45 protein-coding genes and 2 pseudogenes are annotated in these 57,671 nt (G+C 64.7%); 33 read left to right on the top strand and 14 right to left on the bottom strand.

Going from position 1 to position 57,671, the window contains the following annotated elements; all coding sequences use genetic code 11:
* Positions 1–136: 136 nt before the first annotated feature.
* Positions 137–400 carry a helix-turn-helix transcriptional regulator gene (locus tag ACS5Q7_RS15580; protein ID WP_478340216.1) on the top strand — a complete coding sequence of 88 codons (264 nt, stop codon included), beginning with the start codon at positions 137–139 and terminating at the stop codon, positions 398–400.
* A gap of 363 nt (positions 401–763) precedes the next feature.
* Here the strand turns inward: ACS5Q7_RS15580 and ACS5Q7_RS15575 are convergent, their stop codons facing one another.
* Positions 764–1,231 carry a PAS domain-containing protein gene (locus ACS5Q7_RS15575; protein ID WP_478340215.1) on the bottom strand — a complete coding sequence of 156 codons (468 nt, stop codon included), beginning with the start codon at positions 1,229–1,231 and terminating at the stop codon, positions 764–766.
* 206 nt (positions 1,232–1,437) lie between these two features.
* Here ACS5Q7_RS15575 and ACS5Q7_RS15570 point away from each other — a divergent pair, with 206 nt between their 5' ends.
* From ACS5Q7_RS15570 to ACS5Q7_RS15550, 5 genes are all read left to right on the top strand, one after another.
* On the top strand, positions 1,438–3,444 hold the full coding sequence (locus ACS5Q7_RS15570; protein WP_478340214.1) for a methyl-accepting chemotaxis protein: 2,007 nt from the start codon (positions 1,438–1,440) through the stop codon (positions 3,442–3,444).
* 7 nt (positions 3,445–3,451) lie between these two features.
* Positions 3,452–3,751, top strand: coding sequence for a hypothetical protein (locus tag ACS5Q7_RS15565; RefSeq protein WP_478340213.1), 300 nt, complete (start codon positions 3,452–3,454; stop codon positions 3,749–3,751).
* A 319-nt stretch (positions 3,752–4,070) separates the two neighbouring features.
* Positions 4,071–5,549, top strand: a complete 1,479-nt coding sequence (locus ACS5Q7_RS15560) for a methyl-accepting chemotaxis protein (protein ID WP_478340212.1) — start codon at positions 4,071–4,073, stop codon at positions 5,547–5,549.
* A gap of 25 nt (positions 5,550–5,574) precedes the next feature.
* Positions 5,575–8,034, top strand: coding sequence for a putative bifunctional diguanylate cyclase/phosphodiesterase (locus ACS5Q7_RS15555; RefSeq protein ID WP_478340211.1), 2,460 nt, complete (start codon positions 5,575–5,577; stop codon positions 8,032–8,034).
* 4 nt (positions 8,035–8,038) lie between these two features.
* Positions 8,039–8,416 (top strand): hypothetical protein, encoded by a 378-nt coding sequence (locus ACS5Q7_RS15550; RefSeq protein ID WP_478340210.1) that lies wholly within the window; start codon positions 8,039–8,041, stop codon positions 8,414–8,416.
* A 392-nt stretch (positions 8,417–8,808) separates the two neighbouring features.
* Here ACS5Q7_RS15550 and ACS5Q7_RS15545 read toward each other — a convergent pair whose 3' ends face one another.
* Positions 8,809–10,248: an aminotransferase-like domain-containing protein gene (locus tag ACS5Q7_RS15545; protein WP_478340209.1), complete on the bottom strand. Its 1,440-nt coding sequence runs from the start codon at positions 10,246–10,248 to the stop codon at positions 8,809–8,811.
* 358 nt (positions 10,249–10,606) lie between these two features.
* On the opposite strand from ACS5Q7_RS15545, the gene ACS5Q7_RS15540 reads away from it, so the two are divergent.
* From ACS5Q7_RS15540 to ACS5Q7_RS15460, 17 genes and pseudogenes are all read left to right on the top strand, one after another.
* Complete coding sequence (locus ACS5Q7_RS15540; RefSeq protein ID WP_478340208.1) at positions 10,607–11,089, top strand: MSMEG_0572/Sll0783 family nitrogen starvation response protein; 483 nt, start codon at positions 10,607–10,609, stop codon at positions 11,087–11,089.
* Between the two features lie 82 nt (positions 11,090–11,171).
* Positions 11,172–12,263, top strand: a complete 1,092-nt coding sequence (locus ACS5Q7_RS15535; protein WP_478340207.1) for a Nit6803 family nitrilase — start codon at positions 11,172–11,174, stop codon at positions 12,261–12,263.
* Positions 12,217–13,320 carry an MSMEG_0568 family radical SAM protein gene (locus tag ACS5Q7_RS15530; RefSeq protein WP_478340206.1) on the top strand — a complete coding sequence of 368 codons (1,104 nt, stop codon included), beginning with the start codon at positions 12,217–12,219 and terminating at the stop codon, positions 13,318–13,320. Before ACS5Q7_RS15535 ends, ACS5Q7_RS15530 begins: the two co-directional genes overlap by 47 nt.
* Positions 13,317–13,862 carry an MSMEG_0567/Sll0786 family nitrogen starvation N-acetyltransferase gene (locus tag ACS5Q7_RS15525; RefSeq protein WP_478340205.1) on the top strand — a complete coding sequence of 182 codons (546 nt, stop codon included), beginning with the start codon at positions 13,317–13,319 and terminating at the stop codon, positions 13,860–13,862. The genes ACS5Q7_RS15530 and ACS5Q7_RS15525 overlap by 4 nt, the downstream gene beginning before the upstream one ends.
* Positions 13,862–14,857: a sll0787 family AIR synthase-like protein gene (locus ACS5Q7_RS15520; RefSeq protein WP_478340204.1), complete on the top strand. Its 996-nt coding sequence runs from the start codon at positions 13,862–13,864 to the stop codon at positions 14,855–14,857. The genes ACS5Q7_RS15525 and ACS5Q7_RS15520 overlap by 1 nt, the downstream gene beginning before the upstream one ends.
* Complete coding sequence (locus tag ACS5Q7_RS15515) at positions 14,854–16,029, top strand: MSMEG_0565 family glycosyltransferase (RefSeq protein WP_478340203.1); 1,176 nt, start codon at positions 14,854–14,856, stop codon at positions 16,027–16,029. Before ACS5Q7_RS15520 ends, ACS5Q7_RS15515 begins: the two co-directional genes overlap by 4 nt.
* The gene (locus ACS5Q7_RS15510; RefSeq protein WP_478340202.1) at positions 16,022–16,303 is read left to right on the top strand and encodes an MSMEG_0570 family nitrogen starvation response protein; all 282 of its coding nucleotides are present in this window, start codon (positions 16,022–16,024) and stop codon (positions 16,301–16,303) included. Before ACS5Q7_RS15515 ends, ACS5Q7_RS15510 begins: the two co-directional genes overlap by 8 nt.
* Before the next feature lie 36 nt (positions 16,304–16,339).
* Positions 16,340–17,608: an MSMEG_0569 family flavin-dependent oxidoreductase gene (locus tag ACS5Q7_RS15505; protein WP_478340201.1), complete on the top strand. Its 1,269-nt coding sequence runs from the start codon at positions 16,340–16,342 to the stop codon at positions 17,606–17,608.
* Between the two features lie 342 nt (positions 17,609–17,950).
* Positions 17,951–18,883, top strand: coding sequence for a transporter (locus ACS5Q7_RS15500; protein WP_478340491.1), 933 nt, complete (start codon positions 17,951–17,953; stop codon positions 18,881–18,883).
* 174 nt (positions 18,884–19,057) lie between these two features.
* Positions 19,058–19,885, top strand: coding sequence for a Pnap_2097 family protein (locus ACS5Q7_RS15495; RefSeq protein ID WP_478340200.1), 828 nt, complete (start codon positions 19,058–19,060; stop codon positions 19,883–19,885).
* 245 nt (positions 19,886–20,130) lie between these two features.
* A pseudogene (locus ACS5Q7_RS15490) lies at positions 20,131–20,337 on the top strand (transposase); the annotation flags it as partial.
* 240 nt (positions 20,338–20,577) lie between these two features.
* Positions 20,578–21,303 (top strand): cache domain-containing protein, encoded by a 726-nt coding sequence (locus ACS5Q7_RS15485; RefSeq protein WP_478340199.1) that lies wholly within the window; start codon positions 20,578–20,580, stop codon positions 21,301–21,303.
* A gap of 41 nt (positions 21,304–21,344) precedes the next feature.
* On the top strand, positions 21,345–21,590 hold the full coding sequence (locus ACS5Q7_RS15480) for a hypothetical protein (protein ID WP_478340198.1): 246 nt from the start codon (positions 21,345–21,347) through the stop codon (positions 21,588–21,590).
* 100 nt (positions 21,591–21,690) lie between these two features.
* The gene (locus ACS5Q7_RS15475) at positions 21,691–22,323 is read left to right on the top strand and encodes a tyrosine-type recombinase/integrase (protein ID WP_478340197.1); all 633 of its coding nucleotides are present in this window, start codon (positions 21,691–21,693) and stop codon (positions 22,321–22,323) included.
* A gap of 254 nt (positions 22,324–22,577) precedes the next feature.
* The gene (locus ACS5Q7_RS15470) at positions 22,578–22,760 is read left to right on the top strand and encodes a hypothetical protein (RefSeq protein WP_478340196.1); all 183 of its coding nucleotides are present in this window, start codon (positions 22,578–22,580) and stop codon (positions 22,758–22,760) included.
* Positions 22,761–22,793: 33 nt separating this feature from the next.
* The gene (locus ACS5Q7_RS15465; protein ID WP_478340195.1) at positions 22,794–23,633 is read left to right on the top strand and encodes an aldo/keto reductase; all 840 of its coding nucleotides are present in this window, start codon (positions 22,794–22,796) and stop codon (positions 23,631–23,633) included.
* Between the two features lie 278 nt (positions 23,634–23,911).
* A pseudogene (locus ACS5Q7_RS15460) lies at positions 23,912–24,271 on the top strand (catalase); the annotation flags it as partial.
* 14 nt (positions 24,272–24,285) lie between these two features.
* Here the strand turns inward: ACS5Q7_RS15460 and ACS5Q7_RS15455 are convergent.
* Positions 24,286–25,466 (bottom strand): IS3 family transposase gene (locus ACS5Q7_RS15455; protein ID WP_478340194.1). Its coding sequence is split into 2 segments (ribosomal slippage): positions 24,286–25,199 and positions 25,199–25,466, totalling 1,182 coding nucleotides; the frame shifts between segments, so codons are not numbered across the junction.
* A gap of 362 nt (positions 25,467–25,828) precedes the next feature.
* Between ACS5Q7_RS15455 and ACS5Q7_RS15450 the strand changes: the two genes are divergently transcribed.
* Complete coding sequence (locus tag ACS5Q7_RS15450) at positions 25,829–26,329, top strand: hypothetical protein (protein ID WP_478340193.1); 501 nt, start codon at positions 25,829–25,831, stop codon at positions 26,327–26,329.
* Positions 26,330–27,097: 768 nt separating this feature from the next.
* Here the strand turns inward: ACS5Q7_RS15450 and ACS5Q7_RS15445 are convergent.
* Positions 27,098–28,129 carry a hypothetical protein gene (locus tag ACS5Q7_RS15445; RefSeq protein ID WP_478340192.1) on the bottom strand — a complete coding sequence of 344 codons (1,032 nt, stop codon included), beginning with the start codon at positions 28,127–28,129 and terminating at the stop codon, positions 27,098–27,100.
* 266 nt (positions 28,130–28,395) lie between these two features.
* Positions 28,396–29,088, bottom strand: coding sequence for a winged helix-turn-helix transcriptional regulator (locus tag ACS5Q7_RS15440; protein ID WP_478340191.1), 693 nt, complete (start codon positions 29,086–29,088; stop codon positions 28,396–28,398).
* A 79-nt stretch (positions 29,089–29,167) separates the two neighbouring features.
* On the opposite strand from ACS5Q7_RS15440, the gene ACS5Q7_RS15435 reads away from it, so the two are divergent.
* The 3 genes from ACS5Q7_RS15435 to ACS5Q7_RS15425 are packed head-to-tail and all read left to right on the top strand — an operon-like array spanning position 29,168 to position 31,131.
* On the top strand, positions 29,168–29,959 hold the full coding sequence (locus ACS5Q7_RS15435) for a VOC family protein (RefSeq protein ID WP_478340190.1): 792 nt from the start codon (positions 29,168–29,170) through the stop codon (positions 29,957–29,959).
* 13 nt (positions 29,960–29,972) lie between these two features.
* The gene (locus tag ACS5Q7_RS15430; protein WP_478340189.1) at positions 29,973–30,473 is read left to right on the top strand and encodes a VOC family protein; all 501 of its coding nucleotides are present in this window, start codon (positions 29,973–29,975) and stop codon (positions 30,471–30,473) included.
* Positions 30,466–31,131 carry a dihydrofolate reductase family protein gene (locus ACS5Q7_RS15425; protein ID WP_478340188.1) on the top strand — a complete coding sequence of 222 codons (666 nt, stop codon included), beginning with the start codon at positions 30,466–30,468 and terminating at the stop codon, positions 31,129–31,131. Before ACS5Q7_RS15430 ends, ACS5Q7_RS15425 begins: the two co-directional genes overlap by 8 nt.
* Before the next feature lie 261 nt (positions 31,132–31,392).
* Here the strand turns inward: ACS5Q7_RS15425 and ACS5Q7_RS15420 are convergent, their stop codons facing one another.
* Together ACS5Q7_RS15420 and ACS5Q7_RS15415 are read right to left on the bottom strand one after the other, a co-directional pair.
* Positions 31,393–32,970 carry a DHA2 family efflux MFS transporter permease subunit gene (locus ACS5Q7_RS15420; RefSeq protein WP_478340187.1) on the bottom strand — a complete coding sequence of 526 codons (1,578 nt, stop codon included), beginning with the start codon at positions 32,968–32,970 and terminating at the stop codon, positions 31,393–31,395.
* On the bottom strand, positions 32,967–34,124 hold the full coding sequence (locus ACS5Q7_RS15415) for an HlyD family secretion protein (protein WP_478340186.1): 1,158 nt from the start codon (positions 34,122–34,124) through the stop codon (positions 32,967–32,969). The genes ACS5Q7_RS15420 and ACS5Q7_RS15415 overlap by 4 nt, the downstream gene beginning before the upstream one ends.
* Positions 34,125–34,255: 131 nt before the next feature.
* Between ACS5Q7_RS15415 and ACS5Q7_RS15410 the strand changes: the two genes are divergently transcribed.
* The 3 genes from ACS5Q7_RS15410 to ACS5Q7_RS15400 all read left to right on the top strand — a co-directional run bounded on the left by ACS5Q7_RS15410 (position 34,256) and on the right by ACS5Q7_RS15400 (position 37,862).
* On the top strand, positions 34,256–34,942 hold the full coding sequence (locus tag ACS5Q7_RS15410) for a TetR/AcrR family transcriptional regulator (protein ID WP_478340185.1): 687 nt from the start codon (positions 34,256–34,258) through the stop codon (positions 34,940–34,942).
* A gap of 384 nt (positions 34,943–35,326) precedes the next feature.
* Complete coding sequence (locus ACS5Q7_RS15405) at positions 35,327–36,835, top strand: ATPase domain-containing protein (protein WP_478340184.1); 1,509 nt, start codon at positions 35,327–35,329, stop codon at positions 36,833–36,835.
* Positions 36,822–37,862, top strand: coding sequence for a sensor histidine kinase (locus tag ACS5Q7_RS15400; RefSeq protein WP_478340183.1), 1,041 nt, complete (start codon positions 36,822–36,824; stop codon positions 37,860–37,862). The genes ACS5Q7_RS15405 and ACS5Q7_RS15400 overlap by 14 nt, the downstream gene beginning before the upstream one ends.
* 552 nt (positions 37,863–38,414) lie before the next feature.
* Here ACS5Q7_RS15400 and ACS5Q7_RS15395 read toward each other — a convergent pair.
* The 4 genes from ACS5Q7_RS15395 to ACS5Q7_RS15380 form a co-directional block, all read right to left on the bottom strand.
* Entirely contained in the window at positions 38,415–41,222 is a 2,808-nt protein-coding gene (locus tag ACS5Q7_RS15395; RefSeq protein ID WP_478340182.1) for a hybrid sensor histidine kinase/response regulator, read from the bottom strand.
* Between the two features lie 401 nt (positions 41,223–41,623).
* Positions 41,624–42,922, bottom strand: a complete 1,299-nt coding sequence (locus tag ACS5Q7_RS15390; RefSeq protein WP_478340181.1) for a TAXI family TRAP transporter solute-binding subunit — start codon at positions 42,920–42,922, stop codon at positions 41,624–41,626.
* A gap of 55 nt (positions 42,923–42,977) precedes the next feature.
* On the bottom strand, positions 42,978–43,265 hold the full coding sequence (locus ACS5Q7_RS15385) for a hypothetical protein (protein WP_478340180.1): 288 nt from the start codon (positions 43,263–43,265) through the stop codon (positions 42,978–42,980).
* 278 nt (positions 43,266–43,543) lie between these two features.
* Positions 43,544–43,996, bottom strand: a complete 453-nt coding sequence (locus tag ACS5Q7_RS15380; RefSeq protein WP_478340179.1) for a GDSL-type esterase/lipase family protein — start codon at positions 43,994–43,996, stop codon at positions 43,544–43,546.
* 635 nt (positions 43,997–44,631) lie between these two features.
* Here ACS5Q7_RS15380 and ACS5Q7_RS15375 point away from each other — a divergent pair.
* Together ACS5Q7_RS15375 and ACS5Q7_RS15370 are read left to right on the top strand one after the other, a co-directional pair.
* The gene (locus tag ACS5Q7_RS15375) at positions 44,632–48,303 is read left to right on the top strand and encodes an nSTAND1 domain-containing NTPase (protein ID WP_478340178.1); all 3,672 of its coding nucleotides are present in this window, start codon (positions 44,632–44,634) and stop codon (positions 48,301–48,303) included.
* 19 nt (positions 48,304–48,322) lie between these two features.
* Positions 48,323–50,320 carry an NAD-binding protein gene (locus tag ACS5Q7_RS15370; protein ID WP_478340177.1) on the top strand — a complete coding sequence of 666 codons (1,998 nt, stop codon included), beginning with the start codon at positions 48,323–48,325 and terminating at the stop codon, positions 50,318–50,320.
* Between the two features lie 12 nt (positions 50,321–50,332).
* Here the strand turns inward: ACS5Q7_RS15370 and ACS5Q7_RS15365 are convergent, their stop codons facing one another.
* From ACS5Q7_RS15365 to ACS5Q7_RS15355, 3 genes are all read right to left on the bottom strand, one after another.
* Positions 50,333–51,985 carry a hypothetical protein gene (locus tag ACS5Q7_RS15365; RefSeq protein ID WP_478340176.1) on the bottom strand — a complete coding sequence of 551 codons (1,653 nt, stop codon included), beginning with the start codon at positions 51,983–51,985 and terminating at the stop codon, positions 50,333–50,335.
* Between the two features lie 680 nt (positions 51,986–52,665).
* Positions 52,666–53,727 (bottom strand): HD-GYP domain-containing protein, encoded by a 1,062-nt coding sequence (locus ACS5Q7_RS15360; protein ID WP_478340175.1) that lies wholly within the window; start codon positions 53,725–53,727, stop codon positions 52,666–52,668.
* 58 nt (positions 53,728–53,785) lie between these two features.
* Complete coding sequence (locus ACS5Q7_RS15355; protein ID WP_478340174.1) at positions 53,786–55,513, bottom strand: diguanylate cyclase; 1,728 nt, start codon at positions 55,511–55,513, stop codon at positions 53,786–53,788.
* A gap of 793 nt (positions 55,514–56,306) precedes the next feature.
* On the opposite strand from ACS5Q7_RS15355, the gene ACS5Q7_RS15350 reads away from it, so the two are divergent.
* Positions 56,307–57,671, top strand: a 1,365-nt coding sequence (locus ACS5Q7_RS15350) for a type VI secretion system tube protein Hcp (RefSeq protein ID WP_478340173.1), incomplete at its 3' end; no start/stop codon positions are given.

The following is a 57,671-nucleotide window of genomic DNA, read 5'->3' as shown; positions in this document are numbered from 1 at the left end:
AAGGCCTTATGTCGTGCAGCCGAGGCAATTCTACGGGGCGGTCCGGCAGGGCCGCAATAGCCTTCCGTAGTCTGATGGCACCCACGCGCCCCGAGCCCGTCCGCGGGCCGCGGCCGATTGCTGTCGGAACTAGCCTATGTCCAAAACCACGTCTCCCGCTCCTCGGGCCAAGACCCTCCTCACGATGGAAGCGCTCGCGGCGAATTTCGGTGTCTCACGCTCGACGGTGAAGAACTGGCGATCCCGCCGGATCATTGAGCCTTGCGTGTCGATCGGGAACATCGTCCGATTTGATCTCGCGGAGTGTGAGCGCAAGCTCGCTGCGCTCAGCCGCAAGAGCACCCAGCTGCGCGACCGCGAGAGTACCACCAATAACGAAGACACGGATCAAACAATATGATCAGACCGGCGCCTCTACGACGCGGATGGGTCGCAAAGGCACCGATTGTTCACCGAGACTGATTCTTGCGGGAATCCAGCCGGTTCTCATCTTTTGCGGCACTGGGTAGCTCGACGGGGCGCGGTCAAGATTGATCGCGCTCCGCATTGCCGGGCGGCAGAGTTCGCTTCATGCGAAGGTCGGCTGCGGCGAATACATGTGAACCGCAATCTAGCGCTCTTCGGCTCCGAATCTGTCGGCGAGCATAGCGGTGCGGGTTATGCGCCAGCGACTGCGAAAAGCAGACCTTTTCCTTTGCGCCCATCCCGGTCGTATAATTACTTGGCGTAGATGCTGCGAAGCAGACGTCGTTATGGCCACGCGTCATTCGAACAGCGGCTTTCCGCTATCGAGTTCCAAAGGAACAGCCGTGGACGTCGGTCTGTAACGTTTCGTACCGACGCCCGACGGCCGACCCTTACGACGGACCACTTCGCGCTCGAACGCGATGAAGGCTTGAGGTGTGCCGTCCCGGCCGAGGATTGGGCGAACATCGATCTCGCATAGGTACGGAACCCCGCTTTTACGGTAGTTCTGAAGGCAACCCAGGAAGCGCCCCTCCGACAGCAGGAGCCGTGGCATGTGCCGTGTTGCCTCGCGGTTCGTCCCAGGCCCCTGCAGCATGCGCGGCGTACCACCGATCATCTCCTCGGGAGCGTACCCGCTCAGGCGCGAGAAGGCCGGGTTGGCGTACAACACCGTCGGTCCCGGGCGATCCAGGTCGACGTCCGTGAGTACCACCGCAAGGTCGAGGGGTTCGGCAAACAATCTGACCAGATCCACCAGCTCCATGGTGTCTTTCCTTCCATAATCTCACACCGGAACTGTAAATCAGGATTTATTAAGGGCTTATTGCCTCCGAAAGATGTGTTGTCGACGGATTCTGAGGGGTCGAATTCAGACATTAGCAAACGTCGGCACGCGATCATGGGTTATCGCCCAACCCGCCCAAAATCTTTGGCGGCGACAGGGCCGACGGAATCTACGGGAGACCAACCATGCTCGACTTCACGGGTGAACGACGCAGGGCTAGGAGGGCGACCGAGACGCTCGCGGCCATCCGGACGCCGGTGATGAGCCTCGACGCGAACGGCGTCGTCACGGCCCTCAATCCGGCCATGGCCGATCTCCTGCGGGTCTCCGCATCTGACGTCCGGGCCGAGGTCATCGTCGGTCGGCACGTCGATGGGCTCTGCCGCGAGGAGGACGGCCGGTCGCTCGCGGCCCTGCCCGGTCAGGATCGCCCGACCGTGGTCGCATTCGGCAGTCGCCGCTTCGACGTCGTGGCGGTGCCATTGCCCGGCATGGGCGAGCAGGCAGGCATCGTCCTTGAGTGGACCGACGCCGCCCCGCGCCTGGAGCGCGAGGATCAGGGCCGCCGCCTCGCCGCGGTCGAGGCGTCTCAGGCCGTCATCGAGTTCATGCCCGACGGAACCATCCTGGCGGCCAACGCCGGCTTCCTCGATTTGATGGGATACGCCTTCGACGAGGTTAGGGGCCGCCATCACGGCATGTTCGTCGAGCCGGCCTACCGCGAGAGCCGGGACTACGCCGTCTTCTGGGAGGGGCTGCGCGCGGGCCGCGCAGAGGTCGCCGAGTTCAAACGGGTGACGAAGGCCGGCAAGGCCGTCTGGATCAAGGGCTCGTACAACCCGATCCGTGACGGGGCCGGAAAGGTCGCCAGGATCGTGAAGTACGCCACCGACATCACGGCGCAGGCGGTCGAGGCGGCGGCGCTGAAAGGCCAAGTCGACGCCATCCGCAAGTCCCAGGCGGTGATCAGCTTCGACCTCGACGGGCGCGTCCTCGAAGCCAACGCCAACTTCCTGAACGCTGTCGGCTACACGGCCGCCGAAGTGGTCGGCCAGCACCACGGCATGTTCGTCGACCCCGAGTACCGGGCCGGCGCCGAATACGCCCGCTTCTGGGAGGTCCTGCGCCGCGGCGAGTATCAAGCCGGGCAGTACCGCCGCATTGGCAAAGGCGGCCGCGAGGTTTGGATCGAGGCGAGCTACAACCCGGTCTTCGATGCCGATGGCAAGCCCGTGCAGGTGACGAAGTTCGCCATCGACGTCACCGCGCAGGTCGAGCAACGCGAGCGCGTGCGGCGCATGGAGGAGGAGGTCACCCGGGAACGCGCCGAGGCCGAGGCGCGCCACAGGGCCGAACTCACAGCGATGGCCGACTCCTTCGAGCAGACGGTCGGCGCCGTGCTGTCCTCCGTCGCCTCGGCGGCGACGCAGTTGCAGGCGACTGCCTCCAGCATGTCGGGCATCGCGACGGAGACGGCGCAGCAGTCGACGGCGGTCGCGGCGGCGGCCGACCAGGCATCGTCGAACGTGAACACCGTGGCGGCGGCGGCCGAGGAACTCGGGGCTTCGGTCTGCGAGATCGCGCGCCAGGTATCCGGCTCCGAGGAACTTGCGGGACACGCGGTGCTGGAAGCGGAACAGACGGCATCCCTCGTGCAGGAGCTGAGCGAGGCGGTGCGCAAGATCGGCGACGTGGTGGCCATGATCTCCGCCATCGCGAGCCAGACCAACCTTTTGGCCTTGAACGCCACCATCGAGGCGGCGCGCGCCGGCGAGGCGGGACGCGGCTTCGCGGTAGTCGCAAGCGAGGTGAAGGAATTGGCTGGCCAGACCGCCCGGGCCACGGAGGACATCACCAAGCTCATCGGGCGGATACAGGGCGCCACCGGCAGCGCGGTCGGCGCCATCGACGGCATCCGCAAGCGCATCCAGGAGATCAGCTCGGTGGCCTCGTCCATCGCCGCCTCCGTGGAGGAGCAGGGCGCGGCGACGCAGGAGATCGTACGCAACGTTTCCGAGGCCGCGTCGGGGACCGCCGACGTGACGAGCAACGTCGTGGGCGTTGCGCGGGCCTCGGAGGAGACCGGCGCGGCGGCAACGCAGGTGCTGACGGCAGCTTCTGAGCTTTCGCGCCAGTCGGATCACCTTGGCGGTGAGGTCGCCCGGTTCCTGTCCAAGATCCGCGCGGCGTGAGGCGGCCATGACGGATGTTTTGACACTACCCGTCACGCTGTCGCCGGAGGGAACCCGGCGTATGGCCGCACGGCTGAAGCGCGACGCCCTGGCGGGCGTCGAACTCGGTCCGCGCGGGCCGCAGATCGAATGCCTGACGGCGTCGCTGTCCCGCTCGTTGGGGGAACTCTCAGAAGAACTCAGGCAGGCGGTGGCCGTGCTGCCCGAGGGAGACCCCGTCCTGTTCGGGTTGCGCGACGCCGCGTCCGGCATGACCCGGCTCGCCCAGTTCGTGATGGCCGGCGCGGCCGGGCTTCAGACGCATTAAGGCGCGCAAGCTTAAGGCTCCACGGCAGATGCGTTTCCCGACCGCCGCCGCGTCGCTCCCTAGGCCAACCCCGCCAAAGGGTTCACAAGTTTCTGGAAAGGTCGAGCCTTTCCAGAGGCCCTGCGGCGATCAGTAATGAATTCAATAGTGGCATAGCTCGGCCTTACCGGATCTGCCGCGTTCAAATGAAAGATAATTTGCCTCGAAAAACAGCCGATAGACCAGGCTTTCACCAATCGGCTTGAGGCCGTGTCAGTTCGCGACGGGCATCCTTTTGGTGAAGAGAGGAGAACAGCCTCCTGCCGCATGGGGATGTGACATGTTGATCGGTAATAACGAACTCAAAGCCAAGCTGAACGCGCTGGATGCCTCGCAGGCCTTCATCCAGTTCGATCTCGACGGCAAAGTCGTGACCGCCAACGCCAACTTCCTGGCAGCCGTCGGTTACCGCCTGGAGGAGATCCGAGGCGAGCATCATTCCATGTTCGTCGACCCGGCCGAGCGCGGGGGCGACGCCTACCGTCAGTTCTGGGCGGCGCTGCGCAGGGGCGAGCACCAGGTCGCCGAGTACAAGCGCATCGGCAAGGGCGGCCGCGAGGTATGGATCCAGGCGAGCTACAACCCGCTCGTCGGGCGCAACGGCAAGCCCTACGGCGTGTTAAAGTGCGCCACGGACATCACCGAACGGAAGCTGCGCAACGCCGACAACGAGGGAAAGCTGAACGCCCTCGATCGGTCGCAGGGCATCATCGAGTTCGGGCTCGACGGGATCATCGTCACCGCCAACGCGAACTTCCTCGCGGTCGTCGGCTACGGCCTCGACGAGGTACGCGGAAAGCACCACTCGATCTTCGTCGACCCGGCGGAGCGCGAGAGTGCTGCCTATCGCGCGTTCTGGGAAGCCTTGGGCCGGGGCGAGTTCCAGCAGGCGGAATACAAGCGGATCGGCAAGGGCGGGCGCGAGGTCTGGATTCAGGCCACCTATAATCCCGTGCGCGACGCCTCGGGCCGGCTGGTGAAGGTCGTGAAGTTCGCCACCGACGTGACGGAGGCCGTCACCGAGCGGCTGCGGCGGACGGAACTGCACCGCGCCATCGACCGAGACCTCGACGGGATCGCCGGATCCATCGCGCAGGCCTCGCACCAGGCGGTCGGCGCGGCCAGCGCCGCCGAGCAGGCGTCGGGCAACACCCAGGGCGTCGCCGCAGGCGCGGAGGAGCTCGCCTCGTCGGTGGGCGAGATCGGCCGTCAGGTCAACCGCGCCCTTCAGGTCACCGAACGCGCGGTCGAGCAGGCGAACGCCACATCGACGGTGGTGGCCGGTCTCGCCTCGGCGGCCCAGCGCATCGGCGACGTGGTCGGCATGATCTCCGGCATCGCGAGCCAGACCAACCTTCTGGCCCTCAACGCGACCATCGAGGCGGCGCGGGCGGGCGAGGCCGGGAAAGGCTTCGCGGTGGTGGCGTCCGAGGTGAAGGAACTCGCCTCCCAGACCGCCAAGGCGACGCAGAGCATCGCCAGTCAGATCGCCGAAACGCAGGAGGCCGCAAACCGCGCGGCCACGGCCATCGGCGGCATCGGCGCGACCATCGGCGAAGTCAACGAGATCTCCTCGGCCATCTCCACGGCAGTCGAGCAGCAGGCTGCGGTCGCGCAAGAGATGTCGGTCAACATGCAGGCCATGACGCAGGCCGTGTCCGAGATCAGCCGCAGCGTCGCGCTGATCGCCACGTCGACCCAAGAGGTCGAGGCATCGGCGAGCCTGGTCCGCGATGCCTCGCGGAGCATGGCGGCCTAACGGCAACGGCGGGAGGGAACAGGTCATGCACGACATCATCCTACCCGCCGACGTCGAGGACGAGGCGGGCTTGCGCGACGGGGGCCTGCGCCTGCGCAAGGCGATGCGCGCGACGATGCTCGCCGAGACCCTCCAGCTCGGCCGATACTCCGCGGTCACGCAGGGCGCCGTCGTGCTGGTGCTCGCCGCCATCTTCTGGAACCTCGTCTCCCAGGCCTACCTGTCCGGCCTGGCGGCAACGGTGACGGCGCTTTGCGCGGCGGCCCTCGTGGCGACGCGGCGCTACCGCGGCCGGCTCGGTGACGGCCGCGTCGCCCGCGAGGCCGTCGTCGTCCTGCACGGTCTCGCGCTGGGGCGGGGCCTCGCCTGGGCGAGCATGCCCGCAATCCTCCTGCCGTGTGTCGGCAACGGCGACAGGGTCATCGTCGGTGCCGTTTGCGCCGCCCTCATCTCGCATGCCTACGTCTGCGGTCCGATCTTCTCCCTGGCTCTCCTCGCCGTGGCACCTGTCGTCGCCGGCATGTTCATCGGGCTTGCGGGCAGCGAGGAGGCGGTCGGACGGCCCGTCGCGGTGCTGCTTGCCCTCTACGCGGCCTTCGTGTTCGTCAGCGCACGCCGGATGTGCCGGCATTCCCGGCAGCGAATTCGCGACCGCGTCATGGTGCAGGCGCAGAGCGAGACGATCGGGTTCCTCCTCAAGGACTTCGCGGAGGGCACAAGCGACTGGCTGTGGGAGACAGACAGGGCCGGCCGGCTGCGGCAGGCACGCGCCTCGGTCGCAGCCTTGCTGGGCGTGGACGCCGCAGACCTCCGCCACCGGACTCTGCCCGGGTTGCTGCGCGAGTTCGCCGATGGGGAGGTCGGCGACGAGAGCGCCCACGGGATCGCCGCCGCTATCGAGGCCCGCGCGCCGTTCCGCGACCGGACGGTACGCCTCCGCACGGCGGGCGGCTCGCGGTGGCTCACGCTCAACGGCAAGCCCGTGCTCGACGCGCAGGGTGCCTTCGTCGGCTACCGCGGCGTCGGCTCGGACGTCACCGAGGGCCGGGAGGCACAGGCCCGCATCGCCTTCCTCGCCGGCCACGACAGCCTGACGGGCCTGCCCAACCGCGGCGGCTTCCAGGAAGCGCTCACGGCGCTGTGCCGCGACGTCCGCGCGGTCGAACGCCGCAGCGCCCTGTTCTACCTCGACCTCGACGGCTTCAAGGCCGTCAACGACAGCCGCGGCCACCTCGTCGGCGACCGACTCCTTCAGGACGTCGCCGCGCGCCTGCTCGCCATCGGCGGACCGCACGGCGTGTTCCGCCTGGGCGGCGACGAGTTCGCCGTCGTGGTGCGCGACGTTGAGCGCGCCGAGTCAGAGGCCCTGGCCTCACGCATCGTGGCCGAGTTGAGCCGCCCGTTCCAGATCGATGAGGCGAGGTTGGAGATCGGCGTCAGCGTCGGCATCGCCCACGTGCCCGACGACGCCATCGAACCGCCAAGCCTGCTCGTGCGCGCCGACCTGGCGCTCTACGCGGCCAAGGCGGATGGCAAGGGCTGCTGGCGCACCTTCGATCCGGTACTGGAGGAGCGGTTCGTCCGCCAGCGCGAACTCGATGCGGCCATGCGCATCGCCCTCGCGGCGGATGAGATGGAGCTTCACTACCAGCCCCTGGTCGACATGCAGACCGGACGTGTCACCGGCTTCGAGGCGCTGCTGCGCTGGAACAGGCCGGGGGACGGTTGGATCTCCCCTGCGGATATCATCCCCATCGCCGAGGCCACGGGATTCATCGTGGAGATCGGACGCTGGGCGCTCAGGCGCGCCTGCAGAGACGCAAGGTCCTGGCCCGACCTGCGCGTGGCGGTGAACATCTCGTCTATCCACATGCGCATGCCGGGCTTCCACGAGGAGGTGGCCGCCATCCTGTGCGAGACCGGGCTCGTGCCCGGGCTCCTGGAAATCGAGATCACCGAGACGGTGCTGCTCGACCACGGCCCGGCGGTACTTGAGAACCTGAGACGCCTGCGGGCGACGGGCGTCCGCATCGCGCTTGACGACTTTGGTACCGGCTATTCGTCCTTGAGCTACCTGACCGAGTTTCCGTTCGATAAGGTCAAGGTCGACCGCTCCTTCGTGCGAGACCTGCAGGGCCGGCCGGAGAAGGTCGCCGTCGTCGAGGCCATCGCGCGCATGGCTCGAGCCCTGTCGATGAACGTGACGGTCGAGGGCGTCGAGACGGTCCATCAGCTCGACGTCCTCCGTGAGAAGCGCTGCGACGTCGCCCAGGGCTTCCTCTACAGCCCGGCGCGCCCGGCCTGCGAGGTGGCCTCGCTGATCAAGCGCATCGAGGGAAAGCGACATCCGCTTCGGTTGGCCGGGTCCGCAAACGACGCCGTCGCTGCAGGCCTTGCCTCCACCGCCATCCCGCCGGCAGCCGTCCTCAAAGATCTCCCTCCCGGCAGACGCCGGGAGGAACCGCTCCGGATCGGACGGGGCTGACGCCATGGCCGATATCGTCCAACTCCCCCCGATCCCGTCAGCCGAGGATCCCCTCGCGATGCTTCTCGACCTGCGGCGGCGCCTGGACCTCGGCGAGGACATCGGCTCCAGGGTCGTCCACATCCGGCAGGCTGTGGCGGCGACGAGGGCCTACGCGGGCGGCCTCCGTCGGGTGCTGGTGGCGCCTGACGACAGGCAGGAGGCCGAGGCCGGACTCATGGCGGTCGGTGAGAAGGTGCTCGTCCTCGCCGAACGGAACGTCGCCGCCTGCGAGGAGCTGCTCCGCCTCATCGAAACGAGTGTGCCTGGGACGTCCGGCGATATCCTGGGTAAGATCCCCGGCGTCTTGACCGAAGCCTCGGACGATCCGTTCCGACGTTGAGTGCAACGAACGCAGAATGCCGGGTCGAACATGGGACGGCTGCTTTCGAGGATCGCCACCTAGGGTTCGGACGGCTGGGTTGAGTCCACAGGAGGCCGTTCGCTTTTGTGGCGGGCCAGCTCCGAAGCGGTCATTCCCCTTACGGCCAGCTTCGGCCTCACCGGTAGGCCAGTCGGGATGACTGGGGTGGGTGGTTTTCGGCTGGTCCACTTAAGATGGGCTGAACTGCCGAAGCGGACATTCATTCGACAGTTGCCTGGAAATTTTTCTCTCATGGCTCCAGACGGCCGAGGGATGGTCGGAAGCCGGACCTTGTCATCGCGCATAACCCGGTCCCGTGCCCCTAACCTTCAGGATGCGCGCCTGCTGGTCCGGCATGGCAGCCGAGCCGCTCAGATGTAAGACGACGCGAGCGCTGGAGAACCTTCTAGCGCGTGGGCGAGCACTTCCAGACCCTGAGTGATCTGCTGCCGGGTGGAGGGGCCGCCGAGGCAAACTCGTACCGCCTCCGGCGGCGTACCGGCGACGCAGAAGGGGTCGCTGGCAACGACGCCAAGCCCGGCGGAACGCCCCTGGCTCGCGAAGGCTGAGCGCGTCCAGCCCTCGGGCAACGTGATCCACATATGGAAGCCGTGCGGGTCGGCGGTGTAGGTCCCGGCCGGAAGCAGCGCAGTCGCGATCCGCTGGCGCGCGGCCGATTCCGCGCGCACGAACTGCACGATGGCATCCGCCGTGCCGTCCATGATCCAGCGCGTCGCCAGCGTGGTCGAGATCGGCGAGGCCATCACGGTCGCGGCCCGCAGGGCGCCGGCGAGCGGGAGAGCGGAGCGGGCGCTCGGGGCCACCAGGAAGGCGAGGCGCAGGCCAGCGCCGAGGCACTTGGCGAGGCCGGCCACGTAGTAGGTGATCTCGGGGGCGAGTTCCGCGAAGCTCGGAGGCGGCGCCGGGCAGATGCGCGCGTAGGCGTCATCCTCGATGATGGTGACGGCGTACCGCCGGGCGACCGCGATGATCGCCTCGCGCCGCGCACGGGACAGGGTCGTGGTGGTCGGGTTCTGCAACAACGGGTTCAGATAGATCGCTTTCGGCGCCACCTTGGTGCAGACGGCCGCGAACCCGTCGGGGTCGACGCCTTTCTGGTCCATGGGAAGGTCGACGAGACGCACGCCGAGATGAGCCGCAAGGGACCGGATGCCAGGATAGGTGATACGCTCGGCGCAGATGGCGTCACCGGGGCGCGCGATCTGGCCCAGCACGCCGAATAGCGCGCTGTGGGCACCCGGGCAGATGAGCAACCGCTCCCGGGGCGTGACGATGCCCCGGCCCTTGAGCCAGCGCAGGGCTGCCTCCTTATCCTCGTCGGTGCCACCGAAGCCCTGGTAGCGGAGCAGGTTGGAGAGGTCGTCGGCGAGCTCGGCGAACGAGGCCTGCATCCGTGCCTGCAACGCCGGCGCGTCAGGCTCGGGGGGCAGGTTCATCGTGAAGTCGACCGGCCCGACCCGGGAGCCGTCCTTCGAAGGCGTGGACCGACCCGGGCGGCCAGGATCGATCACGAAGGTGCCCTGGCCGACGCGTCCCTCGATCAGGCCACGCTTGTGGGCCTCGACATAGCCGCGCGAGACGGTGGTGAAGTTGAGGTCGAGGGCCTCGGCCAGGGCTCGCTGTGTCGGGAGCCGCGTACCGGCCGTCAGCCGTCCGGTCCGGATGTCGTCCGCCAAGGCCTCGGCGATGGCGAGGTAATGAGGCTTTCCCCAACGCTTGAGGTCGGGAACCCACATTCCGGTCACGAGATCCGAGGGCGTCGCTCGCCCATCGCCTGATGCTGGGGTCATGCGTTCTCCGAGCACACCATCACGATGCGATCAATGACTGATTGTATGGGTAGCAAACTCCATACCGCGGCCCGGAGAAGAATACTTTGTCAAAAGATCCATACAATACGATCAATCGGTGCGGTCACAGTGAACACTTTGTGATGCCATGATTTGCACCTGCCACTATTGTCGCCAGTGGTAATCCTGCGAGCCGGGCGGCCCCGAGCCGACGATTGAATGCATCATTGAATGCATTCAACTTGGTGCCATTGATGGTTCTATTGAATGGCCTTCGTTGGCACGTCGCTTGCCGTGTTGGGATGTGACCACCCGAGGCTTCGGCCGACGCGGTCCAACCCATCGCGGAGTGAAATCCATGCCGGCAGTGAATCGCGAACCCCACAAGAAGGGCGACTATCTGGTCGACTACGAGGAGAAGGTCTTTGAGGACGTGAAGGCCGAGCCGGGCCAGAAGGCCCTGGTGACCTTCCACACCGTCGCCTTCGAGGGCTCCATCGGCCTCGTGAACCTGCTCCAGGCCACCCGCCTGCAGCGCAAGGGCTTCGAGACCTCGATCCTCCTCTACGGCCCCGGCATCACGCTGGGCGTGCAGCGCGGGTTCCCACGGCTCGGCGACGAGGCCTTCCCGGGCCACCTGAACTTCAACAACCAGCTCGAGAAGTTCATGGCCGAGGGCGGCAAGGTCTACGCCTGCCGGTTCTCGACCCAGGCCCTCTACGGCCACGGCGAAGCGGCCTTCATCGAGGGGATCCGCATGATCAACCCCCTCGACGTCCTCGACTGCATACTCCTGCACAAGCGCGACAACGCGGTGATTATCGACACCTGGACCGTCTGACCGGGCGCTCGGCCCATCGACTGGGACGTCGCATCCGGCGGCCGCGCGCGACGCGGCCGCCGCCACCGCCGGAGGATCAGCCATGTCAGAGAACCGGATCGTGCGGGCCGCCGCCGTCCAGATCGCGCCGGACCTCGACCGGCCGGACGGCACGCTCGAACGCGTGCTCAACGCCATCGACGAGGCCGCAGGCAAGGGCGCCCGCTTCATGGTCTTTCCCGAGACCTTCGTGCCCTACTACCCGTATTTCTCCTTCGTGCTGCCGCCGGCCTTGCAGGGCGCGGAACACCTGCGCCTGTACGAGCGCGCCGTGGCGGTGCCCGGCCCCGTCACCCAGGCCGTCTCGGCCGCTGCCCGTCGGCACGGCGCCGTCATCGTGCTCGGCATCAACGAGCGCGACCATGGCTCGCTCTACAACGCGCAGCTCGTCTTCGACGCCGACGGGACCCTGGCGCTCAAGCGGCGCAAGATCACCCCGACCTACCACGAGCGCATGATCTGGGGTCAGGGAGACGGCGCCGGTCTGACCGTGGTCGAGACGGCGGTGGGCCGCGTCGGGGCACTCGCCTGCTGGGAGCACTACAACCCACTCGCCCGCTACGCCCTGATGGCCCGTCACGAGGAGATCCATGCGGCCCAGTTCCCGGGCTCCCTCGTCGGCCAGATCTTCGCCGACCAGATGGAGGTGACGATCCGCCACCACGCGCTGGAGGCGGCCTGCTTCGTCGTCAACGCCACCGGCTGGCTCACCAACGAGCAGGTGGCGCAGGTTTGCCCGGATGAGCGCCTGCGCGGCGCCTGCCGGGGCGGCAATTGCACCGCCATCGTCTCGCCCGAGGGCAAGCACCTCGCCGACCCGCTCGGCCCCGGCGAGGGCATCCTCGTCGCCGACATGGACCTCGCGCTGGTGACCAAGCGCAAGCGGATGATGGACTCGGTCGGCCACTATGCCCGCCCCGAGCTCCTCAGCCTCCTCCACGACGACCGCCCAGCCTCGTTCGTGCACCAGCCGACCCGTTCGCAACCTCAATCCCGGAGCCTCGACCATGAGCAGTTCCCCGCTTCCGACGAGCCCTCCCCCGCTTCCGCCGGTCATGGCCGAACGGAATTTGGCGGGCTTGGTCGGGATGCCGACGGAGCGCCTGATCAACGCGTTGCAGTCCTACGGCGTTAGGCTCGCCGACACCCGGGCCGGAACGCCGAGCCGGCGCGGCGGCGCCGGTCCCTCCGACCACAAGGCGATGACCATCGCGGGCCGCACCGTGATGGTGCCGGTCCACACGGAGACCGCGTTCGACTCACCCTTCCTGGTGCGTCGACCGGACCTCGATGGGGTCTCGGTCATCGAGCACGAGGGCACGGTGATCGGGCGGGTGACCTTCCCGGGCAAGCCGCGCTTCTACGCGCTCTCGACCTTCGACGGGGTGCCCTACTCGAAGATCGCGGTGCTGCACGGACGCGACGTGCTCGCCACCACGGTGCTGCAGACCTGCATCCGCTACGCCAGCCGCACCAAGACCTGCCAGTTCTGCTCCATCGGGCAGTCGCTGTCGGCCGGCCGAACCGTCGCGCGCAAGACGCCCGAGCAGCTTGCCGAGGTCGCCCGTGCCGCCGTGCTCCTCGATGGCGTCAGACACATGGTGATGACCACCGGGACACCGAACGCCACCGACCGTGGCGCCGCGATCCTGTGTGAGAGCGCCTTCGCGGTGAAGGCAGCGGTCGACCTGCCGATCCAGGCCCAATGCGAGCCGCCGGACGACGACCGCTGGTTCGAACGCATGAAGGCGTCGGGCGTCGACGCGCTGGGCATGCACTTGGAGGCCGTCACGCCCGAGGTCCGGGCCCGGATCATGCCCGGCAAGGCGGGCGTTCCCCTGGAGCGCTACTACGACGCCTTCGCCGCCGCCGTCCCGGTCTTCGGGCGGGCCCAAGTCTCGACCTACATCCTCGCCGGTCTCGGCGACGCGCCGGAGGCGATTCTCGCCATGGCGGAGCGACTCGTCGGGATGGGCGTCTATCCCTTCGTCGTGCCCTTCGTGCCGATCTCGGGCACGCCGCTGGAGAGCCACCCGGCACCATCGCCGGACTTCATGCACGCGATCCTCCAGCCCCTGTCCGCCATGCTGGAGCGGGCCGACCTCCGCTCCACCGACATCAAGGCCGGCTGCGGCCGCTGCGGCGCCTGTTCGGCCCTCTCCACCTACGAGCGCGCCGGGGTGACGGCATGATCGTCGAATCCGTCGCCCCCTACCGCCCAAGCCATTTCCAGGTGAAGTTCGCCACCTCCGCGTGGGAGCGGCGGGCCTGCGCCGCCTTGCGCCGGCAAGTGTTCTGCACCGAGCAAGGCATCTTCGAAGGTGACGACCGCGATGCCATCGATGGGTATGCGATCCCGATCTGCGCCCTCTCGACACTGGCCGGGGATGCCGATGCGGTCGTCGGCACCGTCCGCATCCATGAAGTGGCGGAACGACCCGGAGAGTGGTGGGGCTCGCGCCTCGCCGTCGCCAAAGCCTTCCGCGGCACGGCGGCGCTCGGGGCAGGCCTGATCCAGGTCGCGGTCTCGTCGGCTCATGCACGGGGGTGCACGCGCTTCCTGGCCCATGTGCAGGACCGGAACGTGCCGCTGTTCCAGGCCCTGCATTGGGCGAGCCTCGACGCCGTGGAACTCCATGGCCGCCTGCACCACCTCATGCAGGCCGACCTCGCCGCCTACCCGCCGATGCACGACCCCGAGCACGGGCTCGTCACATTCCGCAGGGCGGCGTGATGACCGCGGCCGTCGACCTCAAGGGCTTAGCAAGCCAGATCCGGGATGCCCGCGGCGTCGCGCACAAGCGCGACATCGACGCCGTAGTCACGCGCCTCGGGCTGGGGGACCGGCACGCCACGGTCCCTGTCGGAGACGATTGCGCCGCCATTCCCGATGGCGATGGCCATCTGCTTCTGGCCATCGAGGGCTTCATCGACAGCTTCGTCTCGGCCGATCCGTATTTCGCCGGCTATTGCGGGATCATGGTCAACCTCAGCGACGTGGCGGCCATGGGCGGGCGGGCGCTCGCAGTCGTCGACGCGTTGTGGAGCCGGGATGCCGCGTCGGCGGACCCGATCCTGGCCGGCCTGTCCGACGCAGCCACACTCTACGGCGTACCGATTGTCGGCGGCCACACCAACACGCGTTCGGAGACCGGGAACCTTGCGGTCGCCGTGCTCGGCCGCGCCGGTCCCCGCCTGCTCACGAGCTTCGATGCGGCGCCCGGCGACGACCTCATCGCCGCCATCGACCTGCGCGGTCGTTTCCGCGATCCACACCCGTACTGGGACGCCTCGACCGGGTCGCCAGGCGAGCGCCTGCGCGGCGACCTCGCCCTGCTGCCCGGGCTGGCCGAGGACGGCCTGTGCCGCTCTGCCAAGGATATCAGCATGGCGGGTGTCGTCGGTACGGCGCTGATGCTGCTCGAATGCTCGAAGGTCGGCGCGGTCATCGACCTCGGCGCGATCCCACGCCCTGACGGCGTTCCCATCGCGCGCTGGCTGAACGCCTTCCCGAGCTACGGCTACCTCCTGAGCGTCCGCCCCGGGGATACCCCGGCCGTGCTCGACCGCTTCGCCGACCGTGGCATCGCGGCCGACGTCATCGGGAGCCTCGACGCGAGCCGGGTCGCCCGCATTCGGGATGCCGGCGGCGAGGAGGCCGTGGTCTGGGACTTCATGGCCAGCCCGCTGATCGGCTGCGGCCATGATGACGGGGGGCCCTCGGCATGACCGCTATGCGCATCGCCCTCCTGACCCACTCCACCAATCCACGCGGCGGCGTCGCCCATTGCCTCGCCCTCGCCGAAGCCCTGTGCGAGCGCGGGCATGAGGCGGTGGTCCACGCCCCCGACCCGTCCGGCCGCGGCTTCTTTCGCGATGCCGCGTGCCCGACGGTCTCCGTTGCCGCCCGCACGGTTGCCGGCGGCACGGTCGACCTCGTGCGGACGCGCATCACCGACTACCTCGTCCACTTCGGCTCGCCGGCGGCCTGCGACTTCGATGTCTTCCACGCCCATGACGGCATCGGCGGCAACGCGCTCGCGACCCTGAAGCACCGGCATTTGATTCCGGGTTTCGTTCGCACCGTCCATCACCTGGACACCTTCGCCGAACCGCAGCTTGCCGATTGGCAGGACCGCTCGATTCAGGAGGCTCGCCGCCTCCTCTGCGTCAGCCGGGGCTGGACCGAACGCATCCGGTCGGACTTCGGCATGACGGCGGAGGTCGTCGGCAACGGCGTCGCCCTGACGGCCTACCGGCCTACGCCCGACCAACGGGATGCCGTGGTTCGGGAGCGCTGGGGGTTGGGTGACGGTCCCATCGTCCTGAGCGTCGGCGGCTTCGAGGAGCGCAAGAACACCCTTGGCATCATCGAAGCTTTCGCGCGCTTGCGTCAGCACCGTCCCAAAGCTCAGCTCGTCATCGCCGGCGGCGCCTCGCTCCTCGACCACGCCTCCTACCGGGCGCGGTGCCATGCAGCCCTGAGCGTCCACGGCCTCGCGGCAGGGTCGAGCGGTCCCGTGATCGAGACCGGTCCGGTTCCTCAGTCCGACATGCCCGCTCTCTACCGTATCGCCGACATGCTGGCCTTTCCGTCGCTGAAGGAAGGGTTCGGCCTGTGCGTGCTGGAGGCGATGGCCTGCGGCACCCCGGCCATCGTCTCCCACCGGCCGCCCTTCACCGAATACCTGACCGAGGGCGACGCCCTCTTCGTCGATCCGGCCGTGCCCGAGGACATCGCCCGAGCCATGGCAACCGCCCTGGTGCCGGAGACGCGCGAACGCCTGAGGATGGCGGGCTTCGCAAGGGCCGCCGCCCATTCGTGGCGGGCCTGCGCCGAGCGCCACCTCGATGCCTACGCGGGCTGCGCCCGCATGCGACAGGAGCCGACCCATGCCTGAGATGCACTTCCATGTCCGCTGGCCCGATGGTCGGCGCGAGGCCTGCTACTCGCCCTCTCTCGTCGTGAGGGACTTCCTCACGCCCGGCGAGAGCTACGCCGTCGACGACTTCGTCGAGAAGACCCGCACCGCCCTCACCATCGCCAGCGAGCGGGTGCGCGAGAAGTACGGCTTCACCTGCTCGTCCGCCTTGGATCAGCTCGCCCGGATCGAGGCCGCCGCGAAGCTCCAGCCTTCCGATGGCCGGGTCACGGTCGAGACCTTCGAGCCCTGAACGGGCAACCCTTCCCCCACTCACGGAGTGAGAGCCATGACGTCCACCCCGCGTCACGTTCCCGTTGCCGTCGTCGGCGGCGGCCAAGCCGGCCTCTCGGTCAGCTACCACCTCAAGCAGCGCGGCATTGAGCATCTCGTCTTCGAGAAAAACACGGCCGCCCACACCTGGTCGACGCAGCGCTGGGACACGTTCTGCCTCGTCACGCCGAACTGGCAGTGCGACCTGCCCGGGCATCCCTATGACGGGCCGGAGCCGGACGGGTTCATGAGGAAGGACGAGATCATCGCGTATCTGAAGGCCTTCGTCGCCAAAGTGAGCCCGCCGATCCGCGAGGGCGTCTCGGTCACGCGCGTCGCGCGGCAGGACGACGGCACCTTCTCGGTTCAGACTTCGGAGGGCGATTATACCGCCGACGAAATTGTCGTCGCCTCGGGCGGCTATCACACGCCGATCATTCCACGCATGGCCGAGAAGCTGCCGGGCTCGATCACGCAGATCCACTCGAACCAGTACCGCAACGCCGCCCAGTTGCCCGAAGGCGAGGTCCTCGTCGTCGGCTCCGGTCAGTCCGGTGCCCAGATCGCCGAGGATCTCCACCTGGCCGGGCGCAAGGTCCATCTCGCGGTCGGCGATGCACCCCGCTGCGCCCGGTTCTATCGCGGTCGCGACGTCGTCACTTGGCTCGCCGACATGGGCTACTACGAGATGACCGTCGACAACCATCCGTTGCGCGATGGCGTCCGGGACAACACCAACCACTACGTGACCGGCCGCGACGGCGGACGCGACATCGACCTGCGCCGCTTCGCCACCGAGGGCATGACGCTCTACGGCGTGCTGGAAGATCACGCCGACGGCGCCTTGCGCTTCCGTGACAACCTCAAGCGCTCGCTCGATGGCGCCGACCGGACCTACAACGGCATCAACGCCGCCATCGACAAGTACATCGCCGAGAAGGGCATCGAGGCCCCGGCGCAGGAGCACTACACCCCGGTATGGGAGCCGGGCGAGCCAGTGACCGGCCTCGTCCTCGACGGCTCAGGCATCACCAGCGTCGTCTGGTGCATCGGCTTCACGCCAGATTTCCGCTGGCTCGATGCCTCCGTGTTCAACGGGGCCGGCAACCCGAAGCACAAGCGCGGCGTCACGAACGAGGACGGCATCTCCTTCATCGGGCTGCCATGGCTGAACACCTGGGGTTCGGGCCGGTTCGGGGCGGTCGGCCGTGATGCCGAGTACATCGTGCAGGTCATCCAGAAACGACTCGGCGCCGAGCGGTTCGCCCTCAAGTTCGCTGTCTGACCGGCCGACGGGCAAGCCTCGGTTCCTTGGCGGCCCGCGTCCGCGACGCGGGCCTGTAAATCCCGATCGGTGGCGGCATCTCCCAAAGCCGCAAAGGCCGGCCTGGGCCTGTGCCGTTCCTGCAACAACGTCGAACCCTAAGCATCATCAAAGCACTATGCAGTAGACTCTGAGTTATTGCAGTGCATGATATAAGCATTGCTGGAAATACATACAGATTGTACGCATTTCCATGCAATCAAGATAATCCGACTGAACATTCCTTTTCAACGACACCGGCGCCGATGCTTTTCGGCGAACGCTGTCGGCTGGCCGAAACGAAGACTCAGAAGGGGATCGATGATGCTGAAAAAGTTCGCGGCCGTGGCAGGAGCGTTCGCCGCCGTCACCCTGAGCGCGACCGCTTCGTTCGCCCAGTCCACCACCATCCCGGGCGAGCAGGTCGGTCTCGCGGTCGGCGCCCCGCTGCCTGAGGGCATCTACGCCATCGACACGTTTATTTACCGACGCAACGACACCCGGTTCTCGACCGATACGGCGATCAACGTACCAGTTCTGGTTTGGTCGACGGGCTTCAAGGTCCTCGGCGCCAACATCGAGCCGCTGCTCGCCCAGCCCACGGTGTTCGGGTTCCCCCGCAACCCGGCCGGCGTGCCCAACCGCGATTTTTCCATCAACGTCGGCACCCTGGTCGGGTCGATCTTCGCCTGGGACCTGGGTGGCGGCCTCGGCGTCAGCTACTTGGCGGCGGTTCACCTCAATGACCTCGATGCCGGCCGCGGGCTGAGGCAGTTCTCCTCCAACACCTACCGTCAGGGCTTCGCCGCGAGCTACACCGCCGATGGCTGGAACCTCACGGCAAACCTGACCCACAACTTCTACGACTCGCCGGGCCGGTTCGAGGGTGCCATCGGCCAGGCGATCGGTCCGCTCTACCTTGCGGACGCCCTCCTGCTCGACCTCACGGCAACCAAGAAGTTCGGCAAGTTCGAGATCGGCGCGGTGGCCTACGGGGTGACGGACCTGCCGCTGGGCGGACGTGACTTCGCGCGCGCTACGGCGCAGGGGTACACCCAGGCCGGGCGCTTCGCCGTAGGCGGGCTGATCGGCTACGACTTCGGGCCGGTGACCGCACAGCTGATGGTCGCCCGCGACGTTGTGGTCCGGACCCGTGGCACGGAATCCACGGACGGCTTCATCCGTCTCATCGCCCCACTTTACAGTGCTCCGAAGGCTGCCGAACCGATGCCGGTTAGTCTCGTGCGCAAGTATTGATCATCGAATTCGCGCGCCTGATTGCCCTTAGCTGAGGTGGGTGTGCGTACCGCGTTCGAAGCGAAAATCCTTCCCAAGGACCCCGCTTCGACAGGGACCGGGTGGCCAAGTCTCAACAGCTACCACCGCCCGGTCCCGCCCATTCTCGATGGAGACAGGCCGTTGGGATTTCACATGAGGCTCGGAGGAGTCGACACGCCCCTGACGGACGCCTGCCGCCACGTTCTGGGCATGCCGCATCTCTGCCCCAGCGGGCTTTCAGAGAACTGGCTCTGGAAGGAACTTGGACACCGTCACTGGGGTCTGATCGCCAAGGCGTTCGGCAGGGCCGAGGCCGGGTTCGGGGCTTCGGGCGAACCGCCCATCTATGCAGCGTTCCGAAAGATTTCGCTTCAGAGCGGCGACCTTGCTGGCGTTCGGGAGAACGACGCGTTGGACGTACGCTCGACGGTTACCTACCTCTCTGAAACCCGAGTGGTCAGCCGGCATGTTGTGGCGTGCCAGGACCAGTTGATCGCTGACGTTGAAATGACCTCCGTGTTCGTGAGGCGCCATGCCGAAGGCGTGAACCGCTCCATCGCCCGGGTGAGGCTTGAGGGTCATGGGCACGCCGTGCCCGCTTATGGGACTGCGGCCACACAGCATTCCAGCGTTGAGCATGTGTTCCTGGGGTCTGTCATGACACCGGACGAGTGCGAACTCGGGACCTTGACCTTCGAGCCTTGCCCGCACCTAGATTTTAACGGAGCGGGGCTTCTGTATTTCAGCAGCTTCGTCGCCGCCGTAGATCGAGCGGAGTGGCATTTCATCGGGAAACGCTCAAATGATTACAGCACACGTATGCGTTGCGCTCTGTTTCACGCAAACGTTGAAATGGGCGACCCTCTCGAAGTGCGTTTACTGACTTCGGAGAATGAGCCGAATTTTCGCCATCGTGCGCTTCTGTCAACAGTGGACGGAAGACTATTGGCGGAAATAATAACACAGCGCCCTGTATTTTGAAATATCGCAGTATCAAAACTTATAACCTTATAATTTAGTTCTGATTTATCTAAATTCGATGCATATTTGTTGTATCTTGTGATCTTATTGCTTGTGGGTCGGCATAAAATGAAAGGCAAGGCCCTTGAACCGAACGGCACCGATGCGTGCTCCGTGTTTGTGGGCAGAGGCTTGAAGTGGCAGTGATGGGCCCGTCACTTTGAGACTCACAGCGGAACAGATGTCCGCTTACGAGAACCGCTCGATCACGCGTGGACGCCATGGCGGTTCGGCGCGCCACAGTCGAGCATGTCTTTGGTACGCTGAGAGCCCGGATGGGCAGTACACCGTTCTTAACGAAGGGCACGAAGGGCGTGCGAACCGCGATGAGCCTCGCGATCCTTGCCTACAACATGAAGCGGGTGATCCGCCTGTTCGGTATAACTTGGCTCGTCCAGGCCATTCGAGCCTGAAGCGGCCCCCTGCGCCGCCGTCATCATCCTGCCAATCGGCGCGGATGACTACGATCAATGCGTTCATACACGGCCTCGGTCGCAAGCTGCCTCCCCGCGTCGGACTAATAGCCGGTTTCGCAATTGATATAAAAAGGAATATTCGCCTATTACAGTATCATCGCCAATTTTTGATTAGCAATTCAATACATATACGTGGTATCCCCCGCGACAACGAACGATTATTGGGGAATTTGAATCATGCGCCTGTATGCTGCGCTCTGTGCATCTGCTTTGATTCTATGCAGCATGTCGTTTTCAGCAGCTATGGCCTGTGGCGACAGCGAAGCTGGTCTATCCTGCGATGATAGCGGTTCTGGCGTCGAAATGGGCGCGAAATGGATGCTGAACCGCGCCACGAAAGCAGTGATGGCTGACAAGGACAATGCGCTCACTGCCTTCACCAAAGGGACGGACGGCTTCCGAACGGCCGACACTTACGTCTTCTGCGTGAGCCCCGATGGCATCATGAGCGCCCATCCCAATCCGATCCTGCAAGGGCACGAGGTTCGCGACCTGCACGACAAGACGGGCAACTACTTCATTAAGACCATGATGCAGGACGCCAAACCCGGCCAGATCTCAGTGATCCGCTATCTGTTCCCCAAGCCCGGCAGTACGGTTGAGGAGCCCAAGACCACCTACTACACGAAGGCCGGCGACCAGACGTGCGCGGTCGGCATCTACGACACCGACGTGGCGGCACCGAAGATCGCGACCCCAGAGGGGCGAGTCGCGAGCTTGCGTGCGAAGCTTGACGGCGAGATCCCGGCTGCGGCGCGGGCGGATTGGACCGCGTTTCTGGAGGCGCTCAACCAAGTCAGCGACGCCAGGGCGGCCGTGATCACCCGCGCCCGCGACAATCTGCAAGCGGCCGAAGCCGCTCTCGGTGCCCCGGACGGGAAGACCGCCGCAGGCCGGCAATAGGCAAAGGGCACGGGCTGATCGATGCCTGGGGAGGTCAGGGGGTGGGACTGCCCAATGTCGTGCCGCTGACAGAAGCCGCAACGTTCACGTTTGGATGCGCCGTGTTGCACGCCCGGTGGCTCGATCCCGAGCGGGCCACCAGGGTGCTGGCCTGCATCGCCGTATCGCTGATCGCCTGGGTATTACTCGCCCTGACACCCGCAAACATCTCAACGGACCCGAACGCGCTCGATCCGGCCGCCATATGGCCGCTTTCGGCAACCATTGAGGACCGTCCGTATGACTGATGTGGGTAGCGTGCGGAACGTCCGCATACGGCCTAATCACCGGAGCATCAGTTCGGGTGTCTCCTCACCTCGTCGGCATAGGCCGGCGAGGAGACAGACGATGGGACATTCTGCACACGATCCGGCCGTCAAAGGACGGCCGGCCTGGAATGCTGGCCGCAAACTTGGCGCTAAACGGGCCCTCAAACCTCAGCAGGTCTGGGCCGTCCGATTCTGGCTCGACCGCGAACGGCGCACACGCGACCGGGCGATGTTCGATCTCGCCATCGACAGCAAGCTGCGCGGCTGCGACATCGTCAAACTCAAGATTGGCGATCTCGTAAGTGGCGGTCGCGTTCGTAGCCGGGCTATCGTCATCCAGCGCAAGACCGGCCGACCGGTGCAGTTCGAATTGCTCGAGCCGGCTCGAACCAGCATCCTCGCATGGCTGGAGGCTAGGGGTGGTACGCTCGACGACTACGCCTTCCCCAGCAGGCTCGACGGCGTCACGCACATCAGCACCAGGCAGTATGCGCGCTTGGTCGATGAGTGGGTCACAGGCATCGGGCTGCGCAGCGAGGATTACGGCACCCATTCCCTCCGCCGCACGAAGGCATCGTTGATCTACAAGCGAACCGGCAACCTGCGTGCCGTCCAGATCCTACTCGGCCATACCAAGATCGAGAGCACGGTCAGATACCTCGGCGTCGACGTCGAGGGTGCCCTGACCTTGGCAGAGGGAACTGAGATTTGAGCATTCGGCCCCTCGGCATTTGTGTCGAGGGGCTTCGGAACCGGTCCGGCAGCAGGGCGCCCATTCCGGTCATTAGCTGGCCCTCGTGTGCGTCTCCGGAGCAGACATCGATCAAGCCTGCGGCCACGACATTCTCATGTTGTGACACATCAGCGGGCTTTGGAAGGCACGCCTAAGCGCAAGATCGCAGCATCCAGTTCTTTAGGCGGGGTACAGCGACGACGGAATGCGCGACCAAACGGTGCGATATGATGGTGCGCACCGCCCAACAATACGGACAAGCCTACATGGACCGGCTGCTGACGCACGCCCAGAAGGGCGAGCTCAACCCGGCCTGCCTCGCCAACCACCGTTTCTCCCTTAAGGACGGACCGCGCGGCTACGACATGTTCAATCACAAGACGGACGGCTGCGTGCGCGCGGTGTTCGCGCCTTAGGCGCACGTGCCGTCCACGGATGGAGGGAAATGCATGGAGCAGCGCCCGTTTGGTCCCGTGCCGCGCGATGTTGCGGTGATCGGCCAGGGAACCTGGTACATCGACGACGCGCACCGGCCTACCGCGGTCGCAGCGCTCCGCCGCGGCCTCGACCTCGGCATGACCCACATCGATACCGCCGAGATGTACGGCGACGCCGAGACCGTGGTCGGTGAGGCGATCGCCGGGCGGCGCGACGACGTGTTCCTCGTTTCCAAGGTCCTCCCCAGCAACGCCTCGCTTGCCGGGACAGTGGCGGCCTGCGAGCGCTCGCTGGCGCGCCTGCGCACCGACAGGCTGGATTGTTACCTATTGCATTGGCCTGGCTCGTATCCGCTTGAGGATACTTTCGCCGGCTTCGAGCGGCTCCGCGAACAGGGCAAGATCCTGTCCTGGGGGGTGAGCAACTTCGATGTGTCCAACCTCGAAGCCGCCTGGAAGGCCGGGGGCGAGGGGCGCATCGCCTGCAACCAGGTTCTCTACCACTTGGAGGAGCGCGCAATCGAGCACGCCGTCCAGCCCTGGTGCGAGGATCACGGAATCGCCGTCGTCGCTTACAGCCCATTCGGCCATGGCAGCTTCCCCGGCCCACGAACACCGGGCGGCCGCGTCCTGGATGAGGTCGCGGCGAACCACGGCGCGACCGCCCGTCAGGTCGCGCTTCGGTTCTTGGCGCGGAGGCCGTCCACCTTCACGATCCCCAAAGCGTCCAGTCCCGATCATGCCGCCGACAACGCCAGCGCTGGCCCGCTGCGGTTGACGGAAGACGAGATCATCCGGATCGACGCGGCGTTTCCGCGGGGTCCCCGACCACGCCGCCTCCCTATGTTGTAGGCCCGTGATACCGACTTGGTCAGGGCAGATGGTCGTCCCCCCGTCTCGCAATCCCGCCCGGCAACGGACGATTCCGGCAATAAGCGGGGGTTCGCGGATCGGCGGATCGGCGGATCGTCCGAACGACCTACGCTGCCTGCTGAGGGGTGAAGGCGCCTCGAACATGCGTCGTGGCGACCGTTCGGCGGAGGGGCTGCCCTCGGGCCGCCAAGGAACTCGCTCGCATCCCGGGAGATGCCTTGGAACGACGGTGATCGATCCGCCGAGGAGCGACGAGCATGACCTACCTTCGATACGCCCCCGGCATCGAGACGCCTGCTGCGGACGAGCAAAAGACGATTGACGGCATCATCGCCGGCATGACGCAGCAATCCGAGACGGTGGAGAGGCGCGAGCACCATGCGGTGCGGGCCAGCCACGCAAAGAGTTCGGCCTGCGTCACCGGCGAGTTGACGATTTCCGCCGGCTTGCCGCCCGAACTGGCCCAAGGGTTGTTCGCCGCGCCCGGCACCCATCCCGTCGCGGTTCGCTTCGCTCAGGGACCGGGCGAGACGCTGGGCGACCGGGTCTCGACCCACCGCGGCATGTCGATCAAGGTGTTCGACGTCCCCGGCGAGATGATCGGCCCCCACGAGGTGGTCCATAAGTAAAGTTAGTGTGCGGTGGGCCGCTCCACCATGGGTAGCTTGGTCGACGCAGCCGGTCGGGCGAGCGCAGCCGGCCAAGCGGTGAAGGCTGGCACGAACACCTCCGGGGCTGGCGGACGGTATCCGAGCGATGCGTGGGGGCGGACGGCGTTGTAGTGCCGTCTCCAGCTCTCGATCACGATCTGTGCCTCCTTGAGCGTGTAGAAAATCTCGCCATTCAGGAGTTCGTCCCGCAGGCGAGCGTTGAAGCTCTCGACATAACCGTTCTCCCACGGTGAACCGGGGCTGATGTAGGCCGTCTTGGCACCGACCCCGGTGATCCAAGCCTGCACCGACTTGGCGATGAACTCCGGGCCATTGTCCGAACGAATATGCCCCGGCACCGCACGCAGGATGAACAGGTTGGAGAGCACATCGATCACGTCGATCGCCTTCAGCCTACGGGCGACGCGGATGGCCAGGCATTCGTGCGTGAACTCATCGACGACGTTGAGCATCCGGAACTTGCGTCCGTCATGCGTGCGGGCCTCGACGAAGTCATACGACCAGACGTGGTTGCGGCACTCCGGGCGAAGACGCAGGCAGGAGCCGTCGTTGTCCCAGATCCGCCCCCGCTTGGGCTGTTTGACCGGGACCTTCAGGCCCTCGCGCCGCCAGATCCGCTCGACGCGCTTGTCGTTGACGAGCCACCCAGCCGCCTTCAGCAGCGCGCTGATCTTGCGGTAGCCATAGCGCCCATACCGTTCGGCCAATGCCACGAGGTCAGCCGTTAGTGCTTCCTCGTCATCACGGCCCCGCGGGACCTTGCGCTGTGTCGAGCGATGCTGACCGAGGGCCCGACAGGCGCGGCGCTCGGAGACGTGCAGGACGTCGATGATGTGCTCGACACAGGCGCGTCGGCGCGCGGGGCTCAGAAGTTTCCCCGGGATGCCTCCTGCAGGATCAGCTTGTCGAGCGTGAGGTCGGCGATCGCCTTACGCAGCCGCTGGTTCTCAGTCTCCAGATCCTTCATTCGGCGCACCTGATCGGTCTTCAGGCCGCCGAACTCACGCCGCCACCGGTAGTACGTCACTGAACTCACGCCGATGGCACGGATCGCGTCAGAGACGCTCTGGCCCTGCGAGATCAGCACATCCGCCTGCCGTAGCTTGGCGACGATCTCCTCGGACTTCGGATGCTTGGCCATGTCGTCCGTCCTCCAGGCTCAAAAGCCATACCAAAGGGCGGACCACTTCAATGGGGGTGGATCAGCCCCACGTTGTGACTGGCCGAGTCGGGTGGCTTTGCCGTCGCCCCCCTCATTGGCGACAGTTTCGCGTGTCGTGCGCGAGAGATCCTTCATCGGCACTGGCGGCGTCGTCACAGCCGCCTTTAGGGCTTGCTCAAAGCGGCGTTGCGCTTCAGCTTCGGGGTATGACTGATCCCCAACCGCAACCGGGTCCGCGCCCGTCCCATGAGGTTCTGAAGCCATATCGTATACCGCGCCGAGTGAGAGCCGCTATTGGCGACATCATATTCGCAGGATCGGAGATCGACCACCTCATCAGCATGGCGCTGTTTGCCATGGTGGAGATCCGGCCACGGTTCGGCTTTGTGCTTCTGAAACGCACCGCGATCAATCAAAAACTCGAAACGCTCAAGTTCCTTGTCGATCAAGAAAACAACTCTGAGCGTATTGAGAAATGGGAGGCACTACTGCCTGAGTTGAATCAATTTATTGCTAATAGAAATACGATTTCTCACGGTATATATCGCGGAAAATTGATAGATAACGACTTATTGTGCTTTTCTCTACCGCAAGCATTCGTCGCAACTGACGGAAAGTATCCATATTATTACGAAAACAAGAGCATTTCTGAAGAAGCGCTTGCTATAACTGCAATGAAAGGAATTGAGATACGTGAAGCAATCAAGGATGTTTTTGGCGTCTTACCATTTCACGAAACACTTCCTGAGCTATATCAGAAGGAGAGGCCTGAAACTCTAAGATCTCAGCGTAAAAATAGTCGCGCAAAACCTCAGCGCCAGCCTCCGCCATCTCAGGCGTGATTTTCACTTGGCTGTCTTCGGATTTTATTCCCGGAAAGTCATCCGCACACATGCACGTCTGTACCACACCTAACCGACCGCGCCAAATCGCCTATCGTACCACACCCACCACCCATAGCGCCTGTGGTGTCATCGTGATAATTGGGACAATTTTCCTAAGGTCAAGCCACAACTTCATCGTTGGGAAGATGAAGTTGTGGCTTCGGAATTTCACGCATACGGGGGAAGGGTTCGGATCCTGATATGTGGTCGAAGATCGCTCGATCCAAAAAGCACTGCGCGTGCATCGCGTTCGAGACTGGATTGTCGCAGTTGGTACGGGACTACGCCAGATTTCAGTGCGTCCTCAATCTCTTGTGATGACAAGTCCGTCACAATGCGGGAGAGCTCGCGTTTCAGTTCTTCAATCGCGACGTTTGCAGTTCCCGCGACGGCAAAGAGCTTACAATCGTCATTCTCGGTGCCAACAAATTCAGCAATGTATCTCGACATCCTCAGGGTCCTTTCCATTACCCTGAGATCAAGCCCGCTCTAATCGCGAAACGCAATACAAATAAATATTCAAATATGCGAGGAACGAACCGCATGATGTCCCATGATGCCTCATACTGTATACTGCGGTCCCAAGCGTAGACTTATATGCATGTGATGAATGCCTTCGACGCGTCAGGCGCATATCACGATTGGGCATTTGAATGTTCGGCGCCCCAAATGCGATAGGGTCTCATCATCTCGGCGGTAACGGTTCACGGCATAGCGGGGCACTGATTATCGTTTGGTGGGCTGCCAAAGGCCCCGTCGATCGCAGACCTTGAAAGTAGGACAGGCGGTCTGACGGCAACCGAGCCGATCGTCGATGCGATTGCCGTTGCAGATATTCCAGCCCTCCTCGGCGCAGAAGCTCCACAGCGCCGCTTGAACGAAGCGCGGAAAAGTCGCGGGAAAGCCCGGGTTGTAGGCGCGGGCGTCAATGCGGCGGGCGAAGCCTTCAAGCAGGTCGCGGCAGCCCCCAGGGGCGGTACAAGCTGGCCCATAGCGATGTTCGGCGTCGAAGCGTGCTAAAACACCGGTGCGGTACAGGAAATTATGGACGAGGGAGTCGACGGCGATCATCCAGGTTCCGGCCGTGACCCAACGCTCGCGGTTCGGGTCGGCGCCGAGGAGCAAATCGGCCAGGATCATCGCCCAGAGCTTGGAGCCGATGCCGTGAATTGAACAAAGCGGATCGAGGACGGCGTCCCGCAGCAAAGGCCCGCGATCGGGGTGATCCGTCCCAGGATCCGCCTGCGCGAGACGAGCGTCGATCCAGCCGACGAGGTCACCGTCGCAGACGTCCCGGAGGAACAGGGCGAGGCTGTAGGCTGCCCGGTTCAGCGAACCTTTCCTGAGCTTGGCCTTCGGCAGGGGGCACGCAGCGAGGTGATCCGGGCATGCGCAAGTCGGGCCGGACTTTTGGTAGCCACACTCCGCGAGATGCCAGTAGCTCGTGAGACGCGTGCAGCTAGGGGCAGACCCTAACTGATCCAGGATCTCAACGAGGCGCGCGCTTCCATGCTGCTCGCTGTATCGAAGCGCGATACCGTCGGAAATTCCCTGCAGCGGGACGAGGCCCATGATCCAATCGTAGATCGGCCGGGTGTCGTGGGAATGGACAGCGAGAGAAAGACCTTCCAACGCCATGCTAATCCGAAGGCGATCGAGGAAGGATAGCGGCGCGAGCGCGAGGGCTGATTCGCTGACGCGCAGAAGATGCCGCCAGCCGCACTGCGAAAGCGTGGATTTTGAAATTGCTAGGCTCATTTGCCGAGCCTGCCATATCAAGGAATAGGCCGGTCAAGCTCAGCCGACAGCTTGGTCCGAATATAAAACGCTGGGGGAAGCGGACATTCCGATTTCGATCCGACCCGGCTATAAAATCTTGGTTGCGGGGTTCCGCAAAGCGGACGTCTCTCCTACCGGCATTTCGGTTGCAGTGGCCCAAAGCGGTCACTCCGGTTCCGACTGCGCTCGAGTTGTCCCTCTCGCTACGCCGGCGTCGTGAGACCAATCTCTGACTGACTGATGCCTCAGGCAGATTTGTCGGGCAGGTGAAAGAGATCGACGAAGGACCGCGCCAGTTCAGACTCACCCGTGAAGGCAAGGGTGCCGCCTACACCATCTCTGGTCAGCGTAGCTTTGCCGTAGATGGTCCGACGCATCGCCATCGTGTCGCCCGTGAAAGCAAGGTCGGGGGCCTCCATTGTGCCTCGACGTACCAGGATCTCGCCGCCCCCCACCGTCGCGATGAAGTCCTCCCCGGGGAAGTGAAAAGCGACCGACACCGGCAGGGCGGTGGCGCGCGTGTGGTCGACCAGAGCTTGGAGCGACATCATCGCGGAGGCAGCTGACATGAATAGGCTCGGATCATGCCGCGGCGAGCGAGCAGCCCAGCGGCCCAGGTCGCGCATCAGCGGCGCGGCCTCACGGCCCCAATCCGTGAGGTCGTAGACCTGCGCGTTGGCCGGAGACGGCAGGCGATACCGCCGGACGATGCCCACCTCCTCCAGGCTCTCCAAGCGCTGCGTGAGAACGTTGGCACTGATGCCGGGAAGGTTAACCCGAAGCTCCCCGAAGCGCCGAGGACCGAAGACTAACTCGCGCATGATCAGCAGGGACCAGCGCTCCCCAATAAACTCCAGGGCGAGGGCGGTCCCACAGGCGTCGTCGTACCGGCGTTCACCCAGCGCAGATCGCCGTTCAGTTAATTTTTCTGACTTCATAGTTGCTTTGTCTAACAGACGATGCGAGCCTGGGTAAAGCGGAGCCGAAGGGGGCGCCGGTACCGAGGAGGAATGCCCGATGCCGCCTGCAGAGGGGACACCGATCTGGTTCGAGTTGAATGCGTCCGATCAGGACGCGGCGCAGATCTTCTATGAGGCCGTCGCTGGCTGGCAGGTCGTGCCGTCGCCGATGCTGGAGCACGGCGGCTACCGGATCGCAGAGGCCGATGGGATCCCCGTCGCCGGGATCCGGCGCTCGATCCCCGAAGCGACCAGTCATCCCGGCTGGGCGATTTACCTGGCGACCGCCGATGTCGATGCCATGGTCGCCCGCGCCGTCGATCTCGGCGGGCGCATTCCGTTTGGTCCTGTCGACATCCCCCATGTCGGCCGTTTCGCCATGGTGTCGGATCCGCAGGGAGTAATCTTCGCCGTGATGACGCCAAGCAGACCCGGCGCGAGCCGGGCGTTCGGACCCGTTCCGCTCGGCTCGGAGCGGACCCTCGGACACGGAGTCTGGATCGAGCTTGCTACCCCGGATCCCGATGCGTCGCTGGCCTTCTACGGCGTGCTGTTCGGCTGGGAGAAGATCGGGGCCATGCCGATGGGCGCTATGGGCGAGTACGCCTTCATCGGTCGCGGCGACCTTCGCCCCGGTGCGGTGATGTCGAGTGTGGCGACCGGCGCCCCGGCAGGATGGAGTTGGTACGTCCATGTCGCCGACATCGACGCCGCGGTGGCGACGGTCCGGGCTAGGGGCGGCACCGTCCTGCAGGGGCCCGATCCCATTCCCGGGGGAAGCTATTCGGCCAAGGCCGTCGATCCGGCGGGCCACCTGATCGGCTTGGCTGGTCCACGACGGGCTGCCTGAGGGGAGAATAGCCATGACCAGCGAGAAACTCACGACCTGCTTATGGTTCGACCATGGAGAGGCCCGCCGGGCGGCGGAGTTCTATGCTGCGACCTTTCCCGAAAGCCATGTCGCCGACGCAATGAAAGCGCCCTCGGATTTTCCGGGGGGATCGCAGGGTGTGGAACTGACGGTGTCGTTCACTGTCCTCGGTCGTCCGTTCGTCGGGTTGAACGGAGGCCCCGCTTTCAAGCCCAATCAGGCCGTGAGCTTCATGGTGCTGACCGAGGATCAGGCCGAGACCGACCGCTACTGGGACGCGATCGTGCGCACCGGCGGCGTCGAGAGCCAGTGTGGATGGTGCACGGACCGCTGGGGCTTCTCCTGGCAGATCACTCCTCGCGCGCTGCTGCGGGCCAACAGCCATTCCGACAAGGCCGCAGCCCGGCGCGCGTTCGAGGCGATGATGACCATGCGCAAGATCGACATCGCACGGATCGAGGCCGCCGTCCGGGGGGATTTCACCCATGCGTAAGATCACCGGCTCGCTGTTCCAATCGCTCGACGGCGTGATCCAGGCACCCGGTGGTCCCGAAGAGGATCAGACTGGGTTCGAGAAGGGTGGCTGGACCTTTCCGTATTTCGACGGCTCGCTGGGCGAAGGGATGGGAAAGCTGTTCGCGGGAGAGTTCGAACTGCTCCTCGGGCGGCGGACCTACGAGATCTTCGCGGCCTACTGGCCGCATAATGGCGACCAGCCGATCGGGGCGACCTTCAACGCGGTGCGCAAGCACGTCGTGACTTCGTCTGATCAAACCCTCGGCTGGAGCAACAGCTATCGGCTCGGGGACGAGCCTGTCGCAGCGGTCACCCGCCTGAAGGAGAGCGCCGGCCCGGATCTTCTCATCCAGGGAAGCAGCAAACTCTATTCGGCCCTGCTACCGGCGGGCCTCGTCGACCGGCTCGTTCTGATCACCTTTCCGCTGATGCTCGGCCGCGGCAAGCGATGGTACGCGGACGACCCATGGACGGCCCGTACTTGGGTGCTGATCGAGCAGGCTCTATCGCCGAAGGGTGTCCAGTTTGCAGTCTATGAACGGGCCGGCGCGGTCCAGACCGGCAGCTTCGCCACGAAACCAGCCAGCCAGGACGAACGCGCACTGCGCGAACGCCAAAGGACCGGTCGTTGGTAGGATGAAGGGTAATGGCCGGGAGCCGCCGGTCGGCCTCAGAGATTGCCCTTCGGAAAAGCGGACATCCGTTTCCGACTCAACGCACTCTTCCACGCGCGGCCGTGCGGCTACCGAAAGCGGACGTATGTTCCACTGCTATCCATCTCGAATATGCACGTGTCCTGGGGAGGCGTGTCCGGCCTGCGCGAGGGGGCATGCGCAGGCCGGACACTTATCGCACCGTCACGCGAGGTGGCGGCACGATTCAATTGAGCCACGGGGTCAGTGGGCCTCGATGGGGCCGGCCGTCCGCTGCGGCTTCTTCAGGATGGCGACGACGCCGAGACTCAGCACGAGGCTGACGCCGACGATGTAGAACCCGTCGGCATAGGCCATGACGTAGGCCTCGCGGCGCACTTGGGCGGCTAGCATCGCGATAGCGGCACCCTTAGCGGCGGCCTGGTCGGTGATGTGCCCGTGGAGGCCGGCGGCAAGGGCGGCAAGGCGCTCCTGCGTCCGCGTGGCATTCACGGTGATCGCCTCGGCTAGCACCGAGAAGTGCATGTGCTCGCGCCGGTCGATTATCGTCGAGAGCATGGCGATGCCGATGGAGCCGCCGAGATTGCGCATCATGTTCGAGAGCGCCGAGGCGTCGGCCGTGTCGCGCGGTGCGAGGCCCGCCGTCGAGAGCTGCGAGAGCGGGATGGTGAAGAGCGGTTGGCCAACGGCGCGCAGAAGCTGTGGCAGAATGAGCTGGTCTGCGCCGACGTCGTGGGTCAGCCCGACGTTGATCCAGCAACTCGCGATGAAGAACATGGTGCCTGTCACCACCAGCAATCGCGCGTCGAAGATCCGCATGATCAGCGGCATCATCGGGAACAGCAGCAGCTGCGGCAGCCCGGACCACATCACCACGTAGCCGATCTGCTGGGCGTTGTAGCCCTGGATCTGCGCGCAGTAGACCGGGATGATGTAGATCGAGCCGAACGAGACCGCACCCAACACCGTCATCAGCACGCACGAGCCGCCGACCGAGCGGTTGGCGAGTACCCGCAGGTTGATGAAGGGCCGCTCTGCCATCAACTCACGCACTATAAAGCCGGCGATGCCGACCGCCGCGAGCAGGCTGACCTGAACGATGATGAGGGAGCCAAACCAGTCCTTTCGCTGGCCTTCCTCCAGCACGTAGGTCAGGGCCGGCAGGCCGATGGCCATCAGCCCGATGCCGATCCAGTCACCCTTCAGGCGCTCGGCCCACCGCGCCGGCACGTTGTCGAAGGCGCCGAGTTGGATCGCGGCGGCGAGCGGACCGAAGATTAGGTTCAGGTAGAAAATGTAGTGCCAGGACAGGTTGTCGGTGAGCCAGCCGCCAACCGTCGGGCCGATGGCCGGCGCGAAGGTGGCGGTCAGTCCGAACATCGCGATGCCGATCGGCTGCTGGCGCTTCGACAAGCGCGTGCGCACGATGACGATGGCGGTCGGGATCAGCACGCCGCCGGTGAAGCCCTGGCCGGCGCGGAACAGGATCATCTGCGACAGGGAGGTCGAGAGCGCACAGGCGAGTGAGAAGGCTGTGAACAGCATCGTGTTCGCCGAGAGGTACCGGCGCAGGCCGATCACCGAGGACAACCAGCCGGTGAGCGGGATCACGATGATCTCGGCCATGAGGTAGGCAGTCGAGATCCAGCTGCCTTCCTCGGTAGAAGCACCGAGCGCGCCCTGGATGTCGGAGAGCGAAGCGTTGGTGATCTGGATGTCGAGGATGGCAGTGAACGCGCCGAGGATCGCTCCGAACACCGCGAGCCAGTCACGCGCGCTCGCCTTGACCTCGGGCGCGCTCGCCGCTGCCGCGGCGCTCATCGGGGCAGAGCCTCGCTGACCAGGGCGGTTGCCGGCCGACGCGGGTGCGGCGTCACCGGCTCGACGGCGTCATGGAGGTGGACGGTGGCCTCGACCGAGAGGCCCGGACGCAGGCGGGCGAGCATCGGATCGGCATCGGCGAGGGCGACGCGCACCGGCACGCGCTGCACGACCTTGGTGAAGTTGCCGGTCGCGTTCTCGGGCGGTAGCAGCGCGAACTGGGCCCCCGTTCCGGGCGAGAAGCTTTCGACCCGGCCCTCGAACTCATGGTCGCCCAGCGCGTCGACGGTGAAGGTGACGCGCTGACCCTCGACCATTTGTCCGGTCTGCGTCTCCTTGAAGTTCGCCACAAGGTAGATGTCGCGGCCCATGGGCACCACCGTGAGCAAGCCCGTACCCGCCAAGACGAACTGGCCGACGCGCAGCGAGCGGTCGCCGACCGTGCCGTCGATGGGCGCCCTGACGGTGGTGTAGGTCAGGTTGAGTTGCGCCTGCTCCACCTTCGCCTGCGCGGCTTCCAGGCTCGCCCGGGCGCTGCCCTCCAGAGCTCTTAGGCTGTCGACCTGCTTGCGGGCGGCGTCGAGGGAGGCAACGGACTTATCGTGTGCCGCCCGCTTCTGCCTAAGGTCGGCATCGGCCTGCTGCTGGCGTTGCGCCGTGCCGGAGCCGGTCTGCAGCAGGTTCTGGTAGCGGGTGTATTCCTTACCGGCGAAATCGAGGGCAGCGTCGGTGTTCTCGACCTCGGCTTTGGCCGAGGCGACCTGCGCCTGCTGCTGCTGGATGGCGGCCGCCGTCCCGAGGAGCTGGGCGCGGTTCTTCCCGACCTCGGCCTCGGCCTGTTTGAGCATGACCCGGTACTCTCGGTCGTCGAGGCGGGCGATCACGTCGCCGGCCTTCACCGGCTGATTGTCGCCTACCAGCACCTCGGCCACATGCCCAGCGATGCGGGGCGCCACCGTGACCTTGTCGGCCTGCAGGTAGGCATCTTCGGTCGTCTCCAGGAAGCGGCCGACGGTCCACCAGTGCCAGCCATAGCTGCCGCCGCCGAGGGCGGCGAGGAGAAGGACCGGGAGGATCAGGCGTGCCTTCCGGCGTTTGGCGGCCGGTGGGGTGGCCGGTTGAACCGAGGCAGTGAGCACAGGGCTGGCCGCCATGGTAGCAGTTGCAGCTTGCGCTTCCGGCTGGGGAAGGTCGCGAGGTCGAGCATCCATAGTGGTGGCCAACATCAATACGATACGGTAATGTATTGATAAAGGACGGCGTGGAAGGTGCAAGGAGAATAGTGATGGCAGCGACCATGATGGCTGAGCCTGAGGCGTTGCCCAAGCGAGGGACCGGCGGTCGGCCGACGCGTGAGGAGGCCGCCCGGCGCGAGGCGCGCATCGTCGAGGTGGCCACCCAGTTGTTCATCGAACGCGGCTTCGACGGCACCTCCATCGACGCGGTGGCGGAGGCTGCGGGCGTCAGCAAGCCGACACTCTATTCGCGCTATCAGGACAAGCGCGCGCTGTTCGAGGCGGTCCTGCAGGATCGCATCCGGGAATGGCTCGCACCTCTCTCGGCGGCGGCCGAGACGCAGGCGCTGCGCGCCACCCCCGCGGATGCTGCGACGGTGCTGGATGAATTGAGCCGCAACCTCCTGGACCGCTCCCAGGCACCGGGGGCCGCTGCGCTCACCCGCTGCATCGCCGCCCAGGCTATGCAGTTTCCTAATCTCGCCAAGCTTGCCTACGAGGAGGGGTGGCTCCGCGGCGTCAGGGTGGTCGGTCGTCTTCTCAGCGTCATGACTGAGCAGGGTCAGATCGCAGTCGACGACCCCGAGATCGCCGCCGACCTCTTCCTGAATCTTGTTATGGGGCGCAGCTCGAAGCAGGCGCTGTACGGCATCGAGGTGAACCCGGAAGCCCAGGAGAAGCGCCGGCGCGCTGCCGTAAGTCTCTTTCTCGCCGGCGTCCGTCCTAGTCCTGCTTGAGGAGTGCGACCGTCATATTGTTTCCGAGGATGGATCACCCTCCTGATTGATCAGCCTGCAAGCGGTCCATTGCACCTTGCGAGTAGGGTCGGAGGAGGGTGCAACGGCAACGTACGCTTTCATGTCTTTCCGCCCCAAACCAGAACGTCACAAATCACCCGGAGCGGCCATCCCGCTTCCGACCCAACCAAGTCATAAGTGAGAAATTTCGTTGGGCTCGCAAGCAGACGCTGATCGGCGCACTCCGCACGCCTCAGACGCCGGCTCAACAGATGCTGACACTGGACAGACCTCAGGGGACGAATTCCTGTACGTAGCTTCGCAGCTGCGCTAAGGCGGTCCAGCCGGGCAGAGCTATCAGTTGAAGCCTCAAAGGAGTGCCTGATGGCCTCGATCGATCAGGACGCCGCACCGGTCTCAACTGGTGTGACCGGCCTCGACCACATCCTGGACGGCGGCTACGCCTCGCAGCGTTCGCATCTCATCGAAGGCCGGCCCGGTTCCGGCAAGACGACGCTGGCGATGCAATTTTTGCTCGACGGCGTAACGCGCGGTGAGCGATGCCTCTACATCACCCTGTCGGAGAGCAAGCGCGAACTGCTGAACGTCGCACAGCGCCACGGCTGGTCCCTCGACGGCATCGAGATTTTCGAACTGGTCCCACCGGAACTCAGCCTGGACCCTAAGCAGCAGCAGAGCCTCGTCCACACTTCTGACCTTGAACTCGGCGAGACGATCCGTCTGGCCATGGCCGAGATCGAGCGGGTGAAGCCACAACGGATCGTGTTCGACAGCCTCTCCGAAATCCGGCTGCTCTCCGACGGGTCCTTGCGCTACCGGCGGCAGGTCCACGCCCTGCGCAGCTTTCTGCTCATCCAAAACACGACCGCGCTGCTCCTTGACGACCTGACGTCCGAGGTGGACGACCTGAACCTACACAGCCTCAGCCATGCGGTGATCCGTTTGGAGCAGCTCGCGCCGCTCTACGGCGGTGAGCGGCGGCGCCTGCGGGTTATCAAGATGCGCGGCACTGCGTTCCGGGGCGGGTTCCATGACTACGTCATCAGGCGAGGCGGTCTCGCTGTATTTCCGCGCCTCGTGGCGGCCGAGCATTGTGGCACGGTCCCGGACGACCAGTGCGGCACGGGCAGCGCCGAACTTGACCGGCTGGTCGGAGGTGGCCTCGACCGCGGGACAAGCACGATGCTGATCGGCCCTTCCGGCGTCGGGAAGTCGACTGTGGCGCTCATGTGTGTCACCGCGGCGATAGCCCGGGGCGAGAAGGTGCTGGTCCTCAGTTTCGACGAGACGGTTGGCGTGATGTCCCGGCGCGCTCGGGGCCTGAACCTGCCGATCGACGACGCGATGGGTTCCGGTCAGATCCGCGTCGAGCAGATCGACCCGGCGGAAATTTCACCCGGCGAACTCGCTGACCTTGTGCAGAACGCCGTCGAGCACGAGGGTGTCAGGGTAGTCGTGATCGACTCCCTGACCGGCTACCACAACGCTATGCCGGAGGAGAATTACCTCCTCCTGCAGATGCACGAATTGCTCACGTACTTGAACCAGCAGGGTGTCCTCTCAATCCTGATCCTGGCCCAGCACGGCATGATCGGGGCAATGGCCGCGAACGTCGACCTGACCTACCTCAGCGACACGATCCTGCTGTTCCGTACCTTCGAGGCCGAGGGGCGCCTCCGCCGAGCCCTTTCGGTCGTGAAGAAGCGCACCGGTAGCCACGAGGACACGATCCGCGAGCTGCGGATCGACTCGAGCGGGATCCGCGTTGGCGAGCCTCTCAGCGCGTTCAGAGGTGTCATGACCGGCGTCCCGACCTTCGACGGCGAGCGCTCCTCCCTCCTGTCGGCCAGTTCTCTCGATGACCGAGGCTGATGCGCCGGTTCTCGTCTTCACGCCAGGGGGGCGCGATGCGGTCGTCGCGGCGGCGATTCTCGGGGAAGAGGAGATCGCGACGCAGGTCTGCGGCAGCCTTACAGACGCGGTGTCTCAATTCAATGCCGCGTCCTGCATGGTCGTAACCGAGGAGGCTCTGCTGTCCTCGAACAGACAGGCCCTGGCCGAGTGGATTGCAGCGCAGCCGCCGTGGTCGGATTTTCCTTTCATCCTCTTGCGGATGCGGGGAGCCGAGCCCAACGCTCAACTGACCGACACGCTTGGCAACGTGAGCGTGCTGGAGCGCCCGTTCCATCCGGCGACCTTGGTTTCGGCGGTCCGCGCGGCCCTACGCGCGAGGCGACGGCAGCATCAGGCACGGGCTTATCTCGACGAGCGCGAGCGCACGACGGAGCGGCAGACGCTCCTGATCCGCGAGCTGCACCACCGGGTAAAGAACACGCTGGCGACGGTGCAGGCGCTGCTCGGCGCGTCGGCCCGGTCCGCCACCAGCGTCGACGCGTTCTATGCGTCTTTCTCGGCGCGAGTGGTCTCGCTCGCGAAGACGCACAACCTGCTGACCGAGGATTACTGGCAGCAGGCGCCCCTGCGCGACATGCTGATGAACGAACTCGAACCTTACAATGACCGCGATGGGTCCCGGATCGTCCTGCAGGGCCCGAGGGTCGATCTCGTCGGCGATCTCGCGGTCCCGACCGGGATGGCGATCCACGAACTGACGACGAACGCAGCCAAACATGGGGCCCTGTCCGTCCCCGACGGGCGCATTCTGGTGGATTGGCGCGTTGAGCAGGGGGCAGAGGGACAAGTTCTGCTCCTCGACTGGACAGAGCGCGGCGGTCCGCCGACGGAGACGCCAACCCGAAAGGGCTTCGGGTCAACCCTGTTGCAGCGGGTGCTGACGGTGCAGTGCCAAGCCGAGATTGGCTTCGATTTCCAGGCAGCTGGCTTACATTTCACAATGCGTGCGCCGCTGACCGAACAACGGATTGTGCCGGAATACTGACTACATATTTGGCCGTCAGGATACCCGTATTAGCAGGAGATCCCCTTGCCCAAGCGACCTGATTAGCACCGCAAAGCGCTCCAATCGGCATTGCAGATTTCGACCCAACCCGGTCGTCTCGTAGCTTGCAGCGACATCCTCGAAGCGGACATGAACCGAGCGTAGAAGCCGGAAGCTCGGCCGAGGATGAAAACGGCTGCGTTCTTGCAGCCGGCTTGGCCTTCGATCGACGGGGGTTCGCGAGGGTTCTCTGTTACGAGCGATTAGGTCGTGGTGGCCGCCGCCTGCCAATAGGGTGTTGGCTGCCTCCGTGCCTGCAACCACCTTCTCACTGATGATAGAGACCACCTCGGCCTAGCCCTCGGTATCACCCCAGGCGATCCGCACAAGCCGCAACTCGATGACCTTCTACGCCTTTAAGGCGAGCAGGGAAGCGGCGTAGATGGTCCAGCATGATGGCTCCGGTGAGTCGGTCGCATCCGCCAATGCCTGGGCTGGACCCGGGTCCCTGCGAACGATGGCATAGAACGCCCGTCGGACAGGCGGCACAAACTAGCTCTCGGCGATAAGGTCCTTGATACGCGAGGCGAGCGTCTCCAGCACGAACGGCTTGGTCAGGACCTGCATGCCGGGTCGCAGGTAGCCGTTCCCGAGCACAGCATTCTCGGCGTAGCCGGTGATGAACAGCACCTTCAAGTCCGGCCGCCGCTCACGGCCCGCATCGGCCATCTGGCGCCCGTTCATGCCGCCCGGCAGGCCGACGTCGGTCACGAGCAGGTCGATGCGCACGTCCGACTGAAGCACTTTCAGCCCGGCGACGCTGTCGGAAGCCTCAATGGCGGTGTAGCCGAGATCCTCCAGCACCTCAGTGACGAGCATGCGCACCGACGGCTCGTCGTCGACAATCAGCACCGTCTCGCCCTGGCCCGCCTGCCCCACCTCGGCGAGCTTGCGTGCGACCTCATCCTCGGCGGCCTCGCCGTAGTGGCGCGGGAGGTACAGGCAGACGGTGGTGCCCTCGCCGACCTCCGAGTAGATGCGCACCTGCCCGCCGGACTGCTTGGCGAAGCCGTAGACCATGGACAATCCGAGGCCCGTGCCCTCACCGGTAGGCTTCGTTGTGAAAAACGGCTCGAACACCTTGCCGATCAGATCCGGGGCCATGCCGGTGCCGGTGTCGGTCACGCAGACGCCGAGGTACTGGCCGGGAGCGAGGTCGTGCTGGCGGCCACCAGCCTCGTCGATCCATCTGTTGGCGGTCTCGATGGTGATGCGGCCGCCGTCCGGCATCGCGTCCCGAGCGTTGATGCACAGGTTGAGCAGCGCGTTCTCCAACTGCCCCGGGTCGATCAGCGCCGGCCACAGCCCCGCGAGGCCGACGACCTCCAAGTGGACGGCAGGACCGACAGTGCGTCGGACCAACTCTTCCATGTCCCGAACCAGGCGGTTCACGTTGGTGGGCTTGGGGTCGAGGGTCTGGCGGCGGGAGAAGGCAAGCAGGCGGTGGGTCAGGGCGGCGGCGCGCTTGGCCGCCCCTTGCGCGACGCTCATATAGCGGTCGAGGTCACCCATGCGACCCTGCGACATGCGGGTCTGCATTAGTTCCAGCGAACCCGAGATGCCGGCGAGCAGATTGTTGAAATCATGCGCCAGGCCGCCGGTCAGTTGGCCGACCGCCTCCATCTTCTGCGACTGCCGCAGGGCCTCCTCCGTCTTCGCCAGTGCCTCGGCTTGCCGCTTCGAGTCGGTTACGTCGCGCACGGACGAGTAGATCAGCCCGTCGCGTGGCACGGCGTTCCAGGAGAGCCAGACGTAACCGCCATCCTTGCGGCGATAGCGGTTCTCGAACGTGAGCTGGGCCTCCCCGCGCGACAGCCCCCCTGCAGCCGCCGCCGTCGTCGCGACATCGTCGGGGTGGACGAAGTCGAGGAACGGACGCGCCTTCATCTCGGCATCGGTCCACCCGAGAGTTTGCGACCAGGCTGGGTTGAGCCCGACGAAGTAGCCGTCGAAGTTGGCCACGCAGAGCAGGTCGGACGATGCCTGCCAGATCTGGTCGCGCTCGGCGGTGCGGGCGGCGACCTGGCGAGCGAGGTCGGCCTCCGTCTGCGCCCTGTTGGTCACGTCCTGCACGAAGACGTGGAAGCCGTCGACCGCGCCCTTGTCATCCCGGCGGGGCAGGTAGCGGATCTCGGCGACGCGATGGCGCCCGTCGCGGTGCGGCCAGTCCGTCTCGAAGGTCACGGGCTCGCCTCCGAGAGCCCGGTCGATGAAGGGCCGCCGCACGGCATAACCCGTCGGCCCGAGGAGCTCGCGGACGTCGCGTCCGACGACCTCGCCGGGCGGGACGAAAAACCAATCCCGGTAGGCGTCGTTGGCGAAGCGGTAGACATGGCCGGCGTCGATGAATGCGATCAGCACTGGCAGCGCGTCGGTGATGAGCCGGAGTTCGCGTGCGGTGGCCTCCGCCCGCAACTCGGCGTTCCTACGCGCGGTGATGTCGCCGAAGAAGACCGCGACGCGGTGGTCGCGCGGGTCCCCAACTCGATGTGCACGCACGTCGAACCAGCGCCCGAACACGGCGGCGTAGTTCTCGAAATGTACGGGCTCCCCGGTCAGGGCGACGCGGCCGTAGCGGTCGAACCAGTGCCGTTCGAGGTCGGGCGCGAACGAGCTGACCCACCGACCGGCGACGTCGGCCCCGGTCTGCCGGGCGAAGGCTGGGTTGGCCTCCTCAATCAGGTAGTCGATCGCCCGTCCGTCCGCGTCGAAGCGCATCCTGATGATGCAGAACCCGACCTCAACCGTCTCGAACAGCGTCCGGTACCGGGCCTCGCTCGCCTGCAGCGCCTCCTCGGCTAGGCGGCGGTCGTGGATGTCCTCGACCACCCCGTACCAGGCCACAATCCCGCCGGCAGCGTCGTGGCGGGGCTGCGCCCTGGCTCGCATCCAGCGGTATTCGCCGGTCGCCGCGATGTTGATGCGGTAGTCCACGTCCACCGGCTCGCCGGAGGCTAGGCAGCGGGAGAACACGGCCACCGTGTGCGGAATGTCGTCCGGATGCAGGGCTTTCACCCAACCCGCGCCGTCCGGTTCGCCCGGGGCTTGTCCCGTTAGTTCGAGCCAGCGGTTCGAGTACGACGTGATGTTACCGGCCGGGTCGCAGGTCCACGGCACCTGCGGGTTCAACTCGACCGTATGCCGGAAATGGTCTTCGCTCTCGCGGAGCTTCGCCTCGTTCTCCCTCAGCGCCGTCCAGTTGAACGCCTCGCCTTCCGCCTCAGCCAGCTGCGACCGCAGGCGTATGACTTCCGCCTCTAGCTCGTTCCGCGACAGCGCCGTGATGTCGAACCCAACCAAAACTCGCTTCTCGTGATTGGCCGAGGTCTCGCCTCGACATCGTGTATCCCGGGGGGCCAAGCCATCCGGGCTCGACCGGTTCCGTCCGTGAGCGCTCACGTTCGTGCTTGGCCAGGGTCCCGTCGACCGCCTCCCCGGCCCGGGCCATGAGACTCCGCCTCAGCGGGCCGTCTCTGAACGACCCAAGCGGCCATCCCGCTTCCGACCCAACGCAGACGTTCATACAGGGCTGTGCGGCTCCCGAAAGCGGACGCATGTTCTGGCCGCTATTCTAGTTGCCTAGCACCTCTAACCCAGTCATGTAGCGGGATCACCGAACGGCAGGGTGATGCAATTGAGCGTCCATGATGAGTTCGTCAGTTGCCATTCGGGCTGGGGGGAGCATCGCGGTTTGAACAGCCTTAAATGGGTGCTTCGATCCGTCTGCGGCGGCGCTGTGCTGCCTCGCGCACATGCGCGACCAGCAACGTGACCAGACGCATTTCCACGGTCTCGGATGCTTCATGGGCCTCGTTCTGGATCGCGGCCGCTGCATGAGAATCCGTTTCGGCCTCGAGCCTATCGAGTTCCCACTCATCTGCAGCTGGAATGGCCAGCCAGATCTCGAGCAGTCGCATGACACGCGTTGAGGGTCGGCGGGGGCGGAGGCGCTGGTAAAGGGCCGCGCCGGCCGCACTGAGCGTCGCGACGGCACTTGCCATTAGCCCAAGCCAATACCCCATATTCTGCATCTGATCGGACACGCTTGGCAGGTTTCCGGACAGGTAGGCCGCCGCACCGGGATGAATCGGTAGCGCCTGGGTCTTGTCGTCTGTGTCGGGAGCTTCGATCCCCGTAAAATCATCATCCAACGCGACGAGCTTCGGTTTGCTAGTGAGAATTTCGCGCGTGATCTCGCCAGCGAGCCATTCCGGCATCGTGCTTTTCGCGAAGAGACGGTGGCTGACCGACAACGTTGTGATGTCATCGCTCGGCGCTGGAAGCGAGCCGACAAAGGTCCCCTTCGGAATATCGATCGTGTCGAAGACCGGATGCTCAAGGGCAATCGCCCCAGCCTCCTCGACCTCGAACGTGTTTGGTGTTCCCGAGCCCTTACGAAGGGACGAATACACGGATAGCCAGATCTTGCTGGCGAGCGGAGCTACGATGAGCAGCGCGTCGACACGCTTCTGCCGGGCAGCACTCGATAGCTGCTCGACGGTCAATACCTCGCGGCGGACACTGGCCGCCGGAATGCCGAAATGACTCAGAATGTGGTCGAGCAGCTTTTGATCGAGCTTGCGGCCGTCCAGCAGGCCGATTGTGGCTCCGCGAAGTTTCTTCACGCTATTGATCGGACTGCCCCCGGGGGTCACGAACACTGCCGCATCGCGCCGGAGGATGGCGAGGGTCTGACCGTCCTGCGCCGAGGCATCGCTGCGGAGGATGGCGAGTTGCGCGTCTCCCCGGTCTAGGGCCGCAGCCGTGGCCAGCCGATCCGGTTCGAGAACGGTCTTGATCCTGACGTGCGGATGATCGGTTGCAAAGAGCTGGAGGAGTGCGGTGGCCGCGTGCCGATCCTCAGGGCTCCTCTGCGGTACGGCGAGGTTCAGAGACATCAAGCCGAGCAGCAGATGGGTCGAGATGCCGAAGACAATCGCGATGACGATGACAATCGTTGCTGCGGCAACAGTTTTTGCGCGGATGCGGCTTCGATGCATTCCATATCCGTTCAGCGGCTCCCTTAGGGCACGCTGATCCTGGCCCCCGTTGTTGTCAGATCTGGCAAGTCTTGAAAAATTGGTAGATGCCCGGGGCTGTCATCCATTTGAAATCGGCCGTAAGGCCCCCCTGGCTTTTGATCCAAGCCCGGATATCGGCGGGGTAGCCGTTCCACATCGTTTCCGTGCCGTATTGCATGCGGGCGCGATGAAAGCCGAAGCTCGCCTGCGGCGTCACGCAGATGCGGTCCCTCGGAATATGTCCGAGCAGCGTCGTGCAGGCGGATTGGCAGGGACCGACTATCCGAACTCTTTTGCCTGCGGCGGCGTAGGCCGCCCACATCCCATCGTACTGTCCCACAGACCCACCGTGGTTGTCGGAGACGTCGATCGTTTCGCCGCTATCCTGCAAGCCAGACGCGGGATTGTGGGAACCGGCCCGTCTTGCCTCCGCTCTGCCTCCGCTAAGCACAGCAACTGATAGGAGGATAAACGGCAGCATCCAAAGCCGCAAAGTCACCCTGTCAAGCATGGATGTTCTCGCCTCATGAATACAAAGGTATTGATCGCGCTGCTTCGTCCAAACTCCAATAAACCAACAATACAGGTGTGAGGTATGCCTCACCGAATCTGATTGACCAGTTGAACTGCAACGTAGTGTTGGCCTTCCGCATTCAGGTGCAGACCGTCGGAAACAACCATCCCCGCTTGCCTTGCTGCGACATAGTAGGGCTTGGCATTGATCACCCTGATCCCGCGGGCGTGTAGGCGGGCGTTGATCTCGCGCACGCCAGCCGCCACCTCGCTGACGGTCTTTCCGTGCCGAACGTCATTGCTGCCGATCAATAGGATTACGATGCGCGTTCCGTCGGGTACGGCGCTGTCCAAACGGCTGAGCACCCCATCGGTCGTATCCCCGAAGATGCCCTGATTGCTGACCGTGTAAGGCTTCCCCTTCGCGCGGAGCATCGCCTGCAGTTGCTCGGGAAAGGCGTCTCCGGAGGAAACGCCGAAACCTTGAACGACGCTGGCGCCCAGCGCGACGATTTGGGCGTGAGCTGCCTGGGGGGACAATCCGGCTCCGAGAAGGAGCAGGAGGGCGATACACCAGATCCTCCGGACGAACGACATTTGCATCCCCCCTCAGTGGCGGCAATCAACCCGAACCGCGCACGATCAGCACGGAATGATCATCAAGACAGCTAAGCCTATCACCGTCAGACATGATGTTTCGACGATTTTATATGACCAGACCAGAACTAAAGATCGATAATTTGCTTCAGATCTGCAGTCGAGAGTAATCATCTGAATTTTTTGTTAGCATTACATCACAATCTGTCGTGCCTGCAATAGATCAGGCATCATCCATATCTACCTGCTTCGTAACAAAAATGTGATCATTCCAGCGAGTGAGGGCCTTCTTCAACAAGAGACCCTTCCCAGAAAATATGCACAGTCGCGAAACCAGTCGATGCCTGCGCGTCGTCTCGCAATAGATGAAACCAGAAGACGCTCTTTGAGCCGGCCTTCCTCAGGGCCCATCAAACAGCCTCCCCGTCTCCTGGGTGGGTGGCACAAATTTGGGACAAAAGTGCCACAAGCGGCGTGGGACCTAACGAGGCAACGTTATGCGAATTGTACGCATCTTTGTGTCATCACCCAACGATGCCTTAGCGGAGCGCCGCCGCGTTAGCCGGGTCGTTGACCGCTTGAATGCCGCACTGGCTGATACCGTGCATCTCGATGCCGTCCGGTGGGAAGAGCGCTTCTACGCCGCCCATGACGCGTTCCAGCCCCAGATCCCCCGATCAGGCGAGTGCGATATCGTCATTGCCGTCCTGCGCGGACGCATCGGCAGCCCGCTCTCAGCGGCATTTCACGAAGCTCTGCCGCCCGAGGAAAAGCTCCCACCCGGCCAGAGCTATGCCAGCGGGACGGCTTACGAGATCCTCTCCGCCATCCGCGCAAGGCGGGAGAAGCGCCGGGGGGAGCTTCCGGATGTCTACGTTTTCCGATGGCCAACTCCGCCGCAGATCAGCCTCGACGCGCCCGACCGAATGGATGTCGAGATGCAGTGGAGTGCACTGAAGCGCTTCACCGACGAGGTTTTCCTGACAACCGAGGGGCAGTTTAAGGGCGCATACCAGACTTATGCCAGCCTCGATGACTTTGAGGCGCAGACCGAGACCCTGTTGCGGGACTGGCTCAAGCGCCACGTCCTCGGCGACCGGACCGTGCTGTGGCCGGCCGAGCGTGGCTCTCCGTTCCGCGGTCTGGCGCCGTTCGGAATGCGCCACGCGGCGGTCTTTTTCGGCAGGGGCCGCGAGATTGCCCGTGCTGTCGAACGGCTGAAAGCCTCGGCTTCGCTCGGCGTGCCGGTCCAGTTGGTGATCGGGCCAAGCGGTGCGGGCAAGTCCTCGCTCCTTCGCGCGGGATTGGTGCCGCGTCTCATCGCTCCGGGCGAGGTCGACGGCGTTGGCGTCTGGCGGGTGGCGCTCATGCGACCTGGCGAGAGTCCAGATGGGCCGGTCACAATTCTAGCACGGCGCCTGTTCGAGCGCGTAGACGATATCGACCCGGCCGAGGCGGGCCGACCAGCGGCCCTCCCGGAGATTGGGGAGGGCGCCTTTCCCACGCCGGACGCACTGGGCCGCCTGCTCACCCATGCGGACGAGACCGCCGTCGCGCCCATCCTGGCCGCCCTCGACCGCGTGGCGGAAGCAAGCCGGCAGGCCTGGGGATCGGACCGGCCGGAGCCCGCCCGTCTGCTGCTCGTCGTCGATCAACTCGACGAGGTCTTCGCCACCGCAGTGACGGATGAGCAGCGCTCGACCTTCGCGCGTCTCCTCGACACGCTGGCTCGCACGGGCGCCGTCTGGGTCGTGATGAGTTTGCGGGCGGAGTTTTACGAAGCGTTTCTCAAGAGCCCGCTGGCAGCGCTAGCGGGCGATGAGCGCACGCTTACGCTCAAACCTCCAGGTCTTGCCGAAATGGCCGAAATCGTTCGCGAGCCCGCCCGCGCGGCGGATCTCGAATGGGAGAAGGACCCCGCGTCGGGCGAGGGCCTCGACGAGCGCCTGCTCGCTGACATCGACCGGCCGGATCTTCTGCCGCTCCTGCAATTTGTGCTCGATCGCCTGTATCGAACGCGAGAGGGGACCGCGCCGCAACGCTTGACCTTCGCCGCCTACCGGGCCCTGGGCACTCTCGACGGGGCCATCCGCGAAGAGGCGGAGCGCGCGTTCGGGACACTGGGCCCGGCCGAGCAGGCGGCGCTGCCCAGGCTCCTGCGCGGACTCATCGTTCCGGCACAGGCGGGATCCCGCGGTGCTGCAACCTTCGCTCTCATACCAGCTCCGCTCGCGATAGTCGCGCCGACAGAGGCGAGCCGACGGCTCGTTGCAGCGCTGGCGGATGCGCGTCTCCTGACCACCGGCTTCGGTGAGGATGGAGCGGCGATCGTCGGGCTGGCGCACCAGCGGGTCATCGAGGCGTGGGACCGCGCCCGGCAGATTGTCGCTGATGGCGCAGGCTTCCAGCGGGTGCGGGCGGGCATCGCGAGCCGCCGGCGAGACTGGGAAGGCGCCCGGCGAACGAACGACCTCTTGCTTCCACGGGGTTCGTTCCTGGCGCAGGCGGAGGAGATCGCCGCATCCTACGGTGACGAGCTTCCAGACGAGGATCTCGCCTATCTCCGCGCCTCGCGCCACCATGCGGGCCGTGCCCTACGGCGGGCCTACGCGGCGGCGGGTATGTTTGCCGTCGTGGCGGCAGGGGCGGCGGCGGCGGGCGGCGTCGCTTATCAGCAGCGCGAGCGGGCCGAGACCGAGCGTGGCCGGGCGGAGCGCAACTTCACCGTCGCCCATGAGACGGTGGACCGCGTGGTGTCGGACGTGGCGCAGGGCTTACGCAATGTCGAGGGATTGCGTGTAGCGACCCAACGCCGGATCCTTGGCCGGGTAGAGACCGCTATGGCCGCTCTGACCCAGGCGGCGCCCGGCGAATCCGTCATCCAGCGAAGCCGCGCGGCCATGCTCGTGGAGTTCGGCCAGACCTACTGGGACGGCGGCGATACCGCTTCTGCGAATACGGCCTTCCGTGAGGCGGTCGATATCGACCGCGCACTGCTTCAACGCGATCCCAGCGATGGTATCGCCCAGCGTGGCCTGCTGCAGGGCCTCAGTAAGATCGGCTTCCTCAACCTGCGGACCGGCGATGCGACTATCGCCAGGGCTGCCTACGAGGAGCGGGTGACACTGCTTCGATCACTAGTGCGGCGCGATCCCAGCAGCACCGAATGGCCGCTCGAACTTTCGCGCAGTCTCGGCCGGATCGCCGAATTACAGGCCGCATCAGGCCACCTCGAAGAGGCACGGGCGGACTACGCGGAGAGCCTTAATCTCGTCCGCGCCCTCGTCGCGCTCGATCCCCTCAACAGCGATCGGCAGTTCATTCTCTCAATCAGTCTGGATCAGTTCGCCTCGCTCGGCCTGCGGATGGGCGATATCGCAGCCGCAGGCCCGGCCTACGAGGAGGCGCTCGCGATAACGCGGGCAATGGTCGCTCGAGAGCCGGACAATACCCGCTGGCAGCGCGAGCTCGCCTTCCGCTTGGACAAGATAGGTGCCTTGAAAGATCAGATGGGCGACGTCCCAGCGGCGGCCGCTGCCTATGAAGAGGCGCTTTCCATACGGCGTGACCTCATAAAGCGCGATCCAGACAACTCCGCATGGCAGGGTGATCTCGCGCTGAACCTAGGCGAGCTTGGCGACGTCCGCCGGCGCGAGGGGAATGCCGCCGCCGCGAGGTCCGCATACGAGGAGAGCGTGGCACAGGCCCGCTTCCTGACCGAACGCGAACCAGAGAACAAGATGTGGCAGCGTCGTTTCTGGGGCGCCCTCAACAGGCTCGGATCGATGAAGCAGCACAGCGGCGATATTGTCGGTGCGACGAGTGCTTGGTCGGAGGATCTTAGCATCGCAAGGAAGCTGGTTCGCCGCGATCCCGATAATCCGGAATGGCAATTCTTTCTCGCCACAACCTTGGCCCGGCTCGGACGGCTCAAGGCTCAGGTTGGTGATGTCGCGGGGGCCGAGGCCGACTCAAAGGAAGCGCTGGGCCTTACCCGCGCCCTGCTAGCCCGGGAGCCGAACAATCCACGATGGCAGGTTCAGCTTTCGACTATCCTGGGCGATCTGGGAGATCGCGACCTGCTGATGGGTCATCCAGCCACGGCGCGGACATATTACGAGGAAGCGGCAGCCCTTCGCCGGACCCTGGCTGAGCGCGAACCGAAAAACGCCCAGCGGCAGAGCGACCTCGCGCTGGCCACCGCCAAGCTGGCCGACGACAGGTTGAAGCCGGATGCCGAGCCTCGCTAACCCCGTCCGGACGGTCGGCATGCTGCGCAACCGTGCCTGGCTGGCACTTGCGCCCGTGGCCGCGCTGGCGTTCGGCTTGGCCTTCTGGGGCTTCGGCCAGCTCGATCCGGCACTGAGCGCCCTGGAGCGAATCGAGAAATCGGCGCATCTCGTGAAGGGCGGAGGCAGCTACAGCTTGCCGAAGGATCCCTGGCAACTGATCGTCGCTCAGTGGCTCGTGCCGCTCGTCGCATTGCTAACGGCCACCAAGCTGTTTTTGATCAATGCGCGGCGCGACCTGCGCGTCGCCTTCGCTAAAAGGAGCCATGACCATGTGATCGTCTGCGGCCTCGGCCGAATCGGACGGCGGGTGGTCGAGCGTCTGCGAGAACAGGGCGAGCGGGTGCTCGTCATCGACCTCGACGCCGACAGCGCCGCCGCTCGGGCCGTCGAGAGTCTAGGCGCTCCGACGATCCCGGGGGATGCGAAGAGCGCGGCGGTACTCGATCTGGCGGGAGTTCGGCGCGCGAGGATGCTCGTGGCGTGCACGGGCGATGACACTGCCAACCTGGAAATCGCCCTCTCCGCCGTGAAAACGGCCGGAGCGAGGTTGCGCTTCGGGGACCGGCTCGTCGTGGTGCCGGAAATGCGGGCCGACTGGCTGTTCGAACAATTCGCTAGCCGCGCCGGGACCGGACTTGGTTCGGGCGCAGCGGAGTTGCGCATCCTCAGCGTTGCCGAGAGCGCGGGGCGACTCCTCTGCCGATCGCCCCCCTTCGCGGCCTCGCCGATCCTCCGCCCGAAGCGGGTCGATCTCGCGATCCTCGGCTTCGGCGATGTCGGGCGGGCGATCGCCGCTCAGGCCGTGCGCACGGCCTTCGCCCTGCCGGGGCGCCGGTTGCGACTAGTGGTGTTCGACGCCCGTGGCGAGGCAGCCGCCACCGCCTTTGCCGCCCTCCATCCCGGTATCGCCGCCGTCGCCGACCTCGAGGCCTATGAGGTAAAGATCGCCGCTGCGAAGCCCGAAAGCTGGGAGCCTATCCGGGACAGACTCGCGCAAGCCTCGCTCGCAGCCTTCGTCGTCTGCCTGCCCGACGACGGCGAGGCGCTCTATGCTGGCACGCGAGCGCGCGCGGACCTGGACGCCCGTGACGAGCGCGCCGTATCGGTCTTCGTACGGGTTGCGAGCCGCAGGGCGCTCGCTGAGGTGCTCGCGCAAGCTGAAGCCACGCCATGGCACGGTGACCGACTTGTTCCCTACGGCGACCTCGGCGATCTGCTCGCCGACGGCCTGGATTCGAGGAGAGGCGACGAGCTCGCCGTGGCCTGTCACGAGGTGTATCTCGACACTCTCAGCACCGCGTCCGACGCGCCGAGCGCGCGGCCGTGGCACGCCCTGCCGGAACTCTTTAAGCGCTCCAACCGCCTGTTCGCCGACCATCTGGAAGTGAAGCTGCGCGCAAACGGCTTGCGTTCCTCCCCGGCGGAGGCCCCGCGCCTCTTTTCCCTGAGCGAAGAGGACTTGGATGGGTTGTCCGCCGCTGAGCATGAGCGGTGGGTGATTGAGCGGCGGCTCGCCGGTTGGCGATATGGCGCGATCCGTGATGATGCAGCCCGGCGTCATCCGCTCCTGCGTCCTTGGGACGAACTCCCGCATGACGTACGCTCTGGAACCCAAGCAACGATTGCCTGCATCCCCGTGATCCTCGCCCGCGTAGGCAGAGAGATTCGGCGTGAAAGGGTCATTGGGTTGGCGCAGGCCGATACAGCCCTTGAGGTTTTCGACCCGGACGGGATCGAGCATCTCGTCCTGACCATCGACCCGTCTGCACCGTCGGCCCGCGCCGTCGTGCTGCGCGCTCTTGCAGTGCCGAACGTCACGCTGCGCCTCGCCCCCACTGATACTAGCGGCAGAACGGGCTTCGTCGCTGGCGAAATCGCGGATCTGCATGCGCGGATCGACGGCAGCCTAGATCCCTCACCGACCGTGGCGCCACTCTCCCTTTCCCGTAAGCCAAACGCGGCGGACATCGCGTGAGGTGCGGGCCTTCTAACTCGCCTCGACGGATTTCGCGCGGAACAGGTCCGCCCAGCCCGTGACTTCCTGCAACATGGCAGTCGAAATCTCGGCGATCTCTGCCGCGAGATCCTGCGACGCAAGGGGACGGCTGAGGTCGAGCCGGTCGAGGCGACGGGCCGCCTGTGCCATCAGCCGAGCCATGCGCGCTGAGCGTTTCTCCAGCAGTTCCAACTCGGCATAGGCCCGAATCGCGAAGAATGCCGCCGAGGCAGCGGGTAGCATTGCCGCCGCCGCGCCCAGGCCGACAATTAGTCCGTGAAATGTCTCGTACCCGCCCATTGAGGTGCGCCCAACGGATAGGAGAAACGCGAGCTTCAACAGCACAAGGACCATTGTGACCAGGAAAGTCATTTCACCGAGGCGGACGAGGCGCCGGCCAGCGCGTCGGCTGCGAATCTGCCGGTCTTCGTGATAGCGAAGCTGCTCTTCGATGAGCGTGATCCGGACGTAGTCGCGCGCCGAGACGAGGAGCTCAGTGCTCAGGTCCCCTCGGGGAAGCGGCGCAGTCCGCATTAGGGCATCGAAATACCAGCCCACCCAGGCTTCGCCTGGCTGATGTTCGTCGGACAGTTGCGCGTGCCGTGGGTCTGCCGGGGGTAGGCTCCAACCCAGGATTGCTGTGGCCCCCTGCTTGCGGCAGAGTTCCGCCAGCAGACGGTAGGCAATCCACCGTCCGTGCCAGTCTTGCCGCTCGTTTACGCCCACGATGACAAGGATACTGCCCAGGATTGCAACTTCAATTGTGGTGGCCGCCAGCTTCCAGGGCTCGTGTGCCAGAGCCGCGATGGCACAGGCAACGGCGAGCGTCGCTAGGAGGAACACCCAGATGTAGGACGACCGATAGCGATCCGCACACTCGCTGGCCGCGCGGTCGGCTGGCCGGTAGAGGCAATCCCAATACGCCACGGGTCCATCCGGAACAGGAACCGGTTCCGGCCCGGCATGGATCCGGGGTCCGGCTAGCAACCGATAGACTCCGCCGTAGAGGCGCCACACTGAGCTCGGTGGCAGGGGCTGTGCACGCAGGAACGCGTGAAGCGGATCCTCATTGGGGCCGAACACGCGGTGCAGCAGAGCACCAACCAAACTATGAGCGTGGCGATGGGGGTGAGGCGGCTGGACTCGATCACGGACGAACCGACCAAGCGCCTGCGCGGCCTGTTCATCCCGTAGCACCTGCTCCGGCGCGCGTAGATCCGATCGGTCGCGCAACAAGCGAGGCGGAGAAGTGCCCGTCGCGTCGATCCACCAGACTGGAATGCCGAAGCTTAGGCTAAAAGGCACGATGTCGCCCGTTCCCCCGCGCCCCCGAGCAGAATGTCCGTCCCAAACAGCGATCAACATGTCGCAGTTGCGCACAACGAGGCGACCGACTGCCTCGTAGCTAGCGGTCTCGTTGTCACCGCGCCCACCGTCGAGCGCGAGGTGGGGGTGCTCGTCCGGCGTGCCTTCTGGTCCCAGCCAGCGATCAAAATCGGCGGCGCTCCCGGAAGCCACAAAATCCTGCGCATACTCCGCGCGAGGAAAGGGCAGGACTACCTCAATCTCGTATCCGATATCTCTCCCGATTTCGGCCACCAGACGGTCCGCGCCTTCGGCGAGCGGTGTGATGAGACGGAGCAACGGCCGCGTCTCCTCCGCGTAGATCTCCTGTGCTCCGCAGTCCCGTTGGATGACCGCGACCTCGTCACGGAAACCAATTAGGACAGTTCGGACCTGATTGCGGATTTGCACCTCGGATGCCCCCGGATGAGCGCGCAGGTCGCGCGTCCCCGTCACGCCGACGCGGAACGCCGGGATAGGGCGCAGCGGGTTACCCGGCGGAACAGGCCTCGCGTGTACGTGGTTCGACGGCGCTCTCATCGGCCTCAGCATTTCAGGGATCGTCAACAGGAGCTAGCCATCAGGTGCCATGCGGTTTCAGGGACGGCAGCCAATCGGATAATCGATGACGGGCGAAGAGTGGTGAGCCTAGACCTCTGTAAGTCTGTCCGCTTTCCCAGACGAATGGCTCAGAAGCGGACCGGCGGCAATCCACCCACCCCAGTCATTCAGGGGCGCATGCCCTTGAGACTGGATGTGGCCGAAAGCAGCTGGTCCGCTTCGGAGATGGGGGTCCGGATAAGCGGACAGGCTCCAACCGACCCAACCCAGTCACTCGGACTTCCGGTCAGCGCTTCTCCAAAGCGGACATACGTTCGTCCTGCGGGGACTTCGGCTTAAGGTGAGCAACTGTTGTTGGCCGCCGGCTCGTGAGAGGACAGGTAGACCTGTACGAGAGCGAGCAGGACCGGTTTGTTGTTTCACGCTGCGTGAGGCACATCCTGTTCCTGCCGGCCGACCAATAGGAAGGCTTCGATCCGGTCCCATCGGCTGAGGAACGCTTCCACGACGCGTGGGTCAAAGTGAGAGCCTGCATTCTCAGCCATGTGTGCTTGTGCCCGCTCAGGCGACCACGCCTGCTTGTAGGGGCGCTCGGTCGTGAGCGCGTCGAAAACGTCTGCCACCGCGACGATCCGACCGGCTAATGGGATCTCCTCTCCCCTGAGACCATGCGGGTACCCAGCCCCATCCCATCGCTCATGGTGGCTCACCGCAATCTCTGCCGCGAGCCGCATCACCGGTGAGGCACTCCCACCCAGGATGCGTTGGCCGCGTTCGGCGTGCTGCTCCATCTCCCGACGCTCTTCGGGCGTCAGAGCACCGGGCTTGAGCAGGATGGAATCCGGTACGGCGATCTTGCCCACGTCATGCATGGTTGCCGCGAGGCTCAATTGCCGACACTCCGCCGGAGAATGGCTCAGCGCCTCCGCGATCAACCCCACATAGGCCGAGACCCGAACGATGTGGTCGCCGGTATCCGCATCTCGGTGCTCGGCCGCCCGCATCAAGGTGGAGACGATCTCCCGCTCGCGCTCCTCCACCAAGGCTACCGCAGCGGCGACCTCGCGGGCGAGTTGCGTGGCGTAATCGCGTTGATTGCGATGGGCTGCCGAGAGGGCCAGCAGATTAGTGACGCGTGCGCGGATTTCGACGGGGTCGGCGGGTTTGGCCAGGAAGTCGGTCGCGCCAGCCTCCAGAGCCGTGCGACGGAGGCTTCGCTCGTCGAAGCTCGTGACCATGACGACCGGCACGGTCGCCAACTCTGGGATGCGCCGAAGGGCCCGAATGAACTCAATGCCGTTCATGTCCGGCATCTCGTAATCGGTAATTACCACACCGATCTCGCTGGCGCGGGTCTTCGCAAAGGCCAGGGCTTCGGTTGGCAGGGTGAAGTCACAGGGCGTGCAGCCAGCGATTGGCCGGAGCGCTGCTGTGATTACGAGGTTGTTCATCTCCGCATCGTCGAGAATAAGGGCTAGCATTGCGGGCTTTTCTTCTACTTTGCTTTTTTGATCCGACTCGTCTGCTATCCCAATCGCCTTATGCAGCCGTGCGAAGATCGGGTGATGCGGCTCCCTCAAACGATCGCACGCAGTTGCGACCGTTCGACTTGGCTGCGTACAGAGCCCGGTCGGCGCGCTCGATGGTGTGGTCAACGTCACCATCGGCGAACTGAGCCTCGGCGATGCCGATGCTGACCGTCGCCCCGAGGCACTGCCCCTCCGGCTTGAAAACAGTGTCTGCCACCGTCTGGCGGATCCGATCCGCCATAACGATCCCCCTCTTCAGATCGCTCTCTCGAAGCAGGACCACAAACTCTTCACCTCCGAAACGCGCTACCTCGTCAGTTGTCCTAACCGCCTCGCTGATGATGTGTCCAACAGAACGGATGACCTCATCGCCTGCAGCGTGGCCGTACAAGTCGTTGACGCGTTTGAAATGATCGATGTCGATCATCAGAATACAAACCGAATGCCCGTGCCGCTTGAAATCGCTCATCGCATCGTTGGCCAGGGGCAGGAACGCGCGCCGGTTGAGGAGGCCTGTGAGCGCGTCCGTCCCGGCCAGTAATTGCATTGCATGCAGATCGGCTCCGAGACGTCTGACGCGATCCTGTGCTGCGTGGACCGCGTGAGAAGCTTCTGCCTCGATAAGACGTGCATCTGCCTCGACCGTGCCGATGCGCCTCAGCAGCGATCGCACCGAAGCAGACAGGCGCAGAACCTCAGGGGAGCCGTGCACATGGCGCGTCATCCTGGCATTCGGCTCGCGGCCGATGCGATCGACGGCGTCAGTCAGTTGTGCCAACGGCCGGGTCAGCCGCGCCGCAACCCACCAGATTGCGATGCCGCCGATCATGGCGACACCGAGCCCAAGCGATAGTATCCGGATTGTGAGACGGTTGGCTCCAGCCAGAGCGGTGTCGACGGGCTGCAATGCGACGACGATCCAGCCAAGGCCGGAATAGTCGCCCCGTCCGCGAGTGGCGACGGCCGCGGCAAGCCGATTTCCCTCAGCGCCTTGAAAGATGAAATTCCCGGCAGCGAGATCCGCAGCTGTGTACGGCGTAACCCCAAGTTCAGAGCCGAGCAGAACCCGGCCTGCGTTATCGAGGACGATCACGTCCTCCTTCAACTCGGGTCGACGTGAGGACAGAACCTCGCGCCGAAGGTCATCAGCCCATCTCCAGCTGAGATGAGCCCCGAGAACTCCGAGGATCTGGCCAGAGGGTTCGCTGACGGGAACGCCGATATCCACGAAACGGAACGGCAAACCATCGTTATGGGGAGGCAGCAGCGACTGCAGCAGGACGGCCGCGTGCACATCCTCCACCGTGGGCTGTTGAAGGCCGTTGCTGAACCAAAGACGCTGTTTGATGTTCGCTCCCTCAAGAAGGCCGCCTGTGGCGGCACGCACGCGCCCGTCGCGATCGGCGAAGCCAATCCAGGCATAATCCGGCAGTGATCTCTGCATCGTCTCAAGGACTTTGCGCAGACCGCCGGTATCCTCCATCCAGTGGGGCTGCAGCGGCTCGAGTGCTCCGACGTTTCGGATTTCCCGCAGACGCTCAGCCATGTCCTGATCGAGTCGATCGGCCATCGACCCAGCGACCTGACGGAGCGCGGTCTGCGCGGTAGCCGTAGCTTGGTCGCGCGCCAGCAGCGCAGATCCGACCGTGGTCGCGCCAACGATTGCAAAGCCGATACTGCCTGCAAGCAGACTGATTTGACGGCGCAATGAAAGGCGGTCAGCGAGCCGCTTGAACATACCAACATACCCTCGGTCATCGAACAGTATGCCGACCATTCCATGACGGGACGTGAAAATTGTTCGTAAACAACTGACTGCCTGGCAGGCTTAGTTGCAATGACTTAACTATCCAGTGAGCTTTGCACGAGACAGATTGGCGCCCCTCTCCAAAGGGGCAATTCGAGTTTCTGCAAGGGCTCAGGATCTGATGAGATGGCGATCTCTGCACTGCTAGCTTTGGTTGCAGAGCGGGCCGTCGCAAAGCCGTCTACACAATCCATTCTGCTTTCGACCCAACTCAGCCGCTGGGAGCGCTTTCTGTGAAGCCTCAAAGCAGTCGTTCGTCGGCCGGCCGAGACTTGGGTTTGACGTTTCAACCTTTACTCAGATCTTGAATTCGTATGGCTTAATTCCGGTCTTGCCCTGCCGGCCCTGGTTAAATCTGAATGCAGTGGTATTCAGCAGATGCTTGCTGATTATTAACAAAAATTCAACTTGTTCGTCGCTGTGCCCTTGATCGTGTTGTCTTAAATTAATCGAATTACATATTCATTTTTATTTTTCAATATGGCGTAATATAGGCGGAATTGAAGTGGCGCCAAAATCTAAAGGTAGTCGCATGGAAACATTCATGCCCCAGCCTGCATGGTGTCATAAATGATACAAGTAGCCGTCGTCGTGTGATTTAAGTGACTCAAACGAAAATTTGAATTTTTAAATATATCAAGAACGGACTCTTACCGTTAAGAAGTCATCCAGCATATGATACGCCTGCTGGGCGTAGCAGGCGTGTTTTTGCGAGCTGGATGCAATGATCAAGTACTACCTGCAGCTCTCGGGTGTAGCCGGCGACCATGCAATTGCTTTTGGCAACACAGCAGGAGGGACCTGGATCGAGCTCGACGGTTACAGCTTCGGTCTTGAAACCGCGAATACTACAGCGCCCAGTGGCATCTCGGTTGGCAAGCCGATCCCTGACACGCTGAACCTGACGCTCGACGGTGCGGCGGGCCTGACCGATGTCCTGAAGCAGATCGCTCAGGGCAAGTCGTTCGCGTCCGTGACCCTCGTCGGCGTCAACCACGCGGACGGCCAATCGCACGTTGTCGAGACGATCGACCTTCAGAACGCCTTCGTCACAAGCGTCGCTCAGAGCGGGTCCGCCGGGGGCGACGGCCAGGGCTACAACCTGTCGCTCGTCTACAAGACGATCCAGCAGAGCTACGCCAGCCAGGGGGCGGACGGCTCGTACAAGGCGGCGGGCACCCTCGGCTGGGACGTGGCGAAAGGTACGCTGACCGATGCGACGAGCGGGCTGGAGGCGAAGGGTCAGATCGCCTCGATCACACCCGTCGCAGGCTACGGCTCGCCGCACAGCCTCTACCTCAAGATCCCCGGTGTAGCCGGAGAGGTCACGGAGAAGGGGCATGAGGGCTGGAGCGAGGTCGAAAGCTACAGCTTCGGGGTGAGCGCGGAGACGTCCTACCTGAAGGGCAGCGGCGCGGCCGTCGGTAAGCCTGATTTCGACGCGGTCCACCTCACGATGAAGCTCGGGCCGAGCGAGTTGGCCTACCTGCGCGCTGCCATCACCGGCCAATCCCTCGCCTCGCTCACGCTCGACGGGGTGGACATCAACGGCAACGTCATCTCCGACCTGACGCTCAAGACCGCGTTCGTGACGTCACTGAAGGCCATGACCGATGCCGATGGTCAAACGGTCTACGACGTCGGCCTCGCTTACAAGCAGATCGGCCTCAACGAGTACGCACAGACTGAGAAAAGCACCACGCCGTCGAGCTTCGGTTATGACGTGCCGACGGGCGCCATAACTACGGTCCAAGCTCCAACTGTCGAAGCGACCAAGCCCGTGGGCTTTGCTGTGGCGACAGAGTACTACCTGCAGCTCTCGGGCGTGACTGGCGACCACGCGATCGCGCTCGGTAAAACGGTGAGCGGAACCTGGATCAAGCTCGACGGCTACAGCTTCGGCCTTGAAGCTTCCACCGCGATCAAGGGCGGTTCGCTCGGGCCCGGCAAGCCGATCCCCGACACACTGAACCTGACGCTCGACGGTGCGGCGGGCCTGACCGATGTCCTGAAGCAGATCGCTCAGGGCAAGTCGTTCGCGTCCGTGACCCTCGTCGGCGTCAACCACGCGGACGGCCAATCGCACGTT

The organism is Methylobacterium sp. Gmos3, from assembly GCF_056430985.1.
Note: the sequence above shows the minus strand (reverse complement) of the source record. Positions and strands in the feature narration are given on the sequence as shown.

Excerpts from the sequence above, each read along its gene's own strand:
- ACS5Q7_RS15580 (WP_478340216.1), top strand. The coding sequence starts at position 137 with ATGTCCAAAACCACGTCTCCCGCTCCTCGGGCCAAGACCCTCCTCACG.
- ACS5Q7_RS15575 (WP_478340215.1), bottom strand. The coding sequence starts at position 1,231 with ATGGAGCTGGTGGATCTGGTCAGATTGTTTGCCGAACCCCTCGACCTT.
- ACS5Q7_RS15570 (WP_478340214.1), top strand. The coding sequence starts at position 1,438 with ATGCTCGACTTCACGGGTGAACGACGCAGGGCTAGGAGGGCGACCGAG.
- ACS5Q7_RS15565 (WP_478340213.1), top strand. The coding sequence starts at position 3,452 with ATGACGGATGTTTTGACACTACCCGTCACGCTGTCGCCGGAGGGAACC.
- ACS5Q7_RS15560 (WP_478340212.1), top strand. The coding sequence starts at position 4,071 with ATGTTGATCGGTAATAACGAACTCAAAGCCAAGCTGAACGCGCTGGAT.
- ACS5Q7_RS15555 (WP_478340211.1), top strand. The coding sequence starts at position 5,575 with ATGCACGACATCATCCTACCCGCCGACGTCGAGGACGAGGCGGGCTTG.
- ACS5Q7_RS15550 (WP_478340210.1), top strand. The coding sequence starts at position 8,039 with ATGGCCGATATCGTCCAACTCCCCCCGATCCCGTCAGCCGAGGATCCC.
- ACS5Q7_RS15545 (WP_478340209.1), bottom strand. The coding sequence starts at position 10,248 with ATGACCCCAGCATCAGGCGATGGGCGAGCGACGCCCTCGGATCTCGTG.
- ACS5Q7_RS15540 (WP_478340208.1), top strand. The coding sequence starts at position 10,607 with ATGCCGGCAGTGAATCGCGAACCCCACAAGAAGGGCGACTATCTGGTC.
- ACS5Q7_RS15535 (WP_478340207.1), top strand. The coding sequence starts at position 11,172 with ATGTCAGAGAACCGGATCGTGCGGGCCGCCGCCGTCCAGATCGCGCCG.
- ACS5Q7_RS15530 (WP_478340206.1), top strand. The coding sequence starts at position 12,217 with ATGCCGACGGAGCGCCTGATCAACGCGTTGCAGTCCTACGGCGTTAGG.
- ACS5Q7_RS15525 (WP_478340205.1), top strand. The coding sequence starts at position 13,317 with ATGATCGTCGAATCCGTCGCCCCCTACCGCCCAAGCCATTTCCAGGTG.
- ACS5Q7_RS15520 (WP_478340204.1), top strand. The coding sequence starts at position 13,862 with ATGACCGCGGCCGTCGACCTCAAGGGCTTAGCAAGCCAGATCCGGGAT.
- ACS5Q7_RS15515 (WP_478340203.1), top strand. The coding sequence starts at position 14,854 with ATGACCGCTATGCGCATCGCCCTCCTGACCCACTCCACCAATCCACGC.
- ACS5Q7_RS15510 (WP_478340202.1), top strand. The coding sequence starts at position 16,022 with ATGCCTGAGATGCACTTCCATGTCCGCTGGCCCGATGGTCGGCGCGAG.
- ACS5Q7_RS15505 (WP_478340201.1), top strand. The coding sequence starts at position 16,340 with ATGACGTCCACCCCGCGTCACGTTCCCGTTGCCGTCGTCGGCGGCGGC.
- ACS5Q7_RS15500 (WP_478340491.1), top strand. The coding sequence starts at position 17,951 with ATGCTGAAAAAGTTCGCGGCCGTGGCAGGAGCGTTCGCCGCCGTCACC.
- ACS5Q7_RS15495 (WP_478340200.1), top strand. The coding sequence starts at position 19,058 with ATGAGGCTCGGAGGAGTCGACACGCCCCTGACGGACGCCTGCCGCCAC.
- ACS5Q7_RS15485 (WP_478340199.1), top strand. The coding sequence starts at position 20,578 with ATGCGCCTGTATGCTGCGCTCTGTGCATCTGCTTTGATTCTATGCAGC.
- ACS5Q7_RS15475 (WP_478340197.1), top strand. The coding sequence starts at position 21,691 with ATGGGACATTCTGCACACGATCCGGCCGTCAAAGGACGGCCGGCCTGG.
- ACS5Q7_RS15465 (WP_478340195.1), top strand. The coding sequence starts at position 22,794 with ATGGAGCAGCGCCCGTTTGGTCCCGTGCCGCGCGATGTTGCGGTGATC.
- ACS5Q7_RS15450 (WP_478340193.1), top strand. The coding sequence starts at position 25,829 with ATGGCGCTGTTTGCCATGGTGGAGATCCGGCCACGGTTCGGCTTTGTG.
- ACS5Q7_RS15445 (WP_478340192.1), bottom strand. The coding sequence starts at position 28,129 with ATGAGCCTAGCAATTTCAAAATCCACGCTTTCGCAGTGCGGCTGGCGG.
- ACS5Q7_RS15440 (WP_478340191.1), bottom strand. The coding sequence starts at position 29,088 with ATGAAGTCAGAAAAATTAACTGAACGGCGATCTGCGCTGGGTGAACGC.
- ACS5Q7_RS15435 (WP_478340190.1), top strand. The coding sequence starts at position 29,168 with ATGCCGCCTGCAGAGGGGACACCGATCTGGTTCGAGTTGAATGCGTCC.
- ACS5Q7_RS15430 (WP_478340189.1), top strand. The coding sequence starts at position 29,973 with ATGACCAGCGAGAAACTCACGACCTGCTTATGGTTCGACCATGGAGAG.
- ACS5Q7_RS15425 (WP_478340188.1), top strand. The coding sequence starts at position 30,466 with ATGCGTAAGATCACCGGCTCGCTGTTCCAATCGCTCGACGGCGTGATC.
- ACS5Q7_RS15420 (WP_478340187.1), bottom strand. The coding sequence starts at position 32,970 with ATGAGCGCCGCGGCAGCGGCGAGCGCGCCCGAGGTCAAGGCGAGCGCG.
- ACS5Q7_RS15415 (WP_478340186.1), bottom strand. The coding sequence starts at position 34,124 with ATGGCGGCCAGCCCTGTGCTCACTGCCTCGGTTCAACCGGCCACCCCA.
- ACS5Q7_RS15410 (WP_478340185.1), top strand. The coding sequence starts at position 34,256 with ATGGCAGCGACCATGATGGCTGAGCCTGAGGCGTTGCCCAAGCGAGGG.
- ACS5Q7_RS15405 (WP_478340184.1), top strand. The coding sequence starts at position 35,327 with ATGGCCTCGATCGATCAGGACGCCGCACCGGTCTCAACTGGTGTGACC.
- ACS5Q7_RS15400 (WP_478340183.1), top strand. The coding sequence starts at position 36,822 with ATGACCGAGGCTGATGCGCCGGTTCTCGTCTTCACGCCAGGGGGGCGC.
- ACS5Q7_RS15390 (WP_478340181.1), bottom strand. The coding sequence starts at position 42,922 with ATGCATCGAAGCCGCATCCGCGCAAAAACTGTTGCCGCAGCAACGATT.
- ACS5Q7_RS15385 (WP_478340180.1), bottom strand. The coding sequence starts at position 43,265 with ATGTGGGCGGCCTACGCCGCCGCAGGCAAAAGAGTTCGGATAGTCGGT.
- ACS5Q7_RS15370 (WP_478340177.1), top strand. The coding sequence starts at position 48,323 with ATGCTGCGCAACCGTGCCTGGCTGGCACTTGCGCCCGTGGCCGCGCTG.
- ACS5Q7_RS15360 (WP_478340175.1), bottom strand. The coding sequence starts at position 53,727 with ATGCTAGCCCTTATTCTCGACGATGCGGAGATGAACAACCTCGTAATC.
- ACS5Q7_RS15355 (WP_478340174.1), bottom strand. The coding sequence starts at position 55,513 with ATGTTCAAGCGGCTCGCTGACCGCCTTTCATTGCGCCGTCAAATCAGT.